General features: G+C 72.0%; 48 protein-coding genes and 1 tRNA gene (2 of these 49 only partly in view). 21 read left to right on the top strand and 28 right to left on the bottom strand.

What is annotated here, in order from left to right; all coding sequences use genetic code 11:
• Positions 1-552, bottom strand: partial view of an SDR family oxidoreductase gene (locus tag ACFY1J_RS16080; protein ID WP_390705644.1) — the 5' portion only. Its footprint begins 225 nt before the window's first position; the window shows 552 of its 777 coding nt (coding positions 1-552); it begins with the start codon at positions 550-552; its stop codon lies beyond the left edge, outside the window.
• Between the two features lie 109 nt (positions 553-661).
• Between ACFY1J_RS16080 and ACFY1J_RS16075 the strand changes: the two genes are divergently transcribed.
• The gene (locus tag ACFY1J_RS16075) at positions 662-1,693 is read left to right on the top strand and encodes a LacI family DNA-binding transcriptional regulator (RefSeq protein WP_390731371.1); all 1,032 of its coding nucleotides are present in this window, start codon (positions 662-664) and stop codon (positions 1,691-1,693) included.
• Here the strand turns inward: ACFY1J_RS16075 and ACFY1J_RS16070 are convergent.
• On the bottom strand, positions 1,674-2,834 hold the full coding sequence (locus ACFY1J_RS16070) for a Gfo/Idh/MocA family protein (protein WP_390705646.1): 1,161 nt from the start codon (positions 2,832-2,834) through the stop codon (positions 1,674-1,676). The genes ACFY1J_RS16075 and ACFY1J_RS16070 overlap by 20 nt on opposite strands.
• 118 nt (positions 2,835-2,952) lie before the next feature.
• On the opposite strand from ACFY1J_RS16070, the gene ACFY1J_RS16065 reads away from it, so the two are divergent.
• Positions 2,953-3,963, top strand: coding sequence for a LacI family DNA-binding transcriptional regulator (locus ACFY1J_RS16065; RefSeq protein WP_390731370.1), 1,011 nt, complete (start codon positions 2,953-2,955; stop codon positions 3,961-3,963).
• On the opposite strand, the gene ACFY1J_RS16060 is transcribed toward ACFY1J_RS16065, so the two are convergent.
• Positions 3,953-4,297 carry a cupin domain-containing protein gene (locus ACFY1J_RS16060; RefSeq protein WP_390705648.1) on the bottom strand — a complete coding sequence of 115 codons (345 nt, stop codon included), beginning with the start codon at positions 4,295-4,297 and terminating at the stop codon, positions 3,953-3,955. The two genes, ACFY1J_RS16065 and ACFY1J_RS16060, sit on opposite strands and share 11 nt — an antisense overlap.
• Positions 4,298-4,428: 131 nt before the next feature.
• On the opposite strand from ACFY1J_RS16060, the gene ACFY1J_RS16055 reads away from it, so the two are divergent.
• Positions 4,429-4,938, top strand: a complete 510-nt coding sequence (locus ACFY1J_RS16055) for a hypothetical protein (RefSeq protein WP_390731369.1) — start codon at positions 4,429-4,431, stop codon at positions 4,936-4,938.
• Positions 4,939-5,000: 62 nt separating this feature from the next.
• Here ACFY1J_RS16055 and ACFY1J_RS16050 read toward each other — a convergent pair whose 3' ends face one another.
• Complete coding sequence (locus tag ACFY1J_RS16050) at positions 5,001-5,579, bottom strand: TetR/AcrR family transcriptional regulator (protein WP_390705650.1); 579 nt, start codon at positions 5,577-5,579, stop codon at positions 5,001-5,003.
• A gap of 179 nt (positions 5,580-5,758) precedes the next feature.
• On the opposite strand from ACFY1J_RS16050, the gene ACFY1J_RS16045 reads away from it, so the two are divergent.
• A complete protein-coding gene (locus ACFY1J_RS16045; RefSeq protein WP_390705651.1) occupies positions 5,759-7,186 on the top strand; it encodes an MFS transporter in 1,428 nt (475 codons plus the stop codon).
• Positions 7,187-7,229: 43 nt separating this feature from the next.
• Positions 7,230-7,303, top strand: a tRNA-Pro gene (locus tag ACFY1J_RS16040).
• 60 nt (positions 7,304-7,363) lie between these two features.
• Here the strand turns inward: ACFY1J_RS16040 and ACFY1J_RS16035 are convergent.
• The 12 genes from ACFY1J_RS16035 to ACFY1J_RS15980 all read right to left on the bottom strand — a co-directional run bounded on the left by ACFY1J_RS16035 (position 7,364) and on the right by ACFY1J_RS15980 (position 21,255).
• Positions 7,364-8,752 carry a cytochrome P450 gene (locus ACFY1J_RS16035; RefSeq protein WP_390731368.1) on the bottom strand — a complete coding sequence of 463 codons (1,389 nt, stop codon included), beginning with the start codon at positions 8,750-8,752 and terminating at the stop codon, positions 7,364-7,366.
• Positions 8,749-9,903, bottom strand: a complete 1,155-nt coding sequence (locus ACFY1J_RS16030; RefSeq protein WP_390705653.1) for a terpene synthase family protein — start codon at positions 9,901-9,903, stop codon at positions 8,749-8,751. The genes ACFY1J_RS16035 and ACFY1J_RS16030 overlap by 4 nt, the downstream gene beginning before the upstream one ends.
• Before the next feature lie 65 nt (positions 9,904-9,968).
• Positions 9,969-10,997 carry a polyprenyl synthetase family protein gene (locus tag ACFY1J_RS16025; protein ID WP_390705654.1) on the bottom strand — a complete coding sequence of 343 codons (1,029 nt, stop codon included), beginning with the start codon at positions 10,995-10,997 and terminating at the stop codon, positions 9,969-9,971.
• A gap of 331 nt (positions 10,998-11,328) precedes the next feature.
• A complete protein-coding gene (locus ACFY1J_RS16020) occupies positions 11,329-13,950 on the bottom strand; it encodes an ATP-binding protein (protein WP_390731367.1) in 2,622 nt (873 codons plus the stop codon).
• Between the two features lie 356 nt (positions 13,951-14,306).
• Positions 14,307-15,014, bottom strand: coding sequence for a GntR family transcriptional regulator (locus ACFY1J_RS16015; RefSeq protein ID WP_390705656.1), 708 nt, complete (start codon positions 15,012-15,014; stop codon positions 14,307-14,309).
• A gap of 65 nt (positions 15,015-15,079) precedes the next feature.
• Positions 15,080-16,081 (bottom strand): proline racemase family protein, encoded by a 1,002-nt coding sequence (locus tag ACFY1J_RS16010; protein ID WP_390705657.1) that lies wholly within the window; start codon positions 16,079-16,081, stop codon positions 15,080-15,082.
• Positions 16,082-16,096: 15 nt separating this feature from the next.
• Entirely contained in the window at positions 16,097-16,993 is an 897-nt protein-coding gene (locus tag ACFY1J_RS16005) for a dihydrodipicolinate synthase family protein (protein ID WP_390731366.1), read from the bottom strand.
• Positions 16,994-17,051: 58 nt separating this feature from the next.
• On the bottom strand, positions 17,052-18,455 hold the full coding sequence (locus ACFY1J_RS16000; RefSeq protein ID WP_390731365.1) for an NAD(P)/FAD-dependent oxidoreductase: 1,404 nt from the start codon (positions 18,453-18,455) through the stop codon (positions 17,052-17,054).
• Positions 18,448-18,777 (bottom strand): (2Fe-2S)-binding protein, encoded by a 330-nt coding sequence (locus ACFY1J_RS15995; protein ID WP_390705660.1) that lies wholly within the window; start codon positions 18,775-18,777, stop codon positions 18,448-18,450. The genes ACFY1J_RS16000 and ACFY1J_RS15995 overlap by 8 nt, the downstream gene beginning before the upstream one ends.
• Positions 18,774-19,934: an NAD(P)/FAD-dependent oxidoreductase gene (locus tag ACFY1J_RS15990; protein ID WP_390731364.1), complete on the bottom strand. Its 1,161-nt coding sequence runs from the start codon at positions 19,932-19,934 to the stop codon at positions 18,774-18,776. The genes ACFY1J_RS15995 and ACFY1J_RS15990 overlap by 4 nt, the downstream gene beginning before the upstream one ends.
• A gap of 53 nt (positions 19,935-19,987) precedes the next feature.
• The gene (locus ACFY1J_RS15985; protein ID WP_390705662.1) at positions 19,988-20,794 is read right to left on the bottom strand and encodes a hypothetical protein; all 807 of its coding nucleotides are present in this window, start codon (positions 20,792-20,794) and stop codon (positions 19,988-19,990) included.
• A 104-nt stretch (positions 20,795-20,898) separates the two neighbouring features.
• Entirely contained in the window at positions 20,899-21,255 is a 357-nt protein-coding gene (locus tag ACFY1J_RS15980) for a hypothetical protein (protein WP_390705663.1), read from the bottom strand.
• A 106-nt stretch (positions 21,256-21,361) separates the two neighbouring features.
• On the opposite strand from ACFY1J_RS15980, the gene ACFY1J_RS15975 reads away from it, so the two are divergent.
• Positions 21,362-21,802, top strand: coding sequence for a GNAT family N-acetyltransferase (locus tag ACFY1J_RS15975; RefSeq protein WP_390731363.1), 441 nt, complete (start codon positions 21,362-21,364; stop codon positions 21,800-21,802).
• A 118-nt stretch (positions 21,803-21,920) separates the two neighbouring features.
• Here the strand turns inward: ACFY1J_RS15975 and ACFY1J_RS15970 are convergent, their stop codons facing one another.
• Positions 21,921-23,006: a M12 family metallopeptidase gene (locus ACFY1J_RS15970; RefSeq protein ID WP_390731362.1), complete on the bottom strand. Its 1,086-nt coding sequence runs from the start codon at positions 23,004-23,006 to the stop codon at positions 21,921-21,923.
• Positions 23,007-23,082: 76 nt separating this feature from the next.
• Between ACFY1J_RS15970 and ACFY1J_RS15965 the strand changes: the two genes are divergently transcribed.
• Positions 23,083-24,885: a LuxR C-terminal-related transcriptional regulator gene (locus ACFY1J_RS15965; protein ID WP_390731361.1), complete on the top strand. Its 1,803-nt coding sequence runs from the start codon at positions 23,083-23,085 to the stop codon at positions 24,883-24,885.
• Positions 24,886-24,949: 64 nt separating this feature from the next.
• On the opposite strand, the gene ACFY1J_RS15960 is transcribed toward ACFY1J_RS15965, so the two are convergent.
• The gene (locus ACFY1J_RS15960; RefSeq protein ID WP_390731360.1) at positions 24,950-27,553 is read right to left on the bottom strand and encodes a CHAT domain-containing protein; all 2,604 of its coding nucleotides are present in this window, start codon (positions 27,551-27,553) and stop codon (positions 24,950-24,952) included.
• 132 nt (positions 27,554-27,685) lie between these two features.
• On the opposite strand from ACFY1J_RS15960, the gene ACFY1J_RS15955 reads away from it, so the two are divergent.
• Genes ACFY1J_RS15955 through ACFY1J_RS15945 form a run of 3 tightly spaced genes read left to right on the top strand, consistent with a single transcriptional unit; the run spans position 27,686 to position 30,302 of the window.
• Complete coding sequence (locus ACFY1J_RS15955) at positions 27,686-29,122, top strand: S8/S53 family peptidase (RefSeq protein WP_390731359.1); 1,437 nt, start codon at positions 27,686-27,688, stop codon at positions 29,120-29,122.
• Positions 29,119-29,760: an RNA polymerase sigma factor gene (locus ACFY1J_RS15950; RefSeq protein ID WP_390731358.1), complete on the top strand. Its 642-nt coding sequence runs from the start codon at positions 29,119-29,121 to the stop codon at positions 29,758-29,760. Before ACFY1J_RS15955 ends, ACFY1J_RS15950 begins: the two co-directional genes overlap by 4 nt.
• Before the next feature lie 5 nt (positions 29,761-29,765).
• The gene (locus tag ACFY1J_RS15945) at positions 29,766-30,302 is read left to right on the top strand and encodes a hypothetical protein (RefSeq protein ID WP_390705670.1); all 537 of its coding nucleotides are present in this window, start codon (positions 29,766-29,768) and stop codon (positions 30,300-30,302) included.
• On the opposite strand, the gene ACFY1J_RS15940 is transcribed toward ACFY1J_RS15945, so the two are convergent.
• Positions 30,292-31,584: a cytochrome P450 gene (locus ACFY1J_RS15940; RefSeq protein ID WP_390731357.1), complete on the bottom strand. Its 1,293-nt coding sequence runs from the start codon at positions 31,582-31,584 to the stop codon at positions 30,292-30,294. The two genes, ACFY1J_RS15945 and ACFY1J_RS15940, sit on opposite strands and share 11 nt — an antisense overlap.
• Before the next feature lie 85 nt (positions 31,585-31,669).
• A complete protein-coding gene (locus ACFY1J_RS15935) occupies positions 31,670-32,482 on the bottom strand; it encodes an N-formylglutamate amidohydrolase (protein WP_390731356.1) in 813 nt (270 codons plus the stop codon).
• Between the two features lie 82 nt (positions 32,483-32,564).
• Here ACFY1J_RS15935 and ACFY1J_RS15930 point away from each other — a divergent pair, with 82 nt between their 5' ends.
• A complete protein-coding gene (locus tag ACFY1J_RS15930) occupies positions 32,565-32,924 on the top strand; it encodes a DUF5713 family protein (RefSeq protein WP_390731355.1) in 360 nt (119 codons plus the stop codon).
• 393 nt (positions 32,925-33,317) lie between these two features.
• On the opposite strand, the gene ACFY1J_RS15925 is transcribed toward ACFY1J_RS15930, so the two are convergent.
• The 4 genes from ACFY1J_RS15925 to ACFY1J_RS15910 all read right to left on the bottom strand — a co-directional run bounded on the left by ACFY1J_RS15925 (position 33,318) and on the right by ACFY1J_RS15910 (position 38,921).
• A complete protein-coding gene (locus ACFY1J_RS15925; protein ID WP_390705674.1) occupies positions 33,318-35,537 on the bottom strand; it encodes an NADP-dependent isocitrate dehydrogenase in 2,220 nt (739 codons plus the stop codon).
• Between the two features lie 167 nt (positions 35,538-35,704).
• Positions 35,705-36,796, bottom strand: a complete 1,092-nt coding sequence (locus ACFY1J_RS15920) for a mechanosensitive ion channel family protein (protein ID WP_390731354.1) — start codon at positions 36,794-36,796, stop codon at positions 35,705-35,707.
• Between the two features lie 321 nt (positions 36,797-37,117).
• Positions 37,118-37,882 (bottom strand): crotonase/enoyl-CoA hydratase family protein, encoded by a 765-nt coding sequence (locus tag ACFY1J_RS15915; protein WP_390731353.1) that lies wholly within the window; start codon positions 37,880-37,882, stop codon positions 37,118-37,120.
• A 64-nt stretch (positions 37,883-37,946) separates the two neighbouring features.
• Positions 37,947-38,921 carry a YbhN family protein gene (locus ACFY1J_RS15910; RefSeq protein WP_390705677.1) on the bottom strand — a complete coding sequence of 325 codons (975 nt, stop codon included), beginning with the start codon at positions 38,919-38,921 and terminating at the stop codon, positions 37,947-37,949.
• Positions 38,922-39,092: 171 nt separating this feature from the next.
• On the opposite strand from ACFY1J_RS15910, the gene ACFY1J_RS15905 reads away from it, so the two are divergent.
• Positions 39,093-40,970, top strand: a complete 1,878-nt coding sequence (locus tag ACFY1J_RS15905) for an ABC transporter ATP-binding protein (protein WP_390706235.1) — start codon at positions 39,093-39,095, stop codon at positions 40,968-40,970.
• A 672-nt stretch (positions 40,971-41,642) separates the two neighbouring features.
• Here ACFY1J_RS15905 and ACFY1J_RS15900 read toward each other — a convergent pair.
• On the bottom strand, positions 41,643-42,782 hold the full coding sequence (locus tag ACFY1J_RS15900) for an ABC transporter substrate-binding protein (RefSeq protein ID WP_390731495.1): 1,140 nt from the start codon (positions 42,780-42,782) through the stop codon (positions 41,643-41,645).
• 299 nt (positions 42,783-43,081) lie between these two features.
• Complete coding sequence (locus ACFY1J_RS15895) at positions 43,082-45,862, bottom strand: SpoIIE family protein phosphatase (RefSeq protein WP_390705679.1); 2,781 nt, start codon at positions 45,860-45,862, stop codon at positions 43,082-43,084.
• Positions 45,863-46,367: 505 nt separating this feature from the next.
• On the opposite strand from ACFY1J_RS15895, the gene ACFY1J_RS15890 reads away from it, so the two are divergent.
• Positions 46,368-46,616 (top strand): hypothetical protein, encoded by a 249-nt coding sequence (locus ACFY1J_RS15890; RefSeq protein ID WP_390705680.1) that lies wholly within the window; start codon positions 46,368-46,370, stop codon positions 46,614-46,616.
• Positions 46,617-47,217: 601 nt separating this feature from the next.
• Here ACFY1J_RS15890 and ACFY1J_RS15885 read toward each other — a convergent pair.
• Positions 47,218-47,796, bottom strand: coding sequence for a fasciclin domain-containing protein (locus ACFY1J_RS15885; RefSeq protein WP_390731352.1), 579 nt, complete (start codon positions 47,794-47,796; stop codon positions 47,218-47,220).
• Between the two features lie 399 nt (positions 47,797-48,195).
• A complete protein-coding gene (locus tag ACFY1J_RS15880; protein ID WP_390705682.1) occupies positions 48,196-48,351 on the bottom strand; it encodes a hypothetical protein in 156 nt (51 codons plus the stop codon).
• Between the two features lie 34 nt (positions 48,352-48,385).
• On the opposite strand from ACFY1J_RS15880, the gene ACFY1J_RS15875 reads away from it, so the two are divergent.
• The 8 genes from ACFY1J_RS15875 to ACFY1J_RS15840 all read left to right on the top strand — a co-directional run.
• A complete protein-coding gene (locus ACFY1J_RS15875; RefSeq protein ID WP_390731351.1) occupies positions 48,386-48,799 on the top strand; it encodes a hypothetical protein in 414 nt (137 codons plus the stop codon).
• 602 nt (positions 48,800-49,401) lie between these two features.
• Positions 49,402-50,601 carry a sensor histidine kinase gene (locus tag ACFY1J_RS15870; RefSeq protein ID WP_390705684.1) on the top strand — a complete coding sequence of 400 codons (1,200 nt, stop codon included), beginning with the start codon at positions 49,402-49,404 and terminating at the stop codon, positions 50,599-50,601.
• A gap of 81 nt (positions 50,602-50,682) precedes the next feature.
• Entirely contained in the window at positions 50,683-51,498 is an 816-nt protein-coding gene (locus ACFY1J_RS15865; RefSeq protein WP_390705685.1) for a LytR/AlgR family response regulator transcription factor, read from the top strand.
• Complete coding sequence (locus ACFY1J_RS15860) at positions 51,491-51,865, top strand: hypothetical protein (RefSeq protein ID WP_390705686.1); 375 nt, start codon at positions 51,491-51,493, stop codon at positions 51,863-51,865. Before ACFY1J_RS15865 ends, ACFY1J_RS15860 begins: the two co-directional genes overlap by 8 nt.
• Positions 51,862-53,427 carry a cation acetate symporter gene (locus ACFY1J_RS15855; protein WP_390731350.1) on the top strand — a complete coding sequence of 522 codons (1,566 nt, stop codon included), beginning with the start codon at positions 51,862-51,864 and terminating at the stop codon, positions 53,425-53,427. The genes ACFY1J_RS15860 and ACFY1J_RS15855 overlap by 4 nt, the downstream gene beginning before the upstream one ends.
• 295 nt (positions 53,428-53,722) lie before the next feature.
• A complete protein-coding gene (locus ACFY1J_RS15850) occupies positions 53,723-54,376 on the top strand; it encodes an acetate uptake transporter (protein WP_390705688.1) in 654 nt (217 codons plus the stop codon).
• 43 nt (positions 54,377-54,419) lie between these two features.
• Positions 54,420-56,375 carry an acetate--CoA ligase gene (acs, locus tag ACFY1J_RS15845; RefSeq protein ID WP_390731349.1) on the top strand — a complete coding sequence of 652 codons (1,956 nt, stop codon included), beginning with the start codon at positions 54,420-54,422 and terminating at the stop codon, positions 56,373-56,375.
• Positions 56,376-56,394: 19 nt separating this feature from the next.
• On the top strand, positions 56,395-56,604 hold the start of the coding sequence (locus tag ACFY1J_RS15840) for an adenylate kinase (RefSeq protein ID WP_390705690.1). The gene runs 444 nt beyond the window's last position; the window shows 210 of its 654 coding nt (coding positions 1-210); its start codon is at positions 56,395-56,397; the stop codon falls past the right edge of the window.

Raw genomic sequence — 56,604 nt, 5'->3', positions numbered from 1 at the left:
CAGGCCGTTGATCCGGATGCGGTCCCAGCGGTGGGCGTGCGCCGCGTTGCGGGTCAGACCGATCAGACCGGCCTTGGCGGCGACGTACGGGGCCAGGAAGGGCTGCCCGCCGTGTGCCGACGACGTGATGATGTTGACGATGGTGCCGGGCGCCTTGCGCTCCACCATGTCGGCCACCGCCGCCTGCATCGCGAAGAACGGGGCCTTGAGGTTGATCGCGATGTGCGCGTCGAACAGTTCGGGCGTGGTGTCCAGCAGGGTGCCCCGCGAGGTCAGCCCCGCCGAGTTGACCAGGCAGTCGATCCGGCCGTACGCGTCGACCACCTCGGCCACGGAGGCCTTGGCCCGGTCGGCGTCCGACAGGTCGGCCTGCACGTACATCGCCCTGCCCCCGGCCGCCGTCAGCTCGGCCACCAGTGCCTCGCCCGGCTCGGGGCGGCGGCCGGTGACGGCCACCGTGGCGCCCTCGCGGACCGCGGCCCGGGCGATGGCGGCGCCGACCCCCTGACTGCCGCCGTTGACGAGGACGACCTTGTCGTCGAGAAGTCCCATGATGTGCTTGCCCTTTCAGCTCTCGCGCCGCGGCCCTGTCATTCTTGTCAGTACAAACCCCTCCAACAACCAGCAGCGAGCCATCAAAAACCCCTCAAGGAGCGCCGCCGTGGGCCATCCCTTCCCGATCCGTGAGATCGCACGTCAGGCAGGTCTCAGCGAGGCCACCGTGGACCGCGTGCTGAACGGCAGGGGAGGGGTGCGGGAGAGCACCGCCGAGGAGGTCCGCCGGGCCATCGCCGACCTGGACCGGCAGCGCACCCAGGTGCGGCTGGTCGGCCGCACGTTCATGGTCGACATCGTGATGCAGGCGCCGGAGCGGTTCACCACGGCCGTACGCGCCGCCCTGGAGGCGGAGCTGCCGTCGCTGCACCCGGCCGTGCTGCGCTCCCGCTTCCACTTCCGGGAGACCGGGCCGGTGGCGGAGCTGGTCGCGACCCTGGACCGGGTCACCCGGCGGGGCTCCCAGGGCGTGATCCTCAAGGCACCGGACGTCCCCGAGGTCACGGCCGCCGTCGGCCGGCTCGCCACCGCGGGGATCCCCGTCGTGACCCTGGTGACCGACCTTCCCGCGAGTGCCCGGCTGGCGTACGTCGGCATCGACAACCGGGCCGCGGGCGCGACCGCGGCGTACCTCATGGGGCAGTGGCTCGGCGACCGTCCCGGCAATGTCCTCACCAGCCTCAGCAGCGGCTTCTTCCGCAACGAGGAGGAGCGCGAGATGGGCTTCCGCGGCGTCATGCGGGCCCGGCACCCCGAGCGCACGCTCGTCGAGATCGCCGAGGGGCAGGGCCTGGACGCGACCCAGTACGACCTCGTCCGGGCCGCCCTGGATCGCGACCCCGGCATACGGGCGGTCTACTCGATCGGCGGCGGCAACATCGCGACGCTACGGGCCTTCGAGGACCTGGGCCGCGAGTGCGCCGTGTTCGTCGCCCACGACCTCGACCACGACAACACCCGGCTGCTGCGCGAGCACCGCCTGTCCGCCGTGCTCCACCACGACCTGCGCCACGACCTGCGCGAAGCCTGCCACCTGGTGATGCGCGCCCACGGCGCGCTACCGCCCACGGGACCGGTCGCGCCGTCGTCGATCCAGGTGGTCACGCCCTACAACATGCCTACGGAGTCGGCACGTTGACCCAACCGCCCGTCTCGGCGGACCGCGTCATCGCGTCCAGTACGGCGGCACTGCGCACGGCGTCCGTGAGGGTGGTGCCGTACGGTCTGCCCTCGGCGATCGAGCGCAGGAAACGGTACGCCTCGATGACCTTCAGGTCGTCGTAGCCCATGGCGTTGGCCGCGCCCGGCTGGAACGCGGCGAACTCGCCGTCGCCGGGGCCGACGTACACCGTGCTGACGGGCTGGTCCTGGTACGTCGTGCCGCGGCTGAGGGCCAGTTCGTTCATCCGGCGGAAGTCCCAGAAGAGCGCGCCCTTGGTGCCGTGCACCTCGAAGCCGTAGTTGTTCTGCTCGCCGACCGAGACCCGGCAGGCCTCCAGGACACCGCGGGCGCCGGAGGCGAAACGCAGCAGGCAGTTGACGTAGTCCTCGTTCTCGACGGGGCCGAGCTCACCGCCGGAGGCGAGGGCGTGCCCGGCGGTGGCGCCCGTCGGACGGGCCCGCTCCGGCACGAACACCGCGGTGTCGGCGGTCAGCGAGGCGATGTCGCCGAGCAGGAAGCGGGCCAGGTCGGCGCCGTGCGAGGCCAGGTCCCCGAGCACCCCGCTGCCGCCGCGCTCACGCTCGTACCGCCAGGTCAGGGCGCCGTCGGGATGGGCCGCGTAGTCGCTGAACAGCCGGATCCGCACATGTGTCACCGCGCCGATGTCCCCCGAGGCGATCAGCGCGCGGGCGGCCTCCACGGCGGGCGCGTTGCGGTAGTTGAAGCCGACCGCGCCGTGCACACCGGCCCCGGCCACCGCGTCGGCCACCGCGCGGGCGTCCTCGGCGGTCAGGCCCACCGGCTTCTCGATCCAGATGTGCTTGCCGGCCGCGGCCATCGCGACGCCGATCTCCCGGTGCAGAAAGTTCGGGGCGGTGATGCTGACCGCCTGGACGCGCGGATCCGCGGCCACCTCGCGCCAGTCGCGGGTCGTCGTGGCGAACCCGAACTGCGCGGCGGCCTCCTCGGCCCGGCCCGGCACCTCCTCGGCGACCGTCACCAGGCGCGGCCGCAGGGCGAGCCCCGGGTAGTGGTGCGCAACGCGGGCGTACGCCTGGGTGTGCACGCGGCCCATCCAGCCGAATCCGACGACGGCGACACCGAGCGCATCCACCATGACAGCCCCTTGCCCCTCTTTGGACCGGTCCATTTCTTGTCCAGGCCACACTGGGAGCCGAATTCCGATGTGTCAAGCCCTTTGACAACCGCGCCCACCACATGGAACGGTCCATGTCATGAGACCGCCGACGATCCGCGACGTGGCCGAGCAGGCCGGAGTGTCCAAGTCGCTGGTCTCACTGGTGCTGCGCGGCTCGGACCAGGTGCGACCCGAGAAGCGGGAGGCGGTGCTGCGCGCGGTACGGGAACTCGGCTACCGGCCGAACGCGGCCGCGCGCAGCCTGAGCGAGCAGCGCACCCGCACCGTCGGCGTCCTCCTCAACGACCTGCGCAACCCGTGGTTCGTCGACCTCCTCGACGGCCTGAACTCATTGCTGCGCGACAACGGCCTGCACATGCTCCTCGCCGACGCCCGGCTGAACCGCCGCACCGGCGACGACCTCACCGGCCCCTTCCTGGATCTGGGCGTGGACGGCCTGGTGGCGGTCGGCACCCTGCCCGAACCGGCCGTTCTCGGCGCGGTTGCCGAGCGGATGCCGGTCGTCGTCGCGGGCGCCCGCGAACCGGAGCTGCCGGGCGTGGACGTCGTCGCGGGCGACGACGAGACCGGCGCACGCCTCGTCACCGAGCACCTCATCGGGCTCGGCCACCGCCGGATCGCGCACATCGCCGGGTACGGCGCCGTCGGCGAGCTGCGCCGGCGCAGCTTCGAGGCGACGATGCGGGCGCACGGCCTGGCGGCCGAGGCGCGGATCGAGGCGAGCGACATGACGGAGGAGGGTGGCTATCGCACCACCGTCCGGCTGCTCAGCCGCCCGGACCGGCCCACCGCCATCCTCGCCGTCAACGACATCGCCTCCGTCGGCGCGCTGTCGGCGGCCGAGGAGCTGGGGCTGCGGGTGCCGCGGGACGTCTCGGTGACCGGCTACGACAACACGAGCATCGCCCGGCTGCGCCACGTCTGGCTGACCACCGTCGACACGGCTCCGCACGAGGTCGGCCGGCGCGCCGCCCGCTGCCTCCTCGACCGCTTCGAGCGGCCCGGGGCAGCGGGCCGGGTCCACCTCGCCGCACCGACCCTCAAGATCAGGGGCACCTCCGCGGCGCCCCCCGGCCTCACAGATTGATCGCGTAGGCCTTGCGCAGCGTCTCGTGCACCGTCCACGTCGTACGGTCGCCCGCGCGCAGTACGGCCATGTCGCCGGGCCCGACCTCCAGCGTCGGCCCGCCCTCGACCTCGATCGTCGCCGAGCCGCTGACGACGACGAACAGCTCGTCCGCCTCGGTGTCGGTGACCACCCCCGGGGTGATCTGCCAGATCCCGCGGAGCTGCCGGCCGTCCTCCGACTCCCAGACCACCTTTCCGGTCACCTCGGGCGACCCGGAGACGATCTGCTCCGGGTCGAGGGGCTCGGGTTCGAGCTCGGCGTCCGGGATGTGGAGAGCGAAGCTGTGGGTCATGAGGCGACCCTAGCGAGTTCACCGGCGCCCGCGCCGTCGACAGAATGTGGGGCATCGGGCCTGGTGGGAGGACACTTCGTCGGGGCGAAGCAAAGTGGCGGCGCCGCCGGACGCGGGTGAACGTAAGGAGTATGGACGACTCCACGGATGCCCCCGAGCCCCGCCCGCACGGCACCCGCGAAGCCGTCCTCTTCGGCGGGGTCTACGGCGCCGTACTGGCCAGCGCGATGGTCGCCGCGCTCACCGAGTACGGCCACTCCTCCCAGGCCAGCCGTCGCTACGACGCCCTCTGGCTGCTGGTGACCGCGTTCGCCTCCGCCCTCGCGCACGGCTACGCCCACTACATCGCCGAGCGGGGCCCGCACCGGGGCTGGGAGATCCTGCGCATCCTGGCCGACGAGTGGCCGCTGGTCGCGGCCGTGATCCCCACGGTCTTCATCCTCGCGGGGGCCGGGTGGGGCTGGTGGTCCGCCAGCGGGGTCGAGTACCCGGCGTTCGTCCTGAACATCCTCATCCTGTTCGTCCTGGGGCTGGTCACCGCCCGCCGGTCGGCGCGCAGCCGGCCCATGGCCGTGCTGATCGGCGCGGGGGACGCGCTGCTCGGGGTGGTCGTGGTGGTGGCGAACGCGCTCATCCATTAGCCGGGAGTCCGGCGTGACCAGGCCCTTCCGGCACGCCCGCTCGGCCTCGGCATCGGCCGACCTCAGCGCGTGACGCGCACGCCGTCCAGTGCGATCGCCAGCACGCGGTCGCGCTGGGCGTCGTCGTCGAAGGAGGTCGCCGTGATCCCGGCTACCAGCCGCAGCAGGTCGCCGAAGTCCATGTCGGCGCGTGCCTCGCCCGCCTTCTGCGCCCGCTCCAGCAGCGGTCCGCCGGCGGAGTACATCGAGTCGCGGCAGGCCTGGAAGATCTCCGACTCGTCGTTGAGGGCCTCGCGCACCGCGCGCTTGGTGACCATGTAGCCCGTGAACCGGTCCAGCCAAGTGGTCAGCGCCTGCCACGGCGGCAGCTCGGCCGCCTCTACGGCGGCCCGGCACAGGGCGTTCACCTCGTCCGCGTAGACGCTCTCGAAGAGGTCGCGGCGGGTGGGGAAGTTCCGGTACAGCGTGCCGATGCCGACGCCCGCGCGCCGGGCGATGTCCTCCAGCGAGGCCTCCGCGCCGTGCTCCGCGAACGCCTCGCGCGCGGCCGCGAGCAGGGCGTCGAAGTTGCGGGCGGCGTCCTTACGGTGCGGCCGCCGGGACGCGACGATCTCGCTGACGGGGAAAGGCTCGGCCGACACTGCTGCCTCCCGGGGCGGGAATCGAATTGAAGCGGAGGTGCACCTCCGCTATGGTGGAGGGGTACCTCCACTTTAGCAGTCCGGGGGTGCACCGGCCGTGGGCAGACGTGTATCCGCGGCGACCCCGGACACCCCTCATTCCTCTCATTCCTCCCGCTCCGATTCGGAGAGGCTCTGTCGTGCCCCGAAACTCCACCCGCCTCACCTTCGCGGTCCTCGCGACCGGTGCGGGCGTGTTCGCCATGCTGCAGTCGCTGATCGCGCCGGCCCTGCCGACCGTCCAGCACGCCATGCACAGCTCCCAGTCCACCGCGACCTGGGTGATGACGGCGTATCTGCTGTCCGCCTCGGTCTTCACGCCGATCCTCGGCCGCGTCGGCGACCTGGTCGGCCGCAAGCGCACCCTCGTCGCCGTCCTCGTGGCCGTCCTCGCCGGCTGTCTGGTCGCCGCGCTCGCGCCGAACATAGGCGTCCTGATCGTGGCCCGGGTCGTCCAGGGCGTCGGCGGCGCCCTGTTCCCGCTGTCGTTCGGCATCATCCGGGACGAGTTCGCTCCTGCCCGGGTCAGCGGCAGCATCAGCAACCTGTCCGCGGTGATCGCGGCCGGTGGGGGCGTCGGCATGGTGGCCGCCGGTCCCATCGTGTCCGCGCTCGACTACCGCTGGCTGTTCTGGATCCCGGTCGCCGTCGTCGCCGCCACCGTGCCGATCGCCCTGCGCTATGTGCCCGAGTCGCCCAACCGGGCCGAGGGAAGCGTCAGTTGGCTCGGTGCCGGACTGCTGTCGGCCTGGCTGGTGGCCCTGCTCCTGCCGCTCAGTCAGGCGGGGCAGTGGGGCTGGGGCTCGGTGAAGGTGCTCGGGCTCTTCGCGGCCGCCGCCGTGCTGTTCGCCGGTTGGCTGCTGGTCGAGGCCCGCTCCCGCACCCCGCTGATCGACCTGCGCGTGATGCGGCTGCCCGCCGTGTGGACCACCAACACCGCGGCCCTGCTGTTCGGCGCCGGCATGTACGCGATCTGGTCCTTCCTCCCCGGATTCGTACAGACGCCCCGCTCGGCCGGGTACGGCTTCGGCGCCACCGTGACCGAATCCGGACTGCTCATGCTGCCGATGCTCGTCGCGATGTTCCTCTCCGGTGTCCTCGGCGGCCGCCTCGCCCCCGTCATGGGTCCCAAGGCACAGCTCACCACCGGTGCCGCGCTCGGCGCCTTCGCCCTCGGCTTCCTCGCCCTGTGGCACGACGAGCGGTGGCAGATCGCCTTCGTCGCGGGCGTGTTCGGCCTCGGCATCGGACTCGCCTTCGCCTCGATGGCCAACCTCGTCGTGGCCAGCGTCCCGGCCGAGCAGACCGGCGCCGCGACCGGAATGAACGCCAACATCCGCACCATCGGCGGCTCCGTCGGTGCCGCGCTGACCAGCGTCCTGGTCACCGGCCGGCTCCAGCCCTCCGGCCTGCCGTACGGCTCCGGCTACACCCATGGCTTCACGCTGCTGGCGCTGCTGTGCCTCGGTGCCGCGGGCGCCGCGCTCTTCGTCCCGGTGCGGCACGCCGGCCGGGTCACCGGCCCTGTCGCGGAGCGAGCGGCAGCAGCACCCGTACGCGTGCGGTAGGGTTGACCTGCGCGATCACACGGAACACCGTGTGACATCGCACCGGGACGTGGCGCAGCTTGGTAGCGCACTTGACTGGGGGTCAAGGGGTCGCAGGTTCAAATCCTGTCGTCCCGACTTGCGAAGGCGCAGTTCAGGGCCCGGGCCGGAGTAATCCGGTCCGGGCCCTTCCTCGTGCTACTCCGCAGCGGCGGAGCTGCCTCGACGACGTCGCTCCGCGACCATGGGCAGCGGGCCCGTGCTCAGGCTCGCCTTCGGCTCCGGCCGGATGCCGGGGCCGGGCCGGGGCCTCAGCCGCCAGCCCGCGGCGACGGTGGCCAGGACCAGCATGACTTCGATCGTGCCGAACCGGTCTCCGATGCATTTGCGGCTGCCGCCACCGAAGGAGTTCCAGGCACCCCGCGGTACGGCCTTGGCCCGCTCGGGCAGCCAGCGGTCGGGGTCGAACCGGTCGGGGGCGGGGTACAGGGCCGGATTGCGGCCGAGGGCGTAGAAGCTGAGCAGCACGATGGTGCCCGGGGCGAGTCGGACTCCGGCGAGCTCCGTCTCGCACGTGGTCGACCGCGTCAGCAACCAGGTCGTCGGGTACATGCGCAGCGACTCGATGATCACACGCCGGGTGTAGTCCAGGTGGGGCAGGTCGTCGAAGCCGGGCCGGCGGCCGGGGAGGAGCCCGTCCAGCTCACGGTGCAACTGCTCCGCCGCCTCGGGATTTTCGCCGAGGAGGTGGAAGATCCAGGACAGTGTGTTGCCCGTGGTCTCGGTCGCGCCCAGCAGCAGGGTCATGACCTGGTCGTGGATCTCGTCCCCGGCCAGTCGCTCGCCGGTTTCCTCGTCCTCGGCTCCGAGCAGACCGGACAGCAGGTCCCCGTGATCGACTCCGGCCGCATGCGCGCCGATGGTCTCGTCGATGACGCTGCGCATCCGCTCCAGAGCCCGGTCGAAACGGCGGTTGCTCCGGGTGGGCAGCTTCTCCAGCAGGCCGACGGGCGCGACCATGCGCGTGTAGAAGCCCCGGGTGATGACCGGCAGACAGCGCTGTATCTCGGCGACGGCCCGGTCCTCGATCCGGGTGGAGAACAGCGTGCGGACGATGATGCGCGCGGTCAGGGCCTGCATCGCGGCATTGACGTCGAAGGCCCGCCCTTCCTCCCAAGAGTCGAGCATGGCGCCGATCTCGTGGTCCATCACGGTGGCGTAACCGGCCATCCTCTCGGGGCGGAAGGCCGGTTGCATCAGCCGGCGCTGGCGCCGGTGGTCCGCCCAGGAGGACGTGGCCAGGCCATTGCCCGTGAGCAGGCGGACCTTGTCGAAGAGCGGGCCGCCCTTGTCGAAGGTCCGCGAGTCCCGCAGCACCTGCTGGACCAGGTCGGGATGGCAGACCAGGTACGTCCGCTGGGGGCCGAGCCGTACCTCCACCAGATCGCCGTGGGCGGGCAGTGCGGCCAGGAAGTCCAACGGCCGTCGCCGCAGGGGTATCGCATGGCCGAGCAGGGGGAGTCCACCGGGAGCCACGCCCGTGGTCGCGGGGCGCGAGACCGGTGGTGCCTCGTGGGTCGCCGTCAACTCTTGTGCTCCTTCCGGTGTGGTTGCTGAAAGCGCTGGTCCGTTGTCGCGCCGTTTCCCTGGCCGGCCCGGGGCAGGAATCTGGCGATGGGCGCGGTGAGGCTGACCCATCCGGAGGTGGAGCCGTCCCATACCGATCCGTCGCCGAAGTAGCGAGGGGTGAGGTATTCGTACTCCTGGCTGCCGGCGAGCAGATGATCAAGCCCGTCGAGATAGGCGCGGACGTCCGCGCGGGCGCCGAAGGGGCCGTGCCGCACCGTGTCCCGGGCCGCGATGTACGCCCGCTCATGGAGTTCGACCAACTCGCAGACCCTGTCGACGGACTGCTGGAGTGTCAGCCCGTCGTGGCAGCACAGCACCCGTACCGCGTTCATGGGGTCTCCCTGCTCCTTGCGCAGGGACAGCAGGTCGTTGACGAGGATCAACTGACGCATCGCGTGGGCGTGCATGTCCACGAAACGAGGTGACGCGGCCGGCTCGGTCAGGTCGATCGCGAGGGCGTACTCGGTGAGCAGAAGGATGAAGTCGCAGCCGAAGCTGTCGAGTCGCATGGCCAGGTAGGTGTCGTAGTCCGGAACCGAGCCGGACAGCTGGTAGGGAAGCTCGCTGGTGATTCCCCGCAGGAAGCTGCTCATGCTCGACTTGAAGCGCCGGACCTGATGCGGGCTCAGCCCGGGGCTTATGCGCCGCCACAGATCTCGGGCCGCCCGTCCGAACGGGGAGTTGTCGCTCGTTGCGGCTGCCGTCCCGGCGGCGAAGTCGGCCATGATCCTGTCGAAGACGTCGCGGGCTCCGAGGTGGCTGGCTCCCAGGCCGGTGTGGTCCGCCGCCAGATTGTCGATGAGCCCGACGAAATGGTAGAAGTCGGCAAGATCCAGTACGCGTTGCTCGTCGGCCGTCGGGGCGATGAGGGGTGCGTACAGGCCCACGCGTTCACGCAGGAGTTTCAGCAGGTCCTCTTCGTCGGCGAAGCACCCTGCCAGCTGCCGGCGCACCCAGGCATTCGACCGGAACTCGATCTGCGCCGCCTTGGGGTGGTACACCACCGGAAGAAGCCGCGGCAGCTCCGGAAGGAAGAATCCCTCGGGCTTCTCGTCCTCGTGCCGGGCAAGCAGCGAGGTGCCCGTGCGCAGTGATGAGATGTCGGACATGAGGTCCCCCTGGAATCACGGGATTTCATGGCGGGCGAGCGATGACCACACGTGCGCCGAGGCGCTCAGGAACTGCGTGCGGAGACTGCGTGAGCCAGCCGGCGCAGGGCCGTGATGGCATGCGGGGGTAACGGCGCGCCGTGGAGCGCGCTCAGGGCCCTGCGCCGTCTGCCGCTGATCATCTGTTCCACCGTGGCGCGGGCGCCGGTGGAGACCAGAACGCCGCGGATCGCGTCGGCCCCTTCCGTATCGAGGTCCGAGCGGCCCACGAGCGAGCGCAGCACGCTCAGTTGCGCGTGATCGGCCCGTGCGATGCCGAGCGCCATCAGCGCGGTGTACTTGCCCTCGCGAAGGTCGTCGTCGACGGGTTTTCCGGTCTCCCCGGGATCGCCGAAGACACCGAGGAGGTCGTCTCGCAGCTGGAAGGCCTCGCCGATGGGGAGGGCATAGGCGGTCAGCGCGTCCAGGAGCGGCTGACCGGCGCCCGCGAGCGCGGCACCGATGTGCAGAGGGCGCTCGACGGTGTATTTGGCGGTCTTGAAGCGGCAGATCGTCAGCGCGTGGTCGATGTCGCCGCTCGGCCGTCCGGTGGCCAGCAGATCCAGGCACTGGCCGAGCATGACCTCGTTGCGCATCGTGTCGAGCAGCGGGCGAGCCGCTCGTATCTGTGCGGGCGAGAGCCCTGCCGTGTGGAACAGCTCGTCCGACCACGCAAGAGCGAGATCGCCGAGCAATACGGCGGCGTGGATGCCACGCCGTTCCGCGTGTCCGGGAGTGCGCCGGTCCCGGTGGCATTCGGCCAGGAGCCGGTGCAGAGCCGGCCGTCCCCGACGGGCGTCGCTGTCGTCCATGACATCGTCATGAATGAGAGCGAAGGCGTGGAACAACTCCAAGGACGCGGCGGCCTTCACCACCGGTCCCGGATCCCACGCGCCGCCCGCGGCATACCAGCCGCACAGGCACATCACCGGCCGGATGAGCTTGCCGCCCGAAGAAAGGAAACCGCGGAGCATTTCCTTGGGTTCGAGCGACGGGGAGGACTGCGCCGTGAGACATTTGCCGTCGAGGAAATCGGCCAGGGCGGAGCCTGCCATGAGCCGGATCTGCGCAAGGTCCGGCGCCGAGTGATCGAGAGTTACGGCCCGATCCTCCGTATCCGTCGCCGCTCGCATGGCCCCCCCAGGGATGCGCCCGTCACAGCGGAGCTCCGGAGAGGGCTGCCGCCACCTGCGTCAACCGTCCTGGAACGCGAAAGACCTTGGTCCTCCGGGGCTCACGTGGAGCCTTCACGGGGCGGCCGTCGGTGAAACGTGCAATGTGCCCCATGTACCCCATGGCTCACGATCTGGCGCGCAGGGGGGCGCACTTCAGGTTCAGACGCGCCCCATGAGATTCCATGCGCCCTCGGCGGTCGTCGTTCGGCGCCTAAGCCAAGCGGCGGGGCCTCAGTCCCGCGGCGATCAGTTCGTCACGCGCGAGGGTCACCATGGGATCGGCACCGCACCGAGTGGCGAGATCGACCCCCTGGTACAGCGGCTCGGCGGCCTGTGAGACCCGGCCGGCCCGGCGCAGTGCCGTGCCCAACTCGACCAGGGCACAGGCGAGCTCGTACGCCGAGGGCGATCGCTCCAGTTCCGTGACCGCGCGCTGCAGCAGGGTGATGGCCTGGGGCCCGTCACTGATCCGTGCCATGACGCGCAGCGCATGCCCGGTGGTGGAGGCAGCGCCGAAGCGCTCGGCCCGCTGTACCGCTTTGTGCGCCAGATTCCGGGCCCGCCCGACATCCGTGCCGTAGGAGGCGAGGGCGAGGCGCAGCAGCCATGGGTACAGCCCCGGATTGCGCATCCCGTGTCCGTCCAGCCGCTCTCCCACCCGGGTCAGTTCCGCCGCCGCTTCCTTCGTCAGTCCCCGGGCCAGCAGCAACTCGGCATGGACGGTCTGGGCGTCGGGAAACGTCACGGCAGACGGGAACGGCTCACCGAGACCGTGATCCGCCGCCATCCTCTCCGCCGCGTCGACCTGGCCCCGGGCGAGCAGGATTTCGATCAGGCTTCCGATCGCGTACCAGTGCACGGGCACGTCGGGGCTCACCCGGTCGGCCAGTCGCAGTCCCGCCCTGACGAAATCCTCCGCGTCGGTGAGCCGGCCGCAGCGGAACCGGATGTAGCCGAGGAAGGTGTAGCCGAGTGCCAGGGGAGTGCCACGCCACCCCTGGCGCTCGAACTCCTCGATGCCGCGGGCGAACAGCTCTTCGGCCCGGTCGGGACGGTCGCAGTACAGGAAGGTGAGCGCCACCAGTGCCGGAACCTCGAACCCCCACCGCTCGTCGGTCCAGCTCATCCGGTTGCTCATCGCCTGCTCGGCGTACTTCAGGGCCGTCGACATCGATTCGCCGCGCACCACGGCGTCCCATCCGCGCAGCCCGAACAGATACCGCTCGGTCTCCTCGCGCCCGGTCAGCCGCTCGGTGAGCTGGGCGAGCCGGCGTGACAGCGCCGGGCCGTCGTGGTCCTCGGAGGTGAAGGCCGCCAGCATGAAGTGCTCGGTCAGCAGCCGCAGCCGACCCCGTGCGTCCGCGGTCGTGCGGGCTTCCTCCTCCATGACGCCCATCGCCTCGGCCAGCCGGTCGCAGTACGCCAGCGCCCGCGCGAGCCGGATCACGATGGCCTGACGCAGCTCGGGCGGCAGGTCGGGCTCGTCCAGCGCCGCCCGCAGATGGTTGACCGCGGTCACCGGGTCGTGTGTCAGCGCCGGCGAACCGAGCTCGTGCAGGATGGCGGCCCGCAGCTCCGCGACCGGAGTTTCGCGCAACGCCCTGCTCAGACAGCGGTGGGCGGCCTCGGGAGCCCCCCGGCGCACATACTCGCGGGCCGCGTCGTGCAGCCGCCGGGCCACCGCGTCGTCGCCTTCGGGCTGAGTCTCCAGCAGATGCCGCGCCGCCACCGCCGGACCCAGGCCCGCGTCGATGAGTTCCCACGCCGCTTTGCCGTGCATGGCCGCCCGGGTCCCGCCGGGAATCGCCCGGTACACCGCCGTGGCAATGAGCGGATGCGCGAACTCCAGCCGCTCACCGGGTTTGAGGATGTGCTCGGCCCGCAGCAGGTCCGCCGCCTGCGCGACATTGGCCGGGCCCAGTGCCGCCAGGGACGCCGCCAGATCAGGGGTCGCCTCCGAACCGAGAATGGCCACCGCCCAGGCCAGGCGGGTGGCGGACGTGCCCAGTTGTTCGAGCCGGTCCACCAGGCCGCCGCCCATGGTGGTGGCGGCCGCCAGGTCGCGCAGCAGCCGGACGTTCTTCTGGACGGGATCGACCTCCCGTTCGCGGATCCTGGCGGCCAGCTCCACCGTTTCGAAGGGATTGCCGCCGGTGACCCGCCACGCCTCCTGGCAGAATCCGTCGTCGACGTCCTTGACGAGCGCCTCCCGCAGCAGCGAGGAGACCGCCGCGGGCGTCAACGGCTCCAGGTCCAGCGGCTGCACCCGGTTCCGCTCCATCATGCCGGTGAACGCCTTGGCGCCCTCGGTCGGTTCCTCCGGCCGGTAGGCCACCACCATCAGCGTCGGCAGATCCTCGGCCTGCCGGGTGAAGGAGGTCAGCCACATCAGGGACTCCAGATCCACCCAGTGCGCATCATCGACGATCATGACCAACGGTCCGCGTCGCAGCGCCACGTTGGTGACCAGCCAGTCCAGGCCGTCCCGCACACCCTGCGGATCGGGTGCGGCTCCTTCCCCCGCGGGGCACAGGCCGATACAGGGCCCGATGATCGCGTACCAGTCGCCCAGCAGCTCGCGCCGCTCACTGTCGGAGTACGAGGCCATCAGCGGCTGGAACAGCTGCCGCACCACGTGGAAGGCCACGCCCTGTTCCAGCTCGCCGCCCTTGGCGGACAGCACCCGGCACTCGCGCTCCGCGGCGAGCCTGCGCACCTCGTCCAGCAGGGTCGTTTTGCCCGCGCCCGCGGCGCCCGTGAAGGCCAGCACACCGTCCCGGCGGGTCACGGGGGTGGTCGCGCCGGTCTGCGAACGGCTGTTCAGAGCGTCCAACGACGTCTGCGCGACGGTCAGTTCGACGTCTCGTTCCAGAGTGCTCGGGGCGACGGCGATATTCCGACGGCGTCGCTCGCCGGCTCCCGCTCGCGCCCCGCGTTGCTGTGTCTCGGTCCGACCCACCAGCACTCGTCCCCCTCGCGGCATGGCGCCCTCCGTCGCGCGCCGGGAATCCCACCTTGACACAGCGTATCCACCGATCAACGCTCGGCGAGCGGCCAACGTTCACATACACCGCGTGCGAGTGAGTGGGGCTACACTGTCGCTTCCTCGCCCGTTTGTGAACGGTGAGCGCGTACTTCGGGTTACGGAGATCCGCGGGGAGCCTCGTCCTCGGGCGGGCGCGGGTCCGCTCAGCTCGGTTCCCGATCGGCCCGGGCGGCCCACAGACCCCGTACATGCCCCAGATGGCGGGTCATGATCTCGCGCACGGCGCGCTCGTCGCGGTCCAGCAACGCGTCCAGGAGCTCCAGGTGTTCCTCGGCGGAGGCCAGCAGACGGCCCGCCTCCACCAGCGCGGTGAGTCCGTAGAGGCGGGAGCGCCCCCGCAGGTCGGCGACCACCTCGACGAGATGGGCGTTGCCGGCCAGGGCGAGCAGCCCCAGGTGGAAGCGGGTGTCCGCCTCGACGTACGCGATGAGGTCGCCCGCGGCCGCCGCGGTCACGATCTCCCGGGCGGCCGGGCGCAGCGCCTCCAGGGAGACCCGGTCGGCCGTCCTGGCCAGCTCCACCACGGTGGGGATCTCGATGAGCGAGCGGATGTGCGTGTACTCGTCGAGCTGCCTGTCGGAGACGGCGGTGACCCGGAAACCCTTGTTGGGGACCGTGTCGACCAGTCCCTCCTTGGCCAGGTCCAGCATCGCCTCGCGCACCGGCGTCGCCGAGACACCGAAGCGGGCGGCCAGCGAGGGGGCCGAGTAGACCTCGCCGGGCCGCAGCTCGCCGGCGATCAGCGCGGCCCGCAGGGCCTCGGCGACCCGCTCGCGGTAACTGCTCCGACGGCCGCCCAGGCGGGGGAGTTCGGGTGCGGCAGACGGGGCGCTGCTGCGCTGGGCGGTCATCGGGTGTCTCCTCGAACGGGTGGTGCCATGTCACGTGTTGCCAGTATGGGGGGCCAGGACCTGTCCTAGAGCACGAAGCCCTCCGGGAAGGGGTCGGCCGGATCGAGCAGATACTGGGCCGTGCCCGTGATCCAGGCGCGGCCGGTGAAGCTCGGCAGCACGGCCGGGATCCCGGCGACCTCGGTCTCGCCCAGCAGCCGTCCGGTGAACCGTGTGCCGATGAAGGACTCGTTCACGAACTCGGTGTGCAGGGGCAGTTCGCCGCGCGCATGCAGTTGTGCCATGCGCGCGCTGGTGCCCGTACCGCAGGGCGAGCGGTCGAACCAGCCGGGGTGGATGGCCATCGCATGCCGCGAGTGACGGGCGGTGGCGCCGGGCGCGTACAGATGGACGTGATGGCAGCCGCGGATGGAGGGGTCCTCGGGATGGACCGGCTCGTCCTCGGCGTTGACGGCGTCCATCAGGGCCAGCCCCGCCCTCAGGATGTCGTCCTTGCGGGCGCGGTCGAAGGGCAGGCCGAACTCCTCCAGCGGCAGGATCGCGTAGAAGTTCCCGCCGTACGCCAGGTCGTACGTCACCGTCCGCCCGTCGGCGAGCACGGCCTTGCGGTCCAGGCCGGCACAGAACGACGGCACGTTCCTGAGCGTGACGTTCCTGGCGGCGCCGTCCTCGACCGCGACCTCGGCGACGACGAGCCCGGCCGGGGTGTCGAGGCGGATGGTGGTGACCGGCTCGACGACCTCCACCATGCCGGTCTCCACCAGCACGGTCGCCACGCCGATGGTGCCGTGCCCGCACATCGGCAGATAGCCGGAGACCTCGATGTAGACGACGCCCCAGTCGCAGTCGGGGCGGGTCGGCGGCTGCAGGATCGCACCGCTCATCGCCGAGTGCCCGCGCGGCTCGTTCATCAGCAACTGCTTGATGTGATCGCGGTGTTCACGGAAGTACAGCCGCCGCTCGTTCATCGTCGCACCGGGGATGGTGCCGATCCCGCCGGTGATCACGCGGGTGGGCATGCCCTCGGTGTGCGAGTCGACGGCGTGCAGGACGAGTTTGCTGCGCACTTTCGAGCCTCCTTGTCAGCCGAGCCCCGCGGCGAGAGCCTTGCCGGTCGCCGCACGGACGGCGGCCTCCTGCTCGGGCAGCAGCGGGACCCGTGGCGGGCGCACCGGGCCGCCGTGCCGTCCGGCGATGTCCATGGACAGCTTGATGGCCTGGACGAACTCGACCCGCGAGTCCCAGCGCAGCAGCGGATGCAGCTGCCGGTACAGGGGAAGCGCGGCGGCGAGATCCCCCGAAACCGCGGATCGGTACAACTCGGCGCAGGCGGCGGGCAGCGCGTTCGGGTAACCGGCCACCCAGCCCTTGGCGCCCGCCACGGCCAGTTCCAGCAGTACGTCGTCGGCGCCGATCAACAGATCGAGTTCCGGGGCGAGTTCGGCGAGCCGGTAGGCGCGGCGGACGTCGCCCGAGAACTCCTTGACGCCATGGATGTGGCCCTCGCCGTGCAGCCTCGCGAGCAGCTCGGGGACGAGGTCGACCTTGGTGTCGATCGGGTTGTTGTACGCCACCACCGGCAGGCCCGCCTTCGCGACCTCGGCGTAGTGGGCGAGCAAGGACCGCTCGTCCGCACGGTAGGCGTTGGGCGGCAGCAGCATCACCGACGCGCAGCCCGCCTCGCCCGCCTGCTCGGCCCAGCGGCGGGCCTCGGCGGAGCCGTAGGCGGCGACGCCCGGCATCACCCGCGCGCCGCCGATCGTGGCCACGGCCGTCTCCACGACCCTGGCGCGCTCCTCGGGGGTGAGCACCTGGTACTCGCCGAGCGAGCCGTTGGGTACGACGCCGTCGCAGCCGTTCTCCAGCAGCCAGGCGCAGTGCTCGGCGTACGCGTCGTAGTCGACGGTGAGGTCGTCGCGCAGGGGCAGCGCGGTGGCGACCAGGACGCCGCGCCAGGGGCGGTTCTCCGGGAGGGTCATGAGTGGTCCCCAATCCGATGGTGTGTGACATAGTACTGATGCCGGACAGCCGCCGGCGTCAGTCCGACTGTTCCTCGTCCTGCCCGGCGAGCACCCCCAGGGGCACCGGCCGGGCGAGCGGTCGCCGCGCCGGGGTGAGCGGGCACCCGGTGAGCCCGGCGACCGCCGGCCCGCACATCCGGCCCTGGCACCAGCCCATCCCGGCCCGGGTGAGCAGCTTCACGGTGCGCAGATCGCCCGCGCCGAGACCGGACACGGAGGTCCGGATCTCCCCGGCGGTGACCTCCTCGCAGCGGCACACGACCGTGTCGTCCGTGATCCGCTCCGCCCACCCCGCGGGTGGCTCGTACCCGACTTCGAGCGCCGCGAAGAACGCGCGCAGCCGGGTCCGGGCGCGGTCCGCGGCGGCCCAGGCGCGCGGGTCGGGCCGACTCCCGTGGAGACGGGCGGCGATGGAACGGCCCGCGATGTGACCCTCGGCCAGGGCGAGCGTCGCCCCGCCGATCCCGGTCGCCTCCCCGGCCGCCCAGACGCCCGGCACATCGGTGCGCTGTTCGTCGTCCACCCGGACGTCCGTGCCGGAGAGCCGGCAGCCCAGTGTCTCGGCCAGGTCGGTGTGCGGCAGCATGCCGTGCCCGACGGCGAGAGTGTCGCAGCGGATACGGCGCCCGCCGCCGGGCACGGTCCGCCCCCGGGCGTCGAGCGGCGCGACGGTCACCGCTTCCAGGCGGTCCGTGCCGTGCGCCTCGACCACGGTGTGGCGGACGAGGGTGCGCACCCGGTGACGCAGCAGCCGGGCCGCGTACCAGGCGCCCTCCGCGAGCTTGCCGGGCTGCGCGGCCAGGGCGGACGGCCGGCGCAGGAGTGCCCCGGGATCAGCGGACTCGACGAGCGCGGCCACGCGCGCGCCCGCCGCCGCGAGCCCCGTCGCCACCGGCAGCAGCAACGGCCCGGTCCCGGCGACCACGGCGGTGCGTCCCGGCAGCACCAACCCGCCCTTGAGCATGGCCTGCGCCCCGCCCGCGGTGACGACCCCGGGCAGGGTCCAGCCCGGGAAGGGCAGCACCCTCTCGTAACCGCCGGTGGCGAGCAGGACGGCGTCGGCGCACACCGCGACACCCTCCTCCTGGGCGGGACCCCGCAGCGCGTGCACGGTGAACCCGTCCGCCCCCGACTCCCGCCCCATGCACCACACATGGTGGTCCGTCAGGTGACGGAGGTGTCCGGCCGCGATGTGGTGCTCCAGCCCGGCACGCAGTCGCTCCCAGGTCCGCCAGTTGTGATGGAGGGCCTGCGGGCGGCGCGCGCCGAACGCGGCCGCGGGCTGCCGGTAGAACTGCCCGCCCGCCTCCTCGGCGGCGTCGACGAGGGTGACGTGCACCCCGCGCGCGGCCGCCGCCAGCGACGCGGCGAGCCCGGCCGGACCTGCTCCGATCACGGCGAGGCGCGGTCGCTCAGCCATCGTGATCCGTTCCTTCCCGGATACGGCCGTCGTGGCCGGTCCCTTCCTGTGTGCGGATCGTGTCGCCCGGCCGTACCGGAACCAGGCAGGCCCGCTGGTTGGGGCGGCCGTTGACCGTCACCAGGCAGTCGAAGCACACCCCGATCCCGCAGAAGACCCCGCGCGCCCTGCCCTCGTGCCGTGTGGTGCGCCACGTGGTCACGCCCGCCGCCCACAGCGCGGCGGCGACCGTCTGGCCGGGCAGCGCCTCGATCGTTCGGCCGTCGAACGTCACCGTGAACGCCGGACCCGGTCGCGCCCCGGCCAACTCAAGCGGATTCATGCGGTGTTCACCTCGTCTCGCCCGAAGCGCTCCGGCCTGAACGGCGTGAGGTCCAGCTCCGCCGCCGTGCCGCTCAGCACCTGGGCGATCAAGTGCCCGGTGCCGGTGGCGAGTCCGATGCCCGCGCCCTCGTGCCCGCAGGCGTGGAACAGTCCCGGCACCCGGGGGTCGGGGCCGATGGCGGGCAGATGGTCGGGCAGGTACGGCCGGAAACCCGCGTACGTGCGCATCGCGCGCACCCGGGCCAGGAACGGGAACAGCCGGATCGCGCCGGCCGCCAGTGCGCGTACGGCGGGCAGGGAGAACGACCGGTCGAAGCCGACCCGTTCGCGGCTCGCGCCGATCAGGACCGGCCCGGCGGCCGTGCCCTCGACGACCGGTGAGGTCTGCAGCGCGGCCGAGTCGCTGGCGACGTCCGCCACGTAGTCCGCCGCGTACACCTTGTGCCGGACCAGCCGGGGCAGCGGCTCGGTGACCAGGACGAAGCCGCGCCGGGGGAGTACCGGCAGGTGCACGCCCGCCAGACCGGCCAGCTCACCGCCCCAGGTTCCCGCGGCGTTCACCACGGCCGGCGCGTGGATCTCGCCGTGGTCCGTGCGGACCCCGCGCACCGCGCCGTCCGGCGTGCGCGGCAGCGCGGTCACCCTCCGGCCGGTGAGGAGGCGGGCGCCCGAGGCGCGCAGCAGGTGGGCGGCGGCCAGCGCCGGCATCACCTGGGCGTCCTGCGGATAGTGCACACCCCCCGCGAGGCCGGGTGCCAGCTGGGGTTCGAGCAGGTGGAGCCGGTCGGCGCCCACCGCCTCCGCCCTGACTCCCGCCGCCCGCTGCCCGTCCGCGAACCTCTCCAGGGCCAAGAGGCTTTCGGGTGTTTCGGCGACCACGACGCCGCCCTTGGCTTCGTATTCGATCGCCTCGCCCGTCTCCTGCGCCAGCTCGGCCCACAACCGGCCGGACAGCAGGGCGAGTTCGAGCTCCGGCCCGGGCTCCTTGTCGGAGACGAGCAGATTGCCCTCACCGGCGCCGGTCGTGCCTCCGGCGACAGGACCGCGGTCCACCACCGTCACGTCGAGACCGGCCCGGGCGGCGTACAACGCGCAGGCCGCGCCCACCATCCCGGCTCCGACCACCACGACATCGCAGGTCAGTCGCTTCCCCACGCCAGTACTATGTCACATATCGCTGCGTCTGGGGAGGGTCGCGCCAGGGAGCGTCAGTCGAACTGGCTCGGGTTCGCGGTCGGGGTCTTCCCGGCGAGGACGTCCTGCAGCCGCAGGGCGCCCGCCTCCACGGACGACACGGTGCTCGGGTGATCGGCGCCCGACGGACCGCCGTTGGTGAGGCTGGCCCCGGAGGCGCCGACCCGGAGCGCGGCGACGTCCTGGGTGAGTGTGACCGGCTGCCCGTCCGCGGTGCCCTGCACCGTCACCGTCAGCCCCTGTCTGGCGTCGCCGGCCTTGGGCAGCGGGAGTTCGACGACCTGGACCGTCCGCTTGCTGCCGTCGGAGGCGGTCGCGGTGAACTGGGCGCACTTCTGCGGAAGGCTCCCCAGCCAGTCCAGGGTCTTGTCCACCGACTCCCTGCCGTAGTCGCCGACCTGGTAGAGCAGCCGGTAGTCCACCGCGGTGAAACCGGTGAGTGCCGACGCGCCGACCGCCCGTCCCAGCAACGTGTCGGAGTACATGCTGTCGAGGAGCTTCTGGCAGTCGGCGGCACTGGACTTCCCGCTGAGGAACTGGGCGACGTCGACCTTGCCGACGAGCAGTTGGTTGCGCCAGGTCGCCGCGTTGTCGACCTGTGTCCAGTCGCCCTCGATATCGGCCTCGGTGATCAGCGCGGCCTTCGCCCCCGGCCCGGTCAGGGCGGCCGTGGCGGACGGCGACGGGGGCCGCTGGGCCGCGGGCGAGGCGGGCGCGGCCTGCGGGGAACCGCCGTCCTCCGAGCAGGAGACCGTGGCCAGGAGCGACCCTGCGGCCAGGGCCGAGGCGAGAACACGTGCGGGACGGTACGGACGCTTCATCGCGGCGGGCCTCCTGTGGAACGCGGTACGTCCTTCCACGCCACCACCGCTCCCGGCGGCCGACCAGCGCACCGGGCCGTTCGGGTGAAGCGCTCCGCGGGTGCTCAGGCGGAGCCCTTTCCCTTGCCTGGCCGGCCCGGACGGCGATGGCGCAGGTGGAAGCGGTGCCTGTGCCGGTGCCGGTCGTCCCCCCGCGATCCGGCGCGGCCGGCGAGTTCGGGCGTGGTGACCTGGACGTTCCGCCCGCGGCAGAGGGGGCAGACCGCGTCGGCGAGCGGCGACCGTACGGGCCGGCCCGCCTCGTCGACGTACTCCAGTGTGTCCAGCGAGGTCGGGTCGGTGAAGAACACCACCTGGAAGACGGCCTGCCACACGTATCGGCAGTCCCGGCACGCGAACACGAACGTCTCGGGCACGGCCCCCGGCACCGCACCGGCCCCGGGGCGTGGATCGTCCGCCATGGGATCCGGCTCCTTCCGCACACATCGGCCCGCTTCCAGCGCACCGCGCCGCCTCGCGTACGGCAACTCGAACCCCGTGGGCCGCGGGCCTGACATGATCGGCACCATGGCCCCGCGCATCGTCCCCGCCGACGTCACGGACATCCAGCAGGTCCTCGCGGACCACTCCCGCTACTGGGGCGGGCGCGATCTGCGCGGGCTGCACCTGCTGGCGCTGGTGCACGAGTTCGGGTCCACCTGTCTGGTCGCGCGCGACGAGGACGGCATCCGCGGATACCTCATCGGCTTCGTCACCCCGGACCGCACCGGATACGTGCACCTGGTCGCCACCCGCGACGACGCCCGCGGCACCGGTCTCGGCCGCGCCCTGTACGGAGCCTTCACCGACGCGGCCCGCCGGCAGGGTGCCGTCCGTCTGAAGGCGATCACGACGGTCGGCAACGAGGGCTCGGTCGCCTTCCACCGCGGTCTCGGCTTCGACGTACGGGTGGAGGAGGAGTACAACGGGCCCGGCCGGCCCCGGGTCGTCTTCAGCCGGACCCTGTAGGCGGGCGCCCGCGAAGCGCCGTGCGGCCGAGGACGTCCCCCTCCCCCGAAGGTGACGTCCTCGACCGCTCCCCCGGCGCCGGACTGTGGCCCGGACATCCGCCTCGCGGCCCGTGCTGTCACCAGCACATGACGGCCGTCTCGCCCGAACCCCACGTGGAGTACAGGCGGACGCGGACGAAATAGCGGCGGCCCTTGACGAGCCGCACCTTGATCGTCGCGTTGTGCGGTGCGCCCCCGTCGTCCCGGCCGCAGAGATAGCGCGGCTCGCCGTCGCGCTCCTCGAAGACCACGACCACACCGTCGCCGTCCCCGAAGGTGCCCACCGTGTACTCACGGGTCTCCGGCGGCTCGACGGCGAAGTCGGCCTGCTCACCGGGGCCGAGGCGCAGCGGCACCGAGCGGAACGGCACCAGCGCGGCCGGCCGGGGCCGGTCCGCCGGCGGGTACCAGCGCAGCACGAACTCCTTGTCGGCCGGGGACAGCGTCCCGGGCGGGTGCAGCCCCCCGCGGAACTGCTCCGGCTCCAGGATCAGCCCCGACGAGAAGGGGTACTCCATGATCGACTGCGGGTCCCACACCGAGCCGTTGACCTCGGCCGGGTCCAGCTTGCGCAGGATGTTGTGGAACGTCCTGTCCCGGCTCCAGTGGTTCGGGGGGCCCGCCAGATCGGCGTACACGGCCTCGTCGTCCCAGTGGATGCCGGCGAAGGGGCTCTGGTGCTCGTGCAGCATGCCGAGCGCGTGCCCGATCTCGTGCAGGGCCGTGCCGCGCTGCCCGGGCGCGGTCAGGTCCCAGCCCAGGTTCATGGTGCGCTCGTTCAGACCGGTGGAGAGCGCGTCCCGGCCCACCGTCGACCAGGAACCGTCGCCGGCCTGGAACCCGATCCTGAGCTCCGCCTCGCGGCGGTCGGAGACCTCGGCGAACGACACCCCGACGCCGAGGTCCCGCCACTCCTGGAAGCACTCGCGCACGACGTCCTGCTGCCCCTTCGCGCCCGCCCACGAAACCCGGCGGGTCTCGCCGGTCCCCGGGACGGGGATCACCGAGGCGTCGGCGTCGGAGTCGAAGAAGTAGTAGTGCAGAACCGTGCCGTTGACCCACATCCGGCTCCCGCTCAGCAGCGCGCTCAGGCGTTCGGCGGCCAGCCCCGGCGGAAAGGACGGGGCCGACTGCTGCGCGAGCGAGCAGTAGCGCTGGGTCATGCGCCCAGCCTGCCGCCGGCCCTGTCCCGGCGCCTGAGTCGAGGGCTACTCAAGTCCCCCTGTATCAGGAGTGAGTATGCGGGCTCTTGATGTCGTGACGACTTACGCACAGGACGCGAAGACCCTCGAACTGCCCTGGCCGTTCACCGGCCGGGAGGACGAACTGGAGCTGATCCGCCGGTCCTTGACCGCCGGACGCCACGGCATCGTGGTGACCGGAGCGGCGGGCTGCGGCAAGACCCGGCTCGTCACGGAGGCCCTGCGCGGCACCGACGGGGCCCGGGTGACCGGGACGCCGCAGTCCCGTGGGCTGTCCTTCGCCGCGTTCGCGCACCTGTTGCCCGAGTCGGTCTCGCTGCACCGCGCGGTGCACATCCTGTCCGGCGTACGACTGCTCGTGGTGGACGACGCCCATCTGCTCGACGAGGCCTCCGCCGCCCTGGTCCACCAGCTCGCCGTGCACGGCCGTACCCGTCTGGTCGTGGTCGCCTCGGACGGCGCCCCGGTACCCGGCGCGGTGTCCCGGCTGTGGACCGGTGAACTCCTGCCGCGGCTGGCCCTGGAGCCGCTGCCCCGTGAGGACACGGCCCGGCTGCTCGCCCTGGGCGGCGCCCTGGAGCGGCTCACCGTGAACCGGCTGCACCGGGTGTGCCGGGGCGATCTGCGGCTGCTGCGCGACCTGCTGGGCGCGGTGCGCGAGTCCGGGCTGCTGACACGCGTACCGGACACGGACGAATGGGCGTGGCGGGGGCCGCTCCCCGTGACCCCCACCGTGCGCGAGCGCACCGCCCCGGTCCTGGACCGCCGCGGTCCCGCGGAGCGGGAGACCCTGGAACGCCTCGCCTTCGCCGGACCCCTGCCGCCGCGGCTGGACGACCTCGACCTGGCGGCCCTGGAACGCCTGGAGGCGGACGGCCTGATCCGGGTGGACGACCGGGGCGCCGCCCACCTGGCCCACCCCCTGCACGGCCCGGCACTGCGGGCCACCGCCGGACGGCTGCGGGCCCGACGGCTGGCCCGCACACCGCAGCAGTGCCGGGCGGCGCTGGAGGCCGAACGGGACGCGCTGGCCCGCGGGATCGAGGACCTGGACGTCCGGGGGACGCCGACGCCCGTGGGGGAGTGGCTGGCGGAGGAGGGCGCGCCGGTACCGGCCGGCTACGCGGCCGTACGCGCCCGGTACGCGCGGCTTCGGGGGGAGCTGCGGGAGGCGGCGGCCTGGGCGGGGGAGGGGCTGCGGTGGACGCCGGACGACGCGTCCTGCCGGGGTGAACTCGCCCTGGCCGCCGAGCAGTTGGGTGCGGTGACGACGGCGGACGAGGCGACCGTGGCCCGGGGTGGACCCGACGGCGCCGCGCGGGCGGCCGCCGGGGGCGACATGTACGCCCGCTACGACGCCGTACGGCTCGGCACGCCCGAGCAGGCCACCGGCCGGCTGCCGGCCGGCGGGGTGTTCGCCCGCCATGCCGACGCGCTGGCCCGCGGGGACGGTGCCGCGCTGGACCGTGCCGCCGAGGCCCTGGAGGAGCGCGGCTTCCTGCTGTTCGCGGCCGAGGCGCACGCCCAGGCCGTACGCGCGCACCGCGACCCGCGTGCCTCCCGCACCTCCCGCACCCGCGCGGTCGCCCTCGCCCGCCGCTGCCAGGGTGCCCGCACCCCGGCCCTGGCCGGCCTGGTCCTCGGCGAACTCACCGCCCGGCAGCGGCAGGTCGTCACCCTCGCGGCCGCCGGGCTGAGCAACCGCCAGATCGCCGAACAGCTGACCCTGTCGATCCGCACCGTCGGCAACCACCTCTACAGCGCCTACACCCGCCTCGGCGCCGCCGACCGCGGCGCGCTGCCCTGGCTGGTCGACCTGCCGGCCACCGAGTCGGCCTGAGGCCCGCCCGGGGCGGGCAGACGCGAGCCCGGTGCCGGGTGGTGCGTCTCATCCGCCCCTCGCCTCACGCCGCGCCGAACGCCGCGAACGCCCACCCCGTCGCCTGGTGCACCGCGTCGCCGGGCAGTGCCAAGCGGGCGTCGCGGAGGGCCTCGGCCAGGGAGAGGCCGGCGCTCAGGCCCTTGTGCAGGGCGAGCATCAGCGGCACCACCGCGGCGTCGTTGACCGGCGCGCTGCTCGCCACCACCCCCGCCGTGCCCAGCGGCAGCAGCGCCGTGACCAGACCGAGCAGCTCGTCGGCGCCGACCGAGGCGAGCCGGGCGGTGTCGCAGCTGGACAGGATGATCCGGTACGGGCTGCGGTCGAGACGCTCGAAGTCATGCACGATCAGCGGGCCGTCGGCCATCCGCAGCGAGGAGAACAGGGGACTGTCCGCCCGGAACGTGCCGTGCGCCGCGATATGCGCCAGCGCCGCGCCGTCCAGTTCCTCCAGCACCCGGGGCACCTGCGCGTCGTCGTACTCCAGGACCTTCGCGGTGCCGTACCGGTCGGCCAGCTCGGGCACTTCGGCGCCGCCGGTGGCCAGTCCCGGCCCGCGCACCAGGACATGCGCCCCGTCCGGCGGCGGCTCCGTCTCCCGGGCCCGCAGCCAACTGCTCGCCGACGGCGACACACTGAGCACCCGGTCCCGCAGCGAGGGCAGCAGCGCCCAGGGCACGCGGTGCAACGCGCCGGGCGGCACCACCACGACCGGCCCGGACCCGAGGTGCGGCACGGCCCCGCCCAGCAGCAGTTCCTCCAGCCGCCGCCCGGCCGCCTCGACCAGCGGCAACCGGCCCTCCGCCCCCGGGTGCGCCAGGCGCCGCAGCCCCGCCTGGACGTGCTCGGCCTCGGCCACCGCCTCCGCGAGCGCCCCGCCGTCGAACCGCCGTACCCGCCCCTGCCCGCACAGCAGCACATGCACCCGCCCGTCGAGCACCGCGAGTTCCACCAGCCGCCCGTCGCCGAGCCGGTCGAGGAGCCGGCCGGGGTCGAAGCGGTCCCCGTAGCCGGGCGCGTCGCCATGGGTGTGGTGGGTGCGGGAACGGATCTCCCGTTCCAGGCGCCGCTGTTCGCGCTCCAGGGCGGGCACCGGGCGGCCGTCCATGCGGGCGGCCTCGGCACGGGCCGCGATCTCCCGGAACGCGGTCAGACCGCTCAGCAGCGCCGGATCGGCGGGCGGCCGGGTGGGCGGCGCGGACAGCACCGTGGCCCGCCAGCGCTCGCTCCACACCAGCAGCCGCCGTGGACCGCCCTGGGCGAGGCTGGCCTGCTGGGCCAGTGCGGCGAGTTCCGCACCCTGCGCCGTGGCCCGGGCCCTGAGCTCCGAGGCGCCCAGCGTCATCCGATGGTCGTCGAGGACGTCCAGACCGCGCCGGCAGGCCTCCAGGACCCCCCGCCCGGAACCGGCCGCCCGCGCCCGCAGCGCCTGCGCGGCCCATCCCGTCATCCGGGCCAGCGGCGGCCCGCCGCGTCTGCTGCGCGCGGCCACGGCCAGATGCCGCTCCGCGTCCGCCGTCCAACCCAGGGACAGCGCGATCCGGCCCGCGAGCAGCGAGGCCTCCGGCGCGTACGGCGAACCGAAGGACGCCAGCCGCTCGGCGACCGCGGCCGCGTCGGCGACCAGCCGCCCCGAACTGCGCCCGGCGGCCACCCGGGCCTCGATCAGCACCAGCCGTGCGTGCGTCTCCCACCAGGTGCGCCGCTGCCCGGCGAACAGTCTTACGGCGACGGCGGCCCGGGCGATGGCGGTGTGCGGGTCCCCGGCCGACCGGGCGGCCCGCGCGGCGGCGAGCAGCAGTTCGGCCTTGCGGGTGGACTGCCCGCCGATCTCGTCGAGCACCCCGATCGCCGCGTCCGCCTCGGCCAGCGCCTCCGGGGCCAGCCCGGCGGCCATCAGCACCTCGCAGCGCCGGATGTAGAGCATGAAGGTGGGCGTGCCGAGCTTGGCGTACCGCTCCTCGGCCTCGTCCAGCAGCCGCAGCGCCGCCGGAATGTCACCCGACCGGAACGCCGTCAGGCCCCGGCTCTCCACCGCGTCGGCCTTGTCGTGCTCCTGGCCCGTGGTGTCCCACAGCCGCTCGGCCGAGGTGAAGTCGGCGTCGGCCCGGTCCACCGCGCCGAGCGCCAGATGCACCGTCGCCCGCAGGGTCAGCGCCCGTGCCGTCCAGATGACGTCGTCCGCCTGCCGCAGCACGGGTATGGCGCGGCGTACGTCCTCCAGTGCCTCGCGGTGGTGACCCAGTACCCACCAGACGTAGGCGCGGCGGTACAGCACACGGGCCCGGGTGTGTCCGCTCCCGCGCGCGACACCGCGCTCGAACGCCGAGAGACCCTGCCGTGTGCGCCCCGCATGCACCAGTGCGACCCCCAGCGTGGCGAGGACGTCCGCCTCCCGGTCCGGCGTCTGAGCGCGCGCGGCGAGGTCGCGGGCGCGCCACAAGTGGCGCAGGGCGATGCGCATGTCGCCGAAGTCCCGTTGCCAGATACCGATCACCTGGTGCGCGACGGAGGCGTGCAACGGCGGCGGATCGGCGTCGAGCACCAGCTCCGCCCTCGCCAGCGCCTCGTTGGGAGCGGCGAACACCATCGGCAGCAGTTCGAGAACCGAGTCGCTTCCCGCTGTCACCCCTCGGATGTTAGTGGTCTTCGGATACCCGTCATACACGTCATACGGGTTTGGTCCGGTCGTCGTCGGCTGTATCAATCGATGGTTCCGCCGCTCTGACTGACGACCGCCGCACCAGTGGGAGGACACGCCATGGCACCTCAGCGATTCCACGAGCAGTTCGACCAGATCCAGCGCTCCATGCCCGATGTCCCCCTGGCGATGGGGCCGGACGACTCCGCCGAGTTCTTCTACGAAAAGGGCGTCGTGCTGGCCCGCGACGGTGAAGAGGCACGGGCCGTCGAGGACACCGTGCGCGCGCACTTCACGGAGACCACCGGCCTGGTCGCGGACCATGTGCGCCGGGCGGGCCCGGTGGAGAACCGGACGGGCATCACCCGCATCCAGGTCGGCGACCCGGGCCACGGCGACCGCAGCGGCGACCGGGCGGTCGGACACGCGCTGCGGGCCATGCGCGAGGCGGAGGGCCGCCGGGGGCACCGGCTGATCAGCCGGAACCACGTGGTCTCGATCGCGGTCAACGCCTGTCCGGGCGACGAACCAGTACCCGCCCCACTCACCCAGCCACCGAACCCGGCGACGGCCGAGACGCCGTACGACCAGGACACCGCCGTCGGAGTCCTCGTCATCGACACCGGGCTGATGCACGACTACCGGTCCTACCCGCTGCTCGCCCACACCGAGGGCGACGGCCAGATCAGGGAGACCGACGAGGCGGGCGTCCTCCAGCAGTACGTCGGCCACGGCACGTTCATCGCCGGGCTCGTCGCGGCCGTGGCGCCCAACACCGACGTCACCGTCCGCAACACCCTCAACGACGCGGGCGCCATCCTGGAGTCGGACTTCGGCACCAAGCTCTTCGAGGCCGTCGACCAGGGCGGCTGGCCCGACATCATCAGCCTCTCCGCGGGCACCTCCAACGGCCGCACCGACGGTCTGCTCGGCATCGACGCCTTCATGCGGGAACTGCGCGCCCAGGGCACCCTGTTGGTCGCCGCGGCCGGCAACAACGGCAGCGCCACCCCGTTCTGGCCCGCCGCCTACGCCTCCCTGCCCGACTACGAGGACGCCGTTCTGTCGGTCGGAGCGCTGCGCGGCGACGGCGAGTTCGGCGCCTGCTTCAGCAACCACGGCTCCTGGGTGAAGGTCTATGCCCCCGGCGAGCGCCTCACCAGTGCCCTCACCGGCTTCGACGCGCCCGTGCCGTATGTCTACCAGCACTCCACCTACGACGCCTGCCGGTTCGGCTTCACCTATGCCTGCACCTGCCAGTACCCGCGCCACACCGGCGTGTTGAGCGAGGAGCGGGAGAGCACCTCGGGCAAGCCGGACCAGGTGATGTTCGAGGGGTTCGCGCAGTGGAGCGGAACGTCGTTCGCCACTCCGGTCGCGGCAGGGCTCGTCGCCGCCCAGATGACGGCGCACAAGGAGCGCGCCCCGCGCGCGGCGCGCAAACAACTCCTGGAGAGCAACACCGAGTACGCGGAAGTGCGCGGGGCGCACGTACCGGCCCTGCGCCCGGCGACCTGGCGCCCGGCCCCTGTCGTGCGACTGGCACCTCCCGCATGAGGGCCGGAACCCTCCCCTCCACGGCGTACGATGACATGCCGTACACGAGGGGTGAGGCCGTGGACCGAGCAGAGGTCGGCGCGTTGGTCCAGTCTGCCGCCGTCGACGGTGACGCGGCTGCCTGGAAGGCGCTCGTTGAGGGGTTGAGCCCGCTGGTGTGGTCGGTCGTGCGCGCGCACCGGCTCTCGGACGCCGACGGCCACGAGGTGTACCAGACCGTGTGGTTCCGCTTCGCGCAGCACCTCGGCCGGATCCGGGAACCCGACAAGGCGGGGTCCTGGCTGGCCAGCACGGCGCGGCACGAGTGCCTGAAGGTGATCAGGGGCCTGACGCGGCTGATGCCGACCGACGATCCGCAGGTGCTGGACCGGGTCAGCGAGGACCGCACGCCCGAGCAGTCGCTGATCGACTCCGAGGAGCAGGCCGCGGAGGCCGAGCGCATCCGGTGGCTGTGGCAGGAGTTCGAGGAACTCGGCGAGCGCTGCAGGCAGTTGCTGCGGGTCCTGATGGCCTCGCCGCCGCCGAGCTATGTCGAGGTGTCCGCCGCGCTGGGCATCGCGGTGGGCAGCATCGGACCGCTGCGGCAGCGCTGTCTGCGCAGGCTGAGGGCGCGACTGGACGCACGGGGGACGCGGTGAGCGACATGAGCGGTGGGATGAACGGCGACGGGAACGGCGGCGTGCACGGCAGGGGCGACGACGGCCTCGCCCCGGACGAGGCCTTCGCGGACATGGAGTTCGACGCCGAGTTCGATGCCGGACTCCTGGAGGAGGAACTGCGGCAGGCGGCCGCGATACTGGACCCGGTCCCGGCCGAGCTGCGCCAACTGGCCATCGAGGCCTATGCGTTGCACGACCTCGATGCCGGTATCGCCGAGCTGACCTTCGACTCCCTGGTCGACGCGATCCCGGTGAGGGGGGCGACGGACCCGCCGCGGATGCTGACCTTCCGCGCCGGCGAGCTGACCGTCGACGTCGAGGTCACCGGTGCGGGTCTGATGGGGCAGGTGCTGCCGCCCCAGCAGGCCCGGATCGAGGTGCTCGGCGGCCTCCAGGCGGCGGCCCAGGTCCCGGTGGACGCGATGGGCCGCTTCACCAGCGACACACCCCCCGCGGGTCCGTTCGCACTGCGCCTGCGCACCGGTGGAAACGTCATCGTGACGGAGTGGCTCAGGGCCTGACCTTTCCGGCCCCGTCCGCGGACCCTGCCCGCAGGGTCCGCGGTTCCCGCCAGGTGACCGGCAGGGTCCGCGGGCCGCGGATCATCGTCCTGCGGCGCCAGGGCACCTCGTCGGGCGGGACCGCCAGACGCAGGCCGGGCAGACGGTCCAGTACGGCGTCGATCAGCAGTTCGGTCTGCAGCCTGCCGAGGACGGCGCCGGTGCAGCGGTGCGGGCCGTTGCCGAAGGCGAGGTGCGGGTTCGGATCGCGGTCGGGGTCGATGCGGTCCGGGTCGGGGAAGACCTCCGGGTCGCGATTGGCGGCCAGATAGGAGACGTACACCGGCTCGCCCGCGCCGATCCGCACGCCCCGGACATCGACGTCCTCCAGGGCGATGCGGGCCAGGCCCACGGTGCTGCGGTGCGGGATGTAGCGCAGCAGCTCGTCGAGGACGGTGGCACGCGACTCGGGACGGGTACGCAGCCGGTCCAGCAGTCCGGGCCGGGTGAGCATCAGGAACAGCATCTGGCCACAGTTGTGGGTGACCGCCTCACCCCCGATCTGCAGCGGACCCGCGAGGCCGGCCGCCTCCTCCTCGCTGATCCCGCCACGGGCCACCGCGGCGCCGAGCAGCGAGTACACCGAGTCGTCGGAGCTGTGGGCGCGGGACCGGATCGTCTCGGTGATCCACCCGTACAGGCCGTTCTTCGCCCGGTCGGCGGCCTCGGCCCCACCGGAGGTGGAGATGATGTGCCGCGTCCAGCCGTGCACCCGCGCCCGGTCCGCTGCGGGCACGCCCATGACCTCGCTGACCACGGCGATCGGTAAGGGCTCCAGCAGCCGCTCGATCAGATCGGCCGGCGGCCCGTCCCGTACGACCCCGTCCATGATCCCGTCGAGGATCTCCCGCGCGCGGGGCCGCAGCCGCCGCATCGCCGCCGCCGTGAACGCTCCGGCGACCGGCCTGCGCAGCCGGTTGTGGTCGGGCTGGTCGGCGAACGCCAGCGAACCCGGGCGCGGCTTGAAGTGCGGGGCCAGCCGTGTCACCTGGCGCCGGGTCAGCTCCGCGCGGCTGAACCGCGGATCGGTGGTGATCGCCCTGACGTCCTCGTGGCGGGTGGCCAGCCACGCCCAGCCGTCGCCGAACGGAAGGCGGATACGAGTCAGCGGACCCTCGCGCATGAGGTCCGCGAGGACCGGGTCGAACTCCGTCCCCGCCAGGTCGAGGGCGGGCCAGTCCCGCACGGGCGGCGCGGCCCGGCCGACGACCGTGCCCCGCTCCGTGCCGGCGTCCTCCGTCATGCCCTCCACCCTGGTACGGGGACCGGCGCCTGTCCTGCAGGAGTGCTCCATGAGGAGTGCTGCATGAGGAGCGCTGGACGAGGAATCATCCGCCGACGGCGACGCCGTCCACGCCGTCGATCAGGGCGGCCAGCGCCGACGCGAGCCGGGACAGCCCCGGCCCGGCGGGCCCGCCGGGCTCGGTCATGTACGTGTCCCGGCGGATCTCCACCATCAGCGCGCCGACCCGCGGGTCCTTCCCGTAGAACTCCAGTGGTACGTAAGCCCCGCTGAAGGGGCTGTCGAGTCCCGTCTCCCCGCACCCGGCGAACGCCTCGCGGGCCAGCTCCGCGAGCCCGGCCGGCGTGTGGAAGGCGTCGGTGCCCACGCAGACCGGCGGCCGTGGGCCCGCGCCGTGCAGCTCGTAGGGCAGCCGCTCGGTGGGGTAGGAGTGGACGTCGATCACGACGGCCCGCCCGGTGGCGGCGAGCCGGTCGCGCACCGCCTCGGTCATCGCCCGCGCGTACGGCCGGAAATACCGGCCGAGCAGCGGCTCGGGGTCGGTGTCCTCGGGCCGCAGGGGAGCCCGGTGCGTGGTCCGCGTATACACGGCGCCCATCCCGACGGGGAGCATCTCCTCCCGCTCGTCCGGGAACCGCTCCGGGTCGACGACCAGCCGCGACAGCCGGTTCACGAACCGCCAGGGGGTGGCACCGGCCAGCTCCGCCGCGGCCCGCGCGATCTCGGCGGTGTGCGCGTCGACGATGTGGTCGAGCTCGCGCTCAAGCTCCGCGTCGTCCAGCACGATGCCCTTGCGCACCTCGGCCGGTATCTCCCGTGCGGAGTGCGGCACATGAAGGATCACCGGGGAGTCGTCGGCACCGGGCAGGAGCTCGAAGGACGGTGCGGCAGGGGTCATGGGCTGCTCCCGGGGCGTTGTCAGTGGCGTGCTGCATGATCGAAGGTGCCACATCGAGCGACGACCGAAGGGCGGGGGCCGCATGCCCATCAGCAACGAGCAGGTGATCGCGCACGGGTTTCTGCGGGGCCTGTACCGCGACGACTACTACCCCGACCGGGTGGTGGACCGGGGCAGGGAGATCCTGCTGCGCCTGTGCGAGCGCATCGAGACGGAGCGCCCGGCGGACCTGCCCGCGCTGTACGTCCTGACCCAGGCGGCCACGGACGAGTTCAACGACCTGCAGGCCGAGTTCGAGGCGGCCGACAGCGAGATCGAGACGGTGGCCCGCGAGGAGATAGCCGGGGACTTCGGATTCGTCGCCGACGCGTATGGCTTCGCCGACGCGGACGTGGAGGAGCTGATCGCGACGCGGACTGGTGAGGGCGCGTGCGGCCGGTGAGTCCTTCTTCGGGTGATCACCCGGAGCCGGTCGGCCGACGGCATGCGGGCGGTCGACTCGGCCCGCTGGGCGGGTGGCGGCGATCGAAGCGGACCCGGAGCCCCGGCTCGCTGCGGTACGTGACACGCGCGAGCCGGCGGGTCGGGCCGGGGCCGCCGACAGCGACCTCCGGGCGTCCCGGGAGGATCCTCACCGGCATCGGCACGGAGCCTCGGAAATCACCATCGGTGTCCCGCACTTCGCGGGCCGGACCCCGGCTGCCCGCGCAGCCCGGCCGGGCTCCGGCCGCCCGCGCAGCCCCGGCCCCGCCCGGAAATGCCCCGCCCCGGTCGGGGGTGCCGACCGGGGCGGGGTTCCTCACGGGGGCGGCCGGTGTGCCGCGGGCGTCACGCGTCAGCTGAGGGACGCGAGCGCCTCGTTCCAGGTGGCCGACGGGCGCATGATCGCGTCCGCCTTGGCCTTCTCCGGCTTGTAGTAGCCGCCGATGTCGGCCGGGGAGCCCTGGACGGCGATCAGCTCGTCGACGATCTTCTGCTCGTTGGCGGCGAGCGTCTCGGCGATCGGGGCGAAGGCCTTGGCCAGGTCGGCGTCGTCGGTCTGCCGGGCCAGCTCCTGCGCCCAGTACAGGGACAGGTAGAAGTGGCTGCCGCGGTTGTCGATGCCGCCGACGCGACGGGTCGGGGACTTGTCCTCGTTGAGGAAGGTCGCCGTGGCACGGTCGAGGGTGTCGGCGAGGACCTGGGCGCGGGCGTTGCCGGTGCTCTTGCCGTACTGCTCGAAAGCCGGGACCAGGGCGAAGAACTCACCGAGCGAGTCCCAGCGCAGGTAGTTCTCCTTGAGCAGCTGCTGGACGTGCTTCGGCGCGGAACCGCCGGCGCCCGTCTCGAACAGGCCGCCGCCCGCCATCAGCGGGACGACCGACAGCATCTTGGCGCTGGTGCCCAGCTCCAGGATGGGGAAGAGGTCGGTGAGGTAGTCACGCAGGACGTTGCCGGTCACCGAGATGGTGTTCTCACCGCGGCGGATGCGCTCCACCGACAGCTTGGTCGCCTCGACGGGGGACAGGATGCGGATGTCCAGGCCCTCGGTGTCGTGCTCCGGCAGGTAGGCGTTGACCTTGGCGATCAGGTTGGCGTCGTGCGCGCGGTTCTCGTCCAGCCAGAACACGGCCGGGTCGCCGGTGGCGCGGGCGCGGGTGACGGCCAGCTTCACCCAGTCCCTGATCGGCGCGTCCTTGGCCTGGCAGGCGCGGAAGATGTCGCCGGCGGAGACGGTCTGCTCCAGGACGACGTTGCCGTCCTGGTCGACCAGGCGGACGGTACCGGTGGTCGGGATCTCGAAGGTCTTGTCGTGGGAGCCGTACTCCTCGGCCTTCTGCGCCATCAGACCGACGTTCGCGACGGAGCCCATGGTGGACGGGTCGTAGGCGCCGTTGGCCCGGCAGTCCTCGATGACGACCTGGTAGACGCCGGAGTAGGAGGAGTCCGGCAGCACCGCGAGGGTGTCGGCCTCCTGGCCGTCCGGGCCCCACATGTGGCCGGAGGTGCGGATCATGGCCGGCATCGAGGCGTCGACGATGACGTCGGACGGCACGTGCAGGTTGGTGATGCCCTTGTCGGAGTCGACCATCGCCAGCGCCGGGCCCTCGGCGAGCTCGGCCTCGAAGGAGGCCTTGATCTCGGCGCCCTCCGGCAGGGCCTCGACGCCCTTGAGGATGCCGCCCAGACCGTCGTTCGGGGTCAGACCGGCCGCGGCGAACGTCTCGCCGTACTTCGCGAACGTCTTCGGGAAGAAGGCGCGCACCACGTGACCGAAGACGATGGGGTCGGAGACCTTCATCATCGTGGCCTTCAGGTGCACGGAGAACAGGACGCCCTCCTCCTTGGCGCGGGCGACCTGCGCGGTCAGGAACTCGCGCAGCGCGGCCACGCGCATCACGGAGGCGTCGACGACCTCGCCCTCAAGGACCGGTACCGACTCGCGCAGGACGGTGGTGGAGCCGTCGTCGCCCTTGAGCTCGATGCGCAGCGCACCGGCCTTGGAGATCACCGTGGACTTCTCGGTGGAGCAGAAGTCGTCCGCGTCCATGGTCGCCACGTTGGTCTTGGAGTCGGAGCTCCAGGCGCCCATGCGGTGCGGGTGGGTCTTGGCGTAGTTCTTGACCGAGGCCGGGGCGCGGCGGTCGGAGTTGCCCTCGCGCAGGACCGGGTTGACGGCGGAGCCCTTGATCTTGTCGTAGCGGGCGCGGATCTCGCGCTCCTCGTCGGTCTTCGGGTCGTCCGGGTAGTCCGGCAGGGCGTAGCCCTTGCCCTGCAGCTCGGCGATGGCGGCCCTGAGCTGCGGGATCGACGCCGAGACGTTCGGCAGCTTGATGATGTTGGCCTCGGGGGTCCTGGCCAGCTCGCCCAGCTCGGCCAGCGCGTCGGGGATGCGCTGGTCCTCGTTCAGATACTCCGGGAAGACGGCGATGATGCGCCCGGCCAGTGAGATGTCGCGGGTGTCGACCGCGACACCGGCCTGCGAGGCATACGCCTGGATCACCGGCAGGAACGAATGCGTCGCCAGGGCCGGGGCCTCGTCTGTGTAGGTGTAGATGATGGTCGAGTCAGTCACCGGGTGCTCCGCTCCACGTCTGCAACATTGCTCGACATCAAGATATCTCGTGACCGCCCCCGACTCGACAGGGGCCCGCGACTCGAAAGATCGGGGTCCGGGAGAGGCGCCATGCCGCTTCGGAGCGTACGGCGACCGCTCCACGGACCCCGCGAGCCTCCCGGCCGCTACTCGAAGGCGGCCGGGCTCGACGTCACGTCGTCGGCGTTGCGCTGCTGCGGAATCATCACCTCGCCCTGCTGCAGCGCCACCGTCCGGGTGGGGGACGGGATGCGGATGCCCTCCTCGCGGTAGCGGCGGTGCAGCCGCTTGATGAACTCGTGCTTGATCCGGTACTGGTCGCTGAACTCGCCCACGCCGAGGATCACCGTGAAGCCGATCCGGGAGTCGCCGAAGGTGTGGAAGCGGATGGCCGGCTCGTGGTCCGGCAGCGCGCCGGTGATCTCGGTCATCGTCTCGGCGATCACCTCGGTCGTGACGCGCTCGACCTGGTCGAGGTCGCTGTCGTAGCTCACGCCCACCTGCAGCAGGATGGTCAGCCGCTGCTCGGGCCGGGTGAAGTTGGTCATGTTCGTCTTCGCGAGCTGCCCGTTGGGGACGACCACCAGGTTGTTGGAGAGCTGGCGGACGGTGGTCTGACGCCAGTTGATGTCGACGACGTACCCCTCCTCGCCGCTGCTCAGCCGGATGTAGTCGCCCGGCTGGACGGTCTTGGAGGCGAGGATGTGGATGCCCGCGAAGAGGTTGGCGAGGGTGTCCTGGAGAGCCAGCGCGACCGCCAGACCACCGACACCCAGCGCGGTGAGCAGGGGCGCTATGGAGATGCCCAGCGTCTGCAGCACCACCAGGAAGCCGATCGCCATCACCAGCACCCGGGTGATGTTGACGAAGATCGTGGCCGAACCGGCGACGCCGGAGCGGGACTGGGTGACCGACTGCACCAGACCGGCGATCACCCGGGCCGCCGACACGGTCACCGCGAAGATGAGCAGCACCTGGAGGCACTGGTTGGTGTGGTGCTGGACCGTTCTGGTCAGCGGCAGCACCGCCGCCGCGGCGGCCGCACCGCCCGCGATCGCCGCCCAGGGCACGACGGTGCGCAGCGCGTCCACCATCACGTCGTCGCCGCTCCAGCGGGTCCGCTTGGCGTGCTTGGCCAGCCAGCGCAGCAGCATGCGTGACAGGAAGGCCGCCAGCAGACCGGCCGCCAGGGCCACGCCGGCGAGGATCAGATCGTCCAGGGTCAGCGCGCGGTTCACCGGTCACCTCCGGGTCGGGAAGCTGCGGCGGACGGTGCCGCCGGCGGCCGGATGTGAAGTCTCGTCACGAAGTCACCTGCTCGTTGCCGGGATGTGCGGTCGCACCGGGCCGTACGGCGTCGTCGACCGGCGCGAGCGCTCATCCTGCCGTATCCGGCACGGGGGTTCGCACCCTGCCCGGTACCGAGGACCAGGAGATCCGTCCCGAACGGGGCGTCATCGGCACCGGGTTCGCGGCACCAGCGTCACGGCGGCCACTCGCAGCTCACAGCTCACAGCTCACAGCTCACAGCTCACAGCTCACAGCTCACAGCTCACAACTCACAGCTCCGTGAACGAACCGTGCCGGCCCGCACCCCCGGCGAATCGTGCCGCGCCCTCCAGCGCCTGCGCCAAGACGTCCATTCCGTAACGGAGTTCGCCCCGCATCGCCGCCGGCTCGTCCAGCCCGTCCTGGTCGAGGACCGAGGCCCGGTCGCCGCGCAGGCACGCCTGCGGGAAGCGGGCGACGGACGCCGCCAACTCCTCCGCCTCCTGGCGGGCCCGGCCCGTGGGGACGAGCCGGTTGGCCAGCCCGATGTCGTACGCCTCCCGGGCCGGTACCGGGCGGCCGGTGAGGATCATGTCCATCGCCCGGGAGGTGCCGATCAGCCGGGGCAGCCGTACCGTGCCGCCGTCGATGAGCGGAACGCCCCAGCGGCGGCAGTACACGCCGAACACCGCGTCCTCCTCCGCGACCCTCAGGTCGCACCACAGGGCGAGCTCCAGACCTCCGGCGACGGCGTGCCCGGCGACCGCCGCGATCACCGGCTTGGACAGCCGCAGCCGGGTCGGGCCCATCGGTCCGTCGCCGTCCTCGGCCACCCGGTTGCCCCGGTCCGTGCCCATCGCCTTCAGGTCCGCGCCGGCGCAGAACGTGCCGCCCTCACCCCACAGCACCGCCACCCGGGCGTTGTCGTCGGCCTCGAAGGCCCGGAAGGCCGCGGCGAGTTCCACCGCCGTCGGGCCGTCCACGGCGTTGCGGACCTCCGGCCGGGAGAGGACGACCGTGGTGACGTGATCCTTGCGCTCCAGACGTACGGGCACGGGTGACGCTCCTTCCTCGGGCGCCGGCCTCGGACGCCCCGTCGGGTCGAAGGAGCACTCTGCCTCAGATGACCTTCAGCCGCACCAGCGCACCCAGCGTCAGGGCACCCGGTACCAGCGGCACCCAGACCGTGATGATCCGATAGGCGAGCACCACCGCGGTGGCGACCGCCGCCGGACCGCCCGCCGCGACCAGCGCCACGATCAGTGCCGCCTCCACGGAACCGAGGCCGCCCGGGGTGGGCACCAGGGCCACCGCGACCGTCGCCGCCAGATACGCCAGCGCCATGTGGGCCGGCGGCACCGGCAGCCCGAGGGCCTGCCCCACCGCGGCAAGGCCGGCGGCCTGCAGCGCGGGGAACGCCAGGGAGCCGCCCCACAGGGCCAGCGCCCGGGCGGGCCTGGCGTGCACCGACCGGGCCTCGCCCAGCGCGGTGCGCAGGAAGGAGCTCACTGCCGTGCGCAGCCGTCGTACGAACATGAGCGCGCCCGCCGCGACCAGCAGCAGGGCACCGGCGCCGAGGAGCAGCGGGCCCAGGGTCCCGTGCGGCAGCAGGGTGCCGAGCCGCAGCGCGTCCGGGAAGACGATCAGCAGCGCCGCCAGCAGGGACAGCCGGCCGACACTCTCCGCCAGGAGATACAGCGCGAGCGCCGCCGAGGAGCGGGCGAGCGGAACGCCGCACACCGTCATGAAGCGCAGATTCACCGCGCTCGCGCCCAGCCCGGTGGGCAGCAGATGGTTCGCCGCGCCCGCCGCGAACTGCGTGGCCAGCAGCCGCCGCTTCGGCAGCGTCTGCACCACCGCGCCCTGCCGGGTGACCGCGGCGGCCACCCAGGTCAGACAGGTGGCACCGCCCGCGGCCAGCAGCCACGGCCAGGAGGCCGTGCGCAGATGGCCGAAACCCTCCGCGAGCACGGAGCGATGCCGCACCGCGGCCACGGTGACGAGCAGGAGCGGCACCAGGCACAGGACCTGGCGGACGGGGACGCGTCGGGGGAACCGTCCCTGGGGGAGCTGGGGAAGTTGTACCGCTGTCACATCCGGAGAGGTTTTCCGTGCCGCGCCAACAGCGGGTGGCCGAATCGCGGACGGCGGCTTACGGACGGAAAGCGGCTGAGGGGGGAGAGTCATCGGAGCCTTCGAGCGGGGGGACGTCCATCGGGCATTGACCTCAACGAAGCTTGAGGTCTTACGTTCTCTCCCATGAGCATGGAGACCACAGCCTGGACACAGTTGCACAGCGTGATGACCGCCCAGCAGGAGCGCCGCCCGTTCGCGCTGGCCACGCTGCGCCGCATCGCCGCCTTCGCCCGCCCGCACCGCCGCCGCATCGTATGGTTCGTGCTGCTCGGCGTGGTGACCGCGCTGCTCGCCGTCGCGACCCCCGTGCTCGCCGGACGCGTCGTGGACGCGATCGTGTCGCACGGCGACTCGGGCCGGGTCGTCCGCCTGGCGCTGCTCATCGCGCTGATCGCGGTCGCCGAGGCGGCGCTCGGCATTCTCGGCCGGCGGCTGTCGGCGACGCTCGGGGAGGGACTCATCCTGGACCTCCGGACGGCTGTGTTCGATCATGTGCAGCGCATGCCGGTCGCGTTCTTCACACGCACTCGTACGGGAGCGCTCGTCAGTCGTCTCAACAACGACGTGATCGGCGCGCAGCGGGCGTTCAGCAACACCCTTTCGGGAGTGGTCAGCAATGTGGTCACGCTGCTGCTCACCCTGGCCGTCATGCTCACCCTGTCCTGGCAGATCACGCTGCTGGCGCTGGTGCTGCTCCCGGTGTTCGTGATCCCCGCCCGTCGGATGGGCAGCCGGATGGCCCGCATGCAGCGGGAGGCGGCGGCGCTCAACGCGGCGATGGGCACCCGTATGACCGAGCGCTTCTCGGCCCCCGGCGCCACCCTGGTCAAACTGTTCGGCCGCCCGGAGGAGGAGTCGGCGGAGTTCGCGGCCCGCGCCGCCCGGGTCCGGGACATCGGCATCCGTACGGCGACCGCCCAGACGGTGTTCATGACCGCGCTGACCCTGGTGTCCTCCCTGGCCCTCGCCCTGGTGTACGGCCTCGGCGGCTGGTACGCCCTGCGCGGCACCCTGGAACCGGGCGCGGTCGTGGCGCTGGCGCTGCTGCTGACCCGGCTGTACGCGCCGCTCACCGCGCTCGCCGGGGCCCGCGTCGAGGTGATGAGCGCGATGGTCAGCTTCGAGCGGGTGTTCGAGGTGCTGGACCTGAAGCCGCTGATCGAGGAGCGACCGGACCCGGAAGAACTGCCCGAAGGTCCGGTGGCGGTCGAGTTCGAGGACGTCCGCTTTGGCTACCCGGCCGCCGACAAGGTCTCCCTGGCCTCCCTGGAGGAGGTCGCCACCCTCGACACCCGCGGCGGCGCCGAGGTCCTGCACGGGGTCTCCTTCCGCGCCGAACCCGGCCAGACGGTCGCCCTGGTCGGTTCCTCCGGCGCCGGGAAGTCCACGATCGCCGCCCTGCTCCCGCGCCTGTACGACGTCGACGAGGGTGCCGTCCGCCTCGGCGGCACCGACGTGCGCGACCTCAGCGCCGCCTCCCTGCGCGCCACCCTCGGCATGGTCACCCAGGACGGCCACCTCTTCCACGACTCCGTCCGGGCCAACCTCCTGCTGGCCCGCCCGACGGCCACCGACGAGGAACTGTGGGAGGCGCTCGGCCGCGCCCGCCTCGACGACGTCGTACGGTCCCTGCCCGACGGCCTGGACACGGTGGTCGGGGAACGCGGCTACCGCCTCTCCGGTGGCGAGCGCCAGCGCATGACCATCGCCCGCCTGCTGCTGGCCCGCCAGCGCGTCGTCATCCTCGACGAGGCCACCGCCCACCTGGACAACACCTCGGAGGCGGCCGTCCAGGAGGCCCTGACCGAGGCACTGGCCGACCGGACCGCCGTCGTCATCGCCCACCGCCTCTCCACGGTCCGTGCGGCGGACGTGATCCTGGTCGTCGAGGCCGGCCGCATCGTGGAGCGGGGCACGCACGCGGACCTTCTGGCGGCCGGCGGCCGCTACGCGGAACTGCACCGCACCCAGTTCGAGAAGCAGACCGCGGAGGTCACGGCACCCTGAACGGCAACTGTGTCGAGCCGGCCCACGCCGTAACGGATGCGGGCCTGCACCTCGTTGGGCGCCTCGGGCGGGGCCGCAGTCCCGCTCGCGCTGTGGCGATGGTCACCAACTGCTGCGAAGCCCGTTGCGCAGGCCGGCATCGGCGACTCGCTGCAAGGTGTGAAAACAGCCTTTGACCTGCAAAAACGCAGGCAGGGAGACTATCAGTGGGAGTGCACCGATGTTGCGTACCAGGGTCAAGTCCAAGATCTAGCTTGGACGTTTGCGCAGGTCGGCGGCGTGATGGCCGCGTCCGGGTCAGCAAATCAGCTAGCCCGTGGGATGGGGTCGTTCTTCAAGGAGTGTGGTGTTCCAGGCCGACCCAGGAAGCGAACAGGCCGCGTTCGCCGGACAGACGGAGCCGACGTCTTGTCGCGTGCCGACGAGCGAATCGTTCGCCGATCTTCTCACCGACGGGTGCGAGAGGGCACAGCGGCAGAGCGCCGCGGCAGGTCGGGCATCGTCGGCCTGCGCCGCTGAGCACACCGCAGTTCACCGTCCACTTCACGAATCGGACGAGCAGCAGCGTCCAGGGGACCCGCTGGACCGGCTCACCCCTGCTCGATCGGACGCGCCCGGTCCGTGTCGGTGCCCGTTCACCGCACACCTGATGGGCGACGGGGACCGTCCCAGCTAGCCGGAGACGGCCTTCGCCCAGCCCTGGTTGACCGTCTCCCTCGCCTTCTCGAGTTGCGCGTCCGTTGGGAACTGCGGCGTTCCCTCAACCGTCGGCAGTCGTGCAGCGGCGGCCTTGTCGAGGGTGCCGTCCCGCCTCATGGCGTCCATGAGCACTGGGCGGGCAAAGGCGCGCAGCCGGAGGTTCTGGCCCTCTGGGCTGAAGAGGTACTCCTGCCACAGCCGGGCAGCCGCCGGGTGCGGGGCGTTCTTGTTGATCGCCAGCGCGAAATACTGGGCGAAGCTGCCGTCGAAGGGGATCGCAACCTGCCAGTTCACGCCCTTGTCGCGGAGCTGGTCGGCGTAATGGAGGTTGATGTAGTCCCAGTTGATGCTGATGGGGGTCCGGCCGTCCTCGACCGTTGCCGAGTTGGAATTGAGGGGGTTGAAGTTGCCGTTCCTCTTGAGTTCGGCGAAGAAGTCGAGACCGGGCTGGATGTTGTCGAACGACCCGCCGTTCGCCAGCGCGGCCGCGTAGACGCTGTCGAAGGCGGTCGCCGACCGGGGCGGGTCGCCTTCGAGCGCGACCATGCCCTTGTGATCGGGATTCAGAAGATCGGCGAAAGTTGCCGGGCAGACCTTGACCCGGTTGGCGTCGCAGCCGATGGAGATGTAGCCCCCGTAGTTGTTGTACCAGCGGGCCTTCGAGTCCTTCTGATTGCCGGGAATCGCATCGTAAGCGGCTACCTTGTACGGCGCGAGCAGATTCCGCGCCGCGGCGTTCCGCGCGAACGTATCGCCCACGTCGATCACGTCGGGTGCTGTCGGCCGGTTCCCGCTCTTCCTCAGGGCGTCGATCTCGTCCTCGCTGTGGCCCAGCGGATCCTCGACCGTGACCTTGATCCGGTACTTCTTCTCGAAGCCGTCGATCAGGCCGCCGTAGTCGGCCCAGTCACGCGGCAGCGCGATCGCTCTGAGCGTGCCCTCCTGTTTCGCTGCGGAGATCAGTGCGCGCATGCCGCCCACGTTCTCGGCGGACGTAGCCACTGACGGCTTCGCGGGTGTGGCGGGCGGTGTGTTCTCGCAAGCGCTCAGGCCCAGTGCCACGAGAGCGAAGCAGCCGAAGACCACCACTGCTCGGGCACACGGTGTGGTCACGACTGCTCCCCGGGCGTGGGGTGTGAGGTGGTCACCTCGGGCGGCTGCCGGCAGCACCACTGTGCCCGGATCGGCGGTCCTTCCGCTGTGCCTCCCGGCTTCCATGGGTCCACTGCGCCGACGAAGTGGTCATAGAGGCCAGGGTACCCGGCCGCCTTATGGCGGAATGTCGACCGGAAGCGTGCGATCAGCATCTTTACCCGGCTGGACGATGGTTCCGTACGCCCAGGGCCGCAGCCGCACCCATGCGGGCACGCGGGCGTGCGCGACGGTGGAGGGACGGAACGTACGCGCTCACTTCACAGTGCCGTGTCGTCCCATTGGCCGAGCAGAACCTCGTCGAGTCCTTCCGCCTCCGGCGTGGCGCCGCCGTGGAGGGACTGTTCGGCCCAGATGACTTTGCCGGTGGGCGTATAGCGGGTCCCCCAGCGTTCGGCGAACCGGGCGACCAGGAAGAGTCCGCGGCCGCCTTCGTCGGTGACCTTCGCCCGGCGCAGCCGGGGCGAGGTGCTGCTGCCGTCGGAGACCTCGAAGATCAGGGTGCCCGCGCCGGGGGTGCTGATCGGCACGGTGCGCAGCAGCCGGACGGCGATGGGCTCGGCGCCGTAGCGGATGGCGTTCGTGATCAGCTCGCTGAGGACGAGTTCGGCGGTGAAGCCGACCTGCTCCAGCCCCCACTCCGTCAGCCGGCGGGCGCAGGCGGTGCGCACCGGGGCCACCGCCGCCGGGTCACGGGGCACGTCCCACTCGGCGACCTGCTCCGGTCCGAGTCGGTGCGTGCGGGCCACCAGCAGCGCGATGTCGTCCCTGGGCCGGTCGGACAGCATGGCCTCCATTACCGCCGCGCAGGTGGCCTCCGGCGTGAGGCTCGGCCCTGTCAGAGCATCGCGCAGGGCCTCCAGACCGACGTCCAGGTCTCGGACGCGGTCCTCGATCAGGCCGTCGGTGTAAAGCACCAGTCGGGAACCCTCGGGCACGGTGAGCTCGGCGGTCTCGACAGGCAGGCCGGCTCCGAGTCCCAGTGGCGGGGAGACGGGCAGCTGAGGGAAGTCGACGGTCCCGTCGGGCCGGACCACCGCCGGTCCCGGATGGCCGGCGGTGGCGACGGCCAGCCGCCCGGAGGTGGGGTCGTAGACGGCGTATTGGCAGGTCGCCCCGGTGATCATCCCCTGTCCGTCCTCCGCGGCGACCTCCTCGGCGTCGATCTGCGCCACCAGCTCGTCCAGTCGGCCCAGCAACTCCTCCACGGGCATGTCCAGGCCGGCGAAGTTGCGCACAGCGGTGCGCAGCCGGCCCATGGTCGCCGCGGCGTGCAGACCGTGGCCGACGACATCGCCTACGACCAGTGCCACCCGGGTACCGGACAGCGGGATGACGTCGAACCAGTCCCCGCCCACCCCGCTCTGGGCCGGCAGGTAGCGGTAGGCCACGTCGAGGGCGGACTGCTCGGGCAGCGCGCGTGGCAGCAGGCTGTGCTGCAGGGTGACGGCCATGGCGTGTTCGCGGGTGTAGCGGCGGGCGTTGTCGATGCACACAGCCGCCCGGGCGGCCAGCTCCTCGGCGAAGGACACGTCGTCGTCCTCGAACGACGGGGAGCCCTTCGCGCGCCAGAAGTCCACCGCTCCCAGCACCACGCCGCGGGCTCGCAACGGAACCACGAGCATCGAGTGGATGCCGTGGTCGAGGATCCGCCGGGCACGTTCGGGGTGCTGGTCCCGCCAGCCGTCGGAGGCGCTCAGTTCCCCGACCAGGACCGGTCGGCCGTCGGCCATCGCCGCGGAGACGGGGTGGCCCGGGACGAACCGGATCAGCTCGCCGACGGGATGGAGGAGATGGTCCTCCTCCAGACCGGCGACGGCGCTGCGGCGCAACTCGGTGATCCCGGCGGTCGCACCGGAGGACTCCTCGCCGCGCAGGATCGGGTCCAGCAGTTCGACGGTGACGATGTCGGCGAACCGGGGCACCGCCACCTCGGCCAGTTCCTCGGCTGTGCGCTTCACATCGAGCGTGGTGCCGATCCGCAGCCCGGCGTCGTAGAGCCGGTTCAACCGTTCGCGCGCCACCTCCGCCCGGCCGGAGAGGGCCCGCAGCTCGGTGGTGTCCCGGAGCGTCACCACGCTGCCGACCGGTCCGTGAGGTGCGGTGAGCCGCTTGCTGACCGCGAGCAGCCGGTCGGCCGCCAGGTACACCTCGTCGGTGGCGGGGCGATCGGAGGCCAGCAGCCCGGCGAGGTCCTCATCCAGCCCCAGATCGGTGATGTCTCGCCGCTCCGCGTCCGCCGGCAGGTCCAGGAGCCGTCGTGCCTCGTCGTTGGCCAGCAGCAGCCGGCCGTCACCGCCGAGGATCAGCACTCCTTCCCGCACCGCGTGCAGCACCGCGTCGTGGTGCTCGTACATCCGGGTCATCTCGGTCGGCCCCAGCCCGTGGGTCTGCCGGCGCAACCGTCGGCTCACCAGGCCCGACCCGCCTGCGGCGACGACAAGGGCCATGGCGGCGCCGCCGAAGAGGAACGGCAGCTGCGTGTTCAGCCTGCGCTGCACCTTCTCGACCGTGACGGGCACGGCGACGATGGCGACGACCGAGCCGTCAGGGCCCCTGACGGGGACCGCCGAGATCACGGAGAGCCCCAGGGACCCCTGGAAGGTATTCGTGAAGGGCTTGCCCGTCGCCGCCTTCGCGTAAGGCCCGATGATGTGTTTCCCGATCTGATGCGGGTCGCTGTGGGTGAGTGTGATCCCGTTCAGTCCGTACACGATGATGGCGTCGACGCCCGCGGCCTTCCGGGCCGCCTCCGCGCGCGGCTCCAGCACCGCGGTCGGGTTCGCGCTGTTCAGCGCCGGCACGATCCCCGCGGCGTTCGCGAACGTCTGCGCCGCGGTGAGCGTCCGGTGGCGGGCGTCCGCCATGACGTCGCGTCGTGCCTGCACCACGAGGGCCACCAGGGCGGCGGCGACGAGCAGCACCACGATCGCCAGCTCGAGCAGGAAGACCTGGCCGGCGAGGCTGTGCACGCTCAGCAGCGAGCCGGACCGCCATGCCCCTCCCTCCTGACGGGGCCGACCGGGCCGATGAGTCCTCATGGATGCATCAGGCGTATCACGTCCGGATTGATCCGAAACATCCCTCATATAGTCTTTCTATCGTTTGTGGGTGCTTGACCACCAAGCGACCGAGACGGACCGGTCCACGCAGGGACGGCGACGAGCGCATGAGCCCTGCCGGATTCCGGCAGTCACGCACATCCTCTGATGTCCGGTCCGAGCTCGCTTGGCGATGTCATTCGGCACGAGCGCCGGTGTCCGGCCGGTTCGATGAAGGCGGGTTCCGTGTTCACGTGACGGAACATCGGAGCCCGCCCGACCGAACGCCGAGCCGGCTCCGTTCGATGGACGCCTTCGGCACCAAGCAGCGCTTGTGCGCAGCGCCAGGCCCAGTCGCCGCGAGGAGGCCGACGTCCGCCCCGATGAGCGGACCGGGCTCCGCCCGCGGCTCGGCGCCGATGCGGCACGTACGCTCCAGCCGGGGTGCCGACGGCCGAGGCGGCATTCCGGCCTCCAGTGCGGCGAGGTCGGGCAGGCCCGGCCAGTGGCCGAGGACCGTGGACCGGCCGACGCCGGCCGCCCCTGGCTGAGCGGGACGGCCCCGGCCGGTACACGATCGGGGGTGCTCGCCCTGATGCGCACCGACACCGACGCACGCACCCAGCTGCTGTCCGCCGCCCTCACCGCGCTCATCCCGCTCGCCGCAGCCCTCCACAACCCTCGCGAAAAACCAGGCGCGTGGTGGGGCGGTACGAGAATCAGGGCCCGCTCGGCCCTGAGCCCCCAGTTATGAGCGGGTCTCGGCGCCTTCATCGCCGCCAGGATCGGCGGCTTCGCCTTCGGTTTCGCACTTCGCCGGTTCCCGGCCGCCGAACCGCACAAGGGCCCGGGCCCTTTACAGGATGTCCCCGACCGTACCGCCGCCTGTCACCCAGCACCTCGGGGAACTCCTGGCCTCACTCAGTCTGCTGGTCTTCGGAGCCGTACTGCTCGGCCCGACGCTGGAGAACCTGAGCTGGGGCATTGTTGGCTACGCGGTTCTCAGCCTCACCGTCGTCCGGATGCTGCCAGTGGCCCGTCGCGCTCGCCGGCAGCGGGCTGCGACTTCCCACGGTGGCATACATCGGGTGGTTCGGACCCCGTGGTCTGGCATCCGTCGTGCTCGGGCTGCTGCTCCTTGAAGAGGAACACGTCCAGGGAGTCGAGCTGCCGGCGAGAGCGGTGGCGGTCACTGTCGGCCTGAGCGTGTTGCTGCACGGTGTCTCCGCCGTCGCCCTCGCCGACCGGTACGGCAGCCGGCACGAGAAGACCACGGCCACGGGCCGGAAACTGCGCGAGGGAAGTCCCGTTCCCGAGTCCGCAGGTCGCCCCGCGCCGGGAACGAGAGCCATGAGTCAGGACGGGGGCTGGAGAACTGTGTCAATGACGTAGATGGTGGCGTTCGCGGCCTTGATGTTGCCGCAGACGATGTTCGCCTTGCCGTTGACCTTGAAGTCGGTGCCCGAGCCCGACGTGGTCAGTTTGCTGCCTTCCAGCGTCGTGAACGAGCCGTTGGAGAGTTCGTCCGGGGTGATCTGCTTGTCCACGACGTGGTAGGTCAGCACCTTCTTCAGCTGCCCCTGATTGGCGAGGAGCCAGGCAAGCTGCGACACGGTGACACTCTTGAAGGCCTGGTTGTTGGGAGCGAAGACGGTGATGTCGGGCTTTCCGTCGAGGGTACTGCTCAGCTTTGCTCTGACCGTGGCTGAGACCAGCTGGCTGAGCTGTGGATATGCGGCGGCGGCCTCTTCGACCTTGTCCTTGGCCGTGTTGGCCTTCTGGGAGAGCGCAGAACAGCCGGGACCGAACGTCCCCGACGGGCCGGGAGACGGGTCCTGTGCGTGGCTCTGCGATCCCAGACCTCCAAGGGCGAGCGGCATGGCGACCAGAGCTGCTGCGGTGCCCTTCGCTGTACGCATGCGGATGAACCTCATCGCAACCTTCCTCCCGTGGAGGCATGAACACTGCAGAGGTTTGGACTGCGGAAGTCTTCGTTTCCGCTGGGCGGGGTGGGGTGGCTGCTGCGCCGCGGCCTTGGGCCCTCATCACCCGGCCACTCAGCGAGCGTATCCAGCAGGTGCGGGTGACTGCATCTCGAAGTCCCGTCGCGGTGAACGCCCCGCCCTGCAGGACATCGGCCCACCCGGGCTCGCCGAATTGACGCAAGCGGCCAGTGGTCGGCCTGGCACGGCAGGGAGCGAGACGCTCCTGCCGGCGTCCAGTGGCGGGAGGGGGGCACCGGCCTGGGCGGCTCCTCCAGAGCAGGCGGGCCGTCGGCGGGTGTGGTCGAGCCTGCCACTCGCCCCGCTCCCGACTGGCCGCCAGGGCGAGAATCAGGCGTGGCGCTGGTAGTTGTTCGCGTACTCGTCGAAGACGATGCGTGCGTCGCCGTGTGCGCTCGCCCGCAGATCTTCGTCGAGCGTGCGGACGTGGTACTGCCAGCCTTCAGGAAGCTGCAGGCGTTCCCCGAGCGTGGGCAGTTGCTCCACGTTCAGGTCCGGGTCGACGTGCCGGGAGAGGTTTTTGCATGACGTACTGGTGTCCCTCGGGGGAGAAGAGTTCGTGGATCGTGCTGCCCTTCAGGAAGAGCCACCGGGTGGTGCACCCCACGGTGAGCTGCGTGTAGGGCGGCCGCTGGGCGCTGAGGAACGTCTGCAGGTCGGGGACATGGATATCGGCCACGGTGTGCATGGCGATGCCCTCTACGGAGGTGACTCGCCCGGCGTCGCGGAGCTCCGCGGTGGCGGCGCCCATGAGCGCGCGGCGCGGCCCGTTCATCCACACGGCGTCTCCGTGGAACTCCCTTGCCAGGGCGGCGGGATGCAGGGCACGGAATTCCTCGTCGGTGAAGTCGACTGGCAGGCCGAGGGTGTTGTAGACAACCCCGTCGCTCCGGGACCGTCGGCATCTTTGGTGAAGACGATGATCTCGGCGTGAGGCACGCCGCGGAGATTTTCCAACGTCCTGGTCACTGAGTGCCGGTCGGCCGGCGTCGACGACATACGGTCTGCAGCAAAAGCGAGAGAAGACATGCCATGGACGCCCCTACCGCTCCGCCCTCGCTGAACCGCTGGTCCGCCACAATCCTGGTTCCATCGGCTGGCGGCCGGCCCCCGCGCCCGGCTGCTGTCCTCCTGGTTCATCCAGGGGCAGGACGCAGGCGCTCTGCCGACGCTGCGGGCTGCCACCGACCCGGTGGCCCGCGGAGGCGAAGGGGTCACAGTCATGGCGGTGGGACCGGTCGGGTGCGTGCGGGCAGCGGCAGGGCGATGTCCACGCCTTCGATGTCGCACGACCGGAGTCCGGGAGCCGCCTGGGAGCTGTATCCCGGACTCGGCTCCCAAATGGTCACGGTCCGCCGCTGCCTGAGCTCGGCCGATACCGGCGAAGCCCTGAGGACGGCCGCGCTGGAGGGCTTCGGGACCTGGCTCCGAAACTGGCGGCAGGCGTCCTCGGAGAAGGTCGGACGGGGCATCGGACATCTCTCATGTATGGCGCGAATCGTCCACCTCGCTCTTCGGGGAGTTACCGTGTCCGCCATGACGGGCGTATTCCGGCACCGGCGGTGGCTGCGGCGGCACGTCGGTTTCGACGGACGGGCCGGGCAGGCGGCCTTCGAGGCGTTGCACCGGGCCTCCCTCGCGGCGCCGGCGTTGCGCGGCGGGCTGACCGAGGCGTCGGCCGGTGTGGCCGCGCGGCATCTGCGGGAGCTGCTGGGTGTCCCGGCGCTGGCCATCACGGACACCGAGCGCGTCCTCGCCTGGGACGGCGCAGGGAGGCACCACGGCGCGGCGGCGGTGGACCTGGCCGCCGACGTGCTGGCGGGCGGCGGGACGGCCGTGCTGAAGGCCGACCGGGTGTGGTGCGGGGAGGTGCGCTGCGAGCTCAGGGAGGCCGTCGTGGCGCCGCTGGTGGTGGAGGACCGGGTGGAGGGCGCGCTGCTCGCCCACGCCCCCGGCGTGTCGGCAGGCTTGGTCCGCGCGAGCGGCGAGGTGGCCCGCTGGACGTCCGGGCAGCTGGAACTCGCGGAGTTGCACCGTTCCCGCACCCGCCTGGTGGAGGCCGAGCTGCGGGCGCTGCGCGCGCAGATCTCCCCGCATTTCTCGTGCAACGCGCTGACCGCGATCGCCTCGCTGGTGCGCACCGATCCGGAGCGGGCCCGCGAACTGCTGCTGGACTTCGCCGACTTCACGCGTTACTCGTTCCGGCGCCACGGCGAATTCACCACGCTGGCGGAGGAGTTCCGTTCGATCGGCCAGTACCTGGTACTGGAGCAGGCGCGCTTCGGTGACCGGCTGCGTGTCGACGTCCAGGCGGCCGTGGAGGTGCTGCCGGTCGCGGTGCCGTTCCTGTGCGTGCAGCCGCTGGTGGAGAACGCCGTCCGGCACGGCTTCGAGGGCCGCACCGGGCCGGGGAAGATCACGGTGCTCGCGTGGGACGCGGGCGCCGAGGCGCACATCACCGTGGAGGACGACGGAGTCGGCATGGACCCCGAGGAGCTGCGGCGCATCCTGACCGCCGGCGGGGCCGGGGCCGTGGGGTCGGGAGGCGGCGTGGGGCTGGGAAACGTCGACGCCCGGCTGCGGCAGGTGTACGGGGACGCGTACGGGCTGGTGGTCGAGACCGCGCCCGGCGCGGGCACCAAGGTGCGGATCCGGGTGCCCAAGTACCGGGCCGGCGTCACGGCCGCCGCGGGGAGCGGGGAACGGCCCGGCGAGGGGCTCGGCATGCTCAAGTGAGCGCCACCCCCTCATGTGTGTGGCGCATGCCACACCTGTCGGGAGATTGACCCGGTGTGCGGAAAATGCACAGACTCACGCATGCTGAGCATCCTGGTGGCCGACGACGAACCCCATGCCCGGGAGGAACTCGTCTACTTGCTCGGCCTGGATCCGGGCGTCGGCCTTGTGGAGTCCGCGGCGGACGGCGCCGCCGCGCTGCTGGCGCTGGACCGCGCGCTTCAGGAGAACAGGCCCGTGGACGCGGTCTTCCTCGACGTGCGCATGCCCGGCCTGGACGGGCTCGGGGCGGCCAGGGTCCTGTCCCGCTTCGCCGCTCCGCCGCCGGTGGTGTTCGTCACCGCGTACGACGACTTCGCGGTGCACGCCTTCGAGGTACGGGCCCTGGACTACCTGCTCAAGCCCGTACGCGCCCAGCGGCTCGCCGAGACCGTCCGGCGCATCGCCGAGCGGCGCGCGGAACCGTCCCCCACCCCCGCGCCCCCGGAACCCGCCGCCGCGCCCCCTGCCCCCGCCGAGCAGCCCGCACAGAACGACGACGAGACGATCGCCGTCGAGCTGTCCGGTGTGACGCGGTTCGTCCGGCGCTCCGAGGTACGGCACGTGGAGGCGTGCGGCGACTACGTACGTCTGCACCTCGCATCCGGCAGCTGTCTGCTGCGGGTGCCGCTGTCCAGCCTGGAGGACCAGTGGCAGGACGCCGGATTCGTCCGGGTGCACCGCCGCCACCTCGTCGCCACCGGCCACATCGAGGAACTGCTGGCCGACTCCGGACGGCTGTCGGTCCGCGTGGCCGGCACCGTCCTGCCGGTCAGCCGCCGCAGCAGCCGCAGACTCCGGGAACTGCTGCTGCCCCCGTCCGGGCCGCCGAGGTCGAGAGGCACCGCCGATGGGTGAGCCGGCCGAGCGCGTGACCGTCACCCATCCGCGCACCCGCGCCGCCCGCCCCGGCCAGCGGAACGCCGCGCTACGCGACGTGCACGAACAGACCCCGCTCGGCGAGGTCTACGTCAAGGCGCTGATGCGCACCCAGTTGCGGCTGGCGCTGTTGGTGTGCGGCGCGGTCTGCCTGCCGCTGGCCTGCCTGCCGCTGCTGCTCGGGCGCCCGGGGGTGCCGTCCGAGGCGCGGCTGTGGGGTATCGGCCTGCCCTGGCTGGTCCTGGGGCTGCCGGTCTACGTGCTGCTGGTGAGCGCCGGTGCCTGGTACGTGCGCCGGGCGGAGCGGCACGAACGCGACTTCGTCGAGCACGTCCACCGCTCATGAGCACAGCGGGGAACCTGACCGCCGTCCTGCTGGTCGTCGCCCTGACGGTGGCCGTCGGCGGTTACGGCCTGAAGTCGCGTTCCACCTCGGACTTCTACGTCGCCTCCCGCACGGTCTCGCCGCTGCGCAACGCGGCCGCCGTCAGCGGCGAGTACCTCTCGGCAGCCTCCTACCTGGGCATCGCCGGACTGCTGGTGGCCTACGGGAGCACGATGCTCTGGTACGGCATCGGATACACGGCCGGCTATCTGGTGCTGCTCGTCCTGGTGGCCGCGCCGCTGCGCAGGTCGGGGGCCTACACCGTCTCCGACTTCGCCGAGGCGCGCCTGGGCTCGTCGGCGGTGCGGCGGACGGCCACCGCCTTCGTGGTGCTCATCGGGTGGCTTTACCAGGTGCCGCAGTTGCAGGGCGCGGGACTGGCCCTGCACGCGGCCCTCGGAGCGCCGGCCTGGTCGGGAGCGGTGCTGGTGACGGCGGTGGTGCTGGTGAGCGTGATCGCCGGGGGCATGCGCAGCGTCACGCTCGTCCAGGCCGTCCAGTTCTGGCTGAAGCTGGCCGCGCTCGCCGTCCCGGCGATCGTCCTGCTGCTCGTCTGGCGCGGCGCCTGGCACCCGTCCGGCAGCCCGCCCGCGGCGCCCGCGCCGGCTGCCCGCCCGGCGGCGGACCAGGGTGGTGGGCAGGCACTGTACGGCGTGTACTCGCTGATGGTGGCCACCTTCCTCGGGGCGATGGGCCTGCCGCACGTCATCGCGCGCTTCTACACCAACCCCAACGGCCGCGCGGCCCGCCGCACGACGGTGGGCGTCCTTGGTCTGCTGGGCGCCTTCTACCTGCTGCCCGAGGTGTACGGCGGGCTGGGTCGGCTCTACGCGCCCGGCCTGGCCGCCGCCGACCGGGCGGACACCGTGGTACTGCTGCTGCCCGGACGGCTCGTGCCGGGCACCGCGGGCCAGCTGCTGACGGCGCTGGTGGTCGCCGGCGCCTTCGCCGCCTTCCTGTCGACGTGCTCCGGGCTGGCCCTGTCGGTGGCCGCCGTGCTCTCGCAGGACCTCCTCGGCGGGGACGTGCGCGGGTTCCGCCGGGCCTCCGCGCTGGCCGTGCTCGCCCCCTGCGCCATCGCGCTGCTGCTGTCGGAGAGCGGAGTGTCGGTGGCCCACGAGGTGGGGCTGATCTTCTCGGTGGCCGCCTCCACGTTCTGCCCCCTGCTGGTGCTGGGCATCTGGTGGCGGCGGCTGACCTCGGTCGGAGCCGTCGCCGGGATGCTGGTCGGCGGCGGGCTGTCGGTGGCCGCGCTGACGCTCACGCTGTTGGGCACGGGCGGGCCGGGCTGGGCCGGCATCCTGCTCGCCGAGCCCGCGGCCTGGAGCGTGCCGGCGGCGTTCCTGACCATGGTGGGCGTGTCCCTGGCCACGCCCCGCAGGGTGCCCGCGGGGACCTCCGTGATGCTGGCCAGGCTGCACCTGCCGGAGGCACTGGATGCGGGTACGGCCGGCCGCTCGGCGGTGACGGGCGACCGTTCGTCCCGCACCCCCGTCCGTCCGTCGCGCGACGGACGCCACTGACCGACAAGTCCCGTACCGGGGCTCCCCGTCGCAGCGTGGGTGCCGCACAGTAACCGGCCAGAGCGAGACACCACGGAACGCCCGGCCGCCGAGCCGCGCTCCCGGACCGGGAGCGGCAGCCGGACGTCCCCCCGCCTCCGCCTGCGGGCGTGCGCGACCTCCCGGCCCCGACCCCGAGCCGACCCGCCGCCCGCACCGCACCCCGCACCTTCTGCCGTCGCCCGCGACCGCGGACGACGCACCACCCCGTCCCAGGCCCTGCGCCGAGCAGGCACCCCGACCCAAGGACCGCGCCATGACCCAGACCCAGACGCCCGTCACCGACGAGCTGCCCGCCGTCACCCAGGAGCAGACCCCGGCCGCGCCCGAGGCACCGCGCCCGCAGATCGCCGACCCCGGACCCCTGGGTCTGGCGGCGTTCGCCCTCACCACCTTCGTGCTCTCCGTCTTCAACGCCGGACTGATCAAGGACGCGTCGCTGGAGGCCGTCGTGCTGCCGCTCGCGCTGTGGTACGGCGGCATCGCCCAGGTCCTCGCCGGCATGTGGGAGTTCCGCAAGAACAACACCTTCGGCGCGCTGGCGTTCACCTCCTACGGATCCTTCTGGCTGTCCTTCGCGGCCTACGTCCAGTTCGTCGCCCCGAAGCTGCCGACGGACCACGCCTACCAGGCGACCGGCCTCTTCCTGCTCGCCTGGACGATCTTCACCCTCTACATGACGGTCGTCACCACCCGGATCAGCGGCCTGCTACTCGCCGTGTTCGCGGCTCTGTCGGTGACCTTCGTGCTGCTCACCGCCGGAGAGCTGGCACAGCGCACGGAGCTGAGCCACGCGGGCGGCTGGGCGGGCCTGCTCACCGCGCTGCTCGCCTGGTACGGCTCGTTCGCCGGGGTGGCCAACGCCACCTGGAAGAACCGGTCCCTGCCGACGTGGCCGTTCCAGGCCTGATCCGCCCCCTGCCGACCGCCCGACCGACCACTAGGGAGTCCCCATGAGCAACGAGAGCCTGGCCAACCTGCTGAGGGAGGAGCGGCGGTTCGCCCCTCCCGCCGGACTGGCCGCGCATGCCAACGTCACCGCGGAGGCGTATGAACAGGCCAAGGCTGACAGGCTCGGCTTCTGGGCCGAGCAGGCCCGTCGGCTGACCTGGGCCAAGGAACCGTCTCAGACGTTGGACTGGTCGAACCCGCCGTTCGCGAAGTGGTTCGAGGACGGCGAGCTGAACATCGCGTACAACTGCGTGGACCGGCACGTCGAGGCCGGGCACGGGGACCGGGTCGCGATCCACTTCGAGGGCGAGCCCGGCGACAGCCGCTCGATCACCTATGCCGAGCTCAAGGACGAGGTCTCCAAGACGGCGAACGCGCTGCTGGAGCTGGGTGTCCGCAAGGGCGACCGGGTCGCCATCTACATGCCGATGATCCCGGAGACCGCGATCGCGATGCTGGCGTCGGCCCGGATCGGCGCCACGCACTCGGTCGTATTCGGCGGCTTCTCGGCCGACGCGCTCGCGACCCGGATCAAGGACGCCGACGCGCGCCTGGTCGTCACGGCCGACGGCGGCTACCGGCGCGGCAAACCGTCCGCGCTCAAGCCGGCCGTGGACGAGGCGATTTCCAAGGTCGACAACGTCGAGCATGTGCTCGTGGTACGCCGTACCGGCCAGGACGTGGCCTGGACCGAGGGCCGGGACGTGTGGTGGCACGAGCTGGTGGACCGGCAGGCCGCCGAGCACATCCCAAAGGCGTTCGGGGCGGAGCACCCGCTGTTCATCCTCTACACCTCCGGCACGACCGGTAAGCCGAAGGGCATCCTGCACACCTCCGGCGGCTACCTCACCCAGGTCGCCTACACCCACGACGCGGTCTTCGACCTCAAGCCGGAGACGGACGTCTTCTGGTGCACGGCGGACGTCGGCTGGGTGACCGGGCACTCGTACATCGTTTACGGGCCGCTGGCCAACGGCGCGACGCAGGTCATGTACGAGGGCACCCCGGACACCCCGCACCAGGGCCGGTTCTGGGAGATCGTGGAGAAGTACCGGGTCACGATCCTCTACACCGCGCCGACCGCGATCCGGACGTTCATGAAGTGGGGCGACGACATCCCCGCGCAGTTCGACCTGTCGTCCCTGCGGGTCCTCGGCTCGGTGGGCGAGCCGATCAACCCCGAGGCGTGGGTCTGGTACCGCAAGCACATCGGCGCCGACCGGACGCCGGTCGTGGACACCTGGTGGCAGACCGAGACCGGCGCGATGATGATCTCGCCGCTGCCTGGTGTCACCCACGCCAAGCCCGGTTCGGCGCAGATCCCGCTGCCCGGCATCAGCGCGACCGTCGTCGACGACGAGGCCAACGAGGTCCCCGACGGCGGCGGTGGCTATCTGGTGCTGACCGAGCCGTGGCCGTCGATGCTGCGCACCATCTGGGGCGACGACCAGCGGTTCATCGACACCTACTGGTCGCGTTTCGAGGGCAAGTACTTCGCCGGTGACGGCGCGAAGAAGGACGACGACGGGGACATCTGGCTGCTGGGCCGGGTGGACGACGTCATGCTGGTGTCCGGGCACAACATCTCCACCACCGAGGTGGAATCGGCACTCGTCTCCCACCCCTCGGTCGCCGAGGCGGCCGTCGTCGGTGCCGCCGACGAGACCACCGGCCAGGCCATCGTCGCCTTCGTCATCCTGCGCGGTACGGCGTCCGAGGACGACAAGCTGATCGGCGAGCTGCGCGACCACGTCGGCGCCACGCTCGGCCCGATCGCCAAGCCGAAGCGGATCCTGCCCGTGGCCGAGCTGCCCAAGACCCGCTCCGGCAAGATCATGCGCCGCCTGCTGCGCGACGTCGCCGAGAACCGCGCGCTGGGCGATGTCACCACCCTCACCGACTCCGGCGTCATGGACCTGATCCAGGCGAAGCTCCCCGCCGCGCCGGCCGAAGACTGACCACGGAACAGGAACTGAGATGCGCATCGTTCTGATCGGCCCCCCGGGCGCGGGCAAGGGCACCCAGGCCCGTGTCCTGGCCGGTCGTCTGTCCGTCCCGGCGATCTCCAGCGGGGACCTGTTCCGTGCGGAGACCAGCCGGGGAACCGCGCTGGGTGAACTGGTCCGGCAGCACACGGAAGCCGGTGAGCTGGTGCCCGACGAGCTCACCACCACCATCGTCACGCGG

This window comes from Streptomyces sp. NPDC001406 (assembly GCF_042895285.1).
Classification (GTDB): Bacteria; Actinomycetota; Actinomycetes; order Streptomycetales; family Streptomycetaceae; genus Streptomyces.
Note: the sequence above shows the minus strand (reverse complement) of the source record. Positions and strands in the feature narration are given on the sequence as shown.

Bases quoted from the DNA above. Each gene is read 5' to 3' on its own strand.
- ACFY1J_RS15850 (WP_390705688.1), top strand. From the start codon at position 53,723: ATGACCCAGACCCAGACGCCCGTCACCGACGAGCTGCCCGCCGTCACC.
- ACFY1J_RS16060 (WP_390705648.1), bottom strand. From the start codon at position 4,297: ATGACCCACAGCTTCGCTCTCCACATCCCGGACGCCGAGCTCGAACCC.
- ACFY1J_RS15860 (WP_390705686.1), top strand. From the start codon at position 51,491: ATGGGTGAGCCGGCCGAGCGCGTGACCGTCACCCATCCGCGCACCCGC.
- ACFY1J_RS15865 (WP_390705685.1), top strand. From the start codon at position 50,683: ATGCTGAGCATCCTGGTGGCCGACGACGAACCCCATGCCCGGGAGGAA.
- ACFY1J_RS15995 (WP_390705660.1), bottom strand. From the start codon at position 18,777: ATGAATCCGCTTGAGTTGGCCGGGGCGCGACCGGGTCCGGCGTTCACG.
- ACFY1J_RS16015 (WP_390705656.1), bottom strand. From the start codon at position 15,014: ATGACCGCCCAGCGCAGCAGCGCCCCGTCTGCCGCACCCGAACTCCCC.
- ACFY1J_RS15885 (WP_390731352.1), bottom strand. From the start codon at position 47,796: ATGAGGTTCATCCGCATGCGTACAGCGAAGGGCACCGCAGCAGCTCTG.
- acs (WP_390731349.1), top strand. From the start codon at position 54,420: ATGAGCAACGAGAGCCTGGCCAACCTGCTGAGGGAGGAGCGGCGGTTC.
- ACFY1J_RS16030 (WP_390705653.1), bottom strand. From the start codon at position 9,903: ATGTCCGACATCTCATCACTGCGCACGGGCACCTCGCTGCTTGCCCGG.
- ACFY1J_RS15895 (WP_390705679.1), bottom strand. From the start codon at position 45,862: ATGAGGACTCATCGGCCCGGTCGGCCCCGTCAGGAGGGAGGGGCATGG.
- ACFY1J_RS15980 (WP_390705663.1), bottom strand. From the start codon at position 21,255: ATGGCGGACGATCCACGCCCCGGGGCCGGTGCGGTGCCGGGGGCCGTG.
- ACFY1J_RS15965 (WP_390731361.1), top strand. From the start codon at position 23,083: ATGCGGGCTCTTGATGTCGTGACGACTTACGCACAGGACGCGAAGACC.
- ACFY1J_RS15855 (WP_390731350.1), top strand. From the start codon at position 51,862: ATGAGCACAGCGGGGAACCTGACCGCCGTCCTGCTGGTCGTCGCCCTG.
- ACFY1J_RS15905 (WP_390706235.1), top strand. From the start codon at position 39,093: ATGGAGACCACAGCCTGGACACAGTTGCACAGCGTGATGACCGCCCAG.
- ACFY1J_RS15870 (WP_390705684.1), top strand. From the start codon at position 49,402: ATGACGGGCGTATTCCGGCACCGGCGGTGGCTGCGGCGGCACGTCGGT.
- ACFY1J_RS15930 (WP_390731355.1), top strand. From the start codon at position 32,565: ATGCCCATCAGCAACGAGCAGGTGATCGCGCACGGGTTTCTGCGGGGC.
- ACFY1J_RS16005 (WP_390731366.1), bottom strand. From the start codon at position 16,993: ATGACCCTCCCGGAGAACCGCCCCTGGCGCGGCGTCCTGGTCGCCACC.
- ACFY1J_RS16065 (WP_390731370.1), top strand. From the start codon at position 2,953: ATGAGACCGCCGACGATCCGCGACGTGGCCGAGCAGGCCGGAGTGTCC.
- ACFY1J_RS16070 (WP_390705646.1), bottom strand. From the start codon at position 2,834: ATGGTGGATGCGCTCGGTGTCGCCGTCGTCGGATTCGGCTGGATGGGC.
- ACFY1J_RS15950 (WP_390731358.1), top strand. From the start codon at position 29,119: ATGAGGGCCGGAACCCTCCCCTCCACGGCGTACGATGACATGCCGTAC.
- ACFY1J_RS16055 (WP_390731369.1), top strand. From the start codon at position 4,429: ATGGACGACTCCACGGATGCCCCCGAGCCCCGCCCGCACGGCACCCGC.
- ACFY1J_RS16025 (WP_390705654.1), bottom strand. From the start codon at position 10,997: ATGGCAGGCTCCGCCCTGGCCGATTTCCTCGACGGCAAATGTCTCACG.
- ACFY1J_RS15970 (WP_390731362.1), bottom strand. From the start codon at position 23,006: ATGACCCAGCGCTACTGCTCGCTCGCGCAGCAGTCGGCCCCGTCCTTT.
- ACFY1J_RS15940 (WP_390731357.1), bottom strand. From the start codon at position 31,584: ATGACGGAGGACGCCGGCACGGAGCGGGGCACGGTCGTCGGCCGGGCC.
- ACFY1J_RS15935 (WP_390731356.1), bottom strand. From the start codon at position 32,482: ATGACCCCTGCCGCACCGTCCTTCGAGCTCCTGCCCGGTGCCGACGAC.
- ACFY1J_RS16000 (WP_390731365.1), bottom strand. From the start codon at position 18,455: ATGGCTGAGCGACCGCGCCTCGCCGTGATCGGAGCAGGTCCGGCCGGG.
- ACFY1J_RS15975 (WP_390731363.1), top strand. From the start codon at position 21,362: ATGGCCCCGCGCATCGTCCCCGCCGACGTCACGGACATCCAGCAGGTC.
- ACFY1J_RS15945 (WP_390705670.1), top strand. From the start codon at position 29,766: ATGAGCGGTGGGATGAACGGCGACGGGAACGGCGGCGTGCACGGCAGG.
- ACFY1J_RS15985 (WP_390705662.1), bottom strand. From the start codon at position 20,794: ATGAAGCGTCCGTACCGTCCCGCACGTGTTCTCGCCTCGGCCCTGGCC.
- ACFY1J_RS15955 (WP_390731359.1), top strand. From the start codon at position 27,686: ATGGCACCTCAGCGATTCCACGAGCAGTTCGACCAGATCCAGCGCTCC.